Below are 56741 nucleotides of genomic sequence, written 5' to 3'. Positions count from 1 at the left end.
TTCCGGAAGGTCTAAGCAAACACAACCTCGACGGTGGACCATTGTGGCTACTTAGCGCGGCGCTCGTCGTCAAGATTGCGGCCATCCTAATTATCGCGTTCTTTGCCTATCACTTGGTCAAGCCGATGCTTCGCGGACAGGTTTTTAATACGAAAAATATCCGCCCCCTAAACGGAATGACCATTGGCATCCTCGTCTGGTTTATCGGACGGTTCGTGCTCGAAGGCCTAGGAAATAACTGGGCTTCCTCACAGCTTGGAATCGACTGGTGGGCCAGCCAGGATGGAACGTCGCTTGGCGAGCTTGCGCTTCCCTACCTCTTCGTCTGCACCTTGCAGCTCTTCTCGGCCGCTATCAAGCGCGGCTGCACGCTGGAAGAGGAGGTCGAAGGCCTTGTCTGAGGCACAAGAACCCCAAGTAATCTGCCACCTCGACCGGATTATGCAAGAGCGCGACATTACCGGCGCGGCGCTCGCTAAAGAAGTGGGCATCACCCCAGTTAACCTCTCCGTTCTAAAGAATAATCGCGCCAAAGCCGTACGCTTTAGCACCCTGGCAGCGCTGTGCACGGCACTGGACTGCCAGCCAGGGGATATCTTCAGCGTCGAGTAGCAACCCTTGCCAGGATGTTGGGTTTATGCAATACTTTGACTTATGTCCCCAAAGAAGAAGCCCTCCGCACCCATTTATAACCGGGTACGTGTACTGCGCGCCGAGCGGGACATGTCGCGCGCGCAGCTGGCCGAGGCCATCGACGTCAACCCCCAAACCGTCGGCGCGCTTGAGCGCGGGGATCACTCCCCCAGCCTGGACCTAGCCTTCCGCGTCTGCGAGGTCTTTGACCTCCCCGTGGAGGCTATTTTTTCCCGCCAGGAATTTTCCCCCATGTCCACTGAAATCTATAGGAAGAATTCCTAATGGCTAGCCCAATCCCCGCCTCCGTTTCCCGCCGCAAGCGCCTTGTCCTGGCCGGCGACATTTTCCTCGGCCTGGCCATCGTGACGGCAGCCCTGCACTTCATCGCGCTCAGCTTGTCTAACTTGCTATGGCCGATTGCCGGCATCGCGGCGACTACCTGCACCACATGGCTGCGCCAGTCCATCCGTCACCTCGACGTGCCTACCACGGAGATGGATGAGTACGAACTGCGCCTGCATACCGACGCCCGCGACCAAGGACTCAAGACCGCAGTGGTTACTTCCACAGTGCTCTTCCTCGTCGCCGTTGCCACCGCATTCGGCCTACGCTTCCTCGGAGCGGAGGAAACCGCAGTGGAGGAGGCGACCTCGGGGGCGAGTATCGCCATCTTCTTTGCCAAGCTCATCTATACCCAACTGCTGTGGATCCCTTTTGCGGTAGCCAAGGAATTGGCCAATAAGCTCAACGCAGACGAGCTGCGCAGCGGAGGAAACTAGCGGAAATCGCGGGAGCCGCGGGAGAGGAATTCGCCAAAGTCCAGCGGCTCGAGCTTATCCGCGACCACGCTGACCGCGCCGGTGGCGTTTTGTACGATGCCGCGAATGATCATTGCACGGGCGGTGCGGGCCACAACCTTATGCCGCGACCACAATCCGGGCGAAACCATCACGTTCATCAGGCCGGTTTCATCCTCCACGCCCAAAAAGGTCAAGCCAGACGCAGTACGCGGGCGCTGGCGGTGGGTAATAATGCCGGCGATGCGCACGCGGGTGCCATCGGGAACATGGGGAAGTTGGGAAGCAGGCAGGACGTCGGCAAGCGAGGCACGCACCAGCTCCATCGGTTGCTGGCTATGGGTCACGCCGGTGGAAGCGACGTCGGTAGCCATAAGCTCGAAGGCGGACATGCCAGGCAGGTGCGGTGCAGCCAGCGCGGAAGTGCCAGGCAGCATTCCCTCGCGCTCGGTGGCGGCAACTCCGGCCTGCCACAACGCTTGACGACGATCCAACCCCAGACACTCCAATGCCCCAGCCGTGGCCAGCGCTTCCACCTGCTCCACGCTGAGATCCGCCCAGCGCGAAAGATCGGACACGCTAGCAAAAGGCGCGGCCGCCTCCACGCGCTCGGCGGCGGACTCCCCCAACCCCTTAATGAGGTTGAGGCCCAGCCGAATCTCGCCCGACCCCGTTGCGCGGGCCTGCGCACCAGAATCATTGATACTCACCGGCAGCACCCGCACGCCGTGGCGCCGGGCATCTTGGATGAGCGACTGCGGGGAATAAAAGCCCATCGGCTGCGCGCGCAGCAGGCCCACGCAGAATTCCGCCGGGTAGTGGTACTTAAACCACGCGGAGAAATACACCAGTGAGGCAAAGGACTGCGAGTGCGATTCGGGGAAACCATAGGCAGCAAAGGCCACGATTTTGGCCCAGAGCTTATCCGCCACCTCGCCCTCGATGCCGTTAGTCTCGCGCAGGCCGTTAAAAAAGCGGCTGCGCAGCGCGGCCATCTTCGCCGGCGAGCGCTTCGACCCCATGGCGCGGCGCAGGTCATCGGCCTCGGCGCCGGAAAAACCTGCCGCGTCTACGGCAATCTGCATCAGCTGTTCTTGGAAAAGGGGGATGCCCAGCGTCTTGCCTAGGGATTTTTCCAAGACGGGGTGGTCATAGGTCACCTCTTCTAGGCCATCGCGGCGGCGCAAGTAAGGGTGCACGGATCCGCCTTGGATGGGGCCGGGCCGAATAAGCGCGACTTCGACCACTAGGTCAAAGAAACGGCGCGGCTTCAAGCGCGGCAGCGTGGCTAGCTGCGCGCGGGATTCCACCTGGAAGACGCCCACCGCATCGGCGCGGCAGAGCATGTCATAGACTTCCGGCTCGGCGAGGTCGAGTTCCCACAGATGCACCTCGCGGCCGGTGGTGGCGCGCACGGCGTCAATCATGTGGTGCAGCGCCTCCAACATGCCAAGGCCGAGCAGGTCGAATTTCACTAGGCCGGCGGCCGCACAATCGTCCTTATCCCATTGCAGCACGGAGCGGTTTTCCATGCGGGCCCATTCCATGGGGACGACGTCCGCAATGGGTCGGTCACACAGCACCATGCCGCCGGAGTGGATTCCTAGGTGGCGGGGCTGGCCGAGGAATTGCTCGGCCAAAGATGAGACCTCAGCAGGCGGTTCGGAGGTACCCTTCGACCACGCATCGGCCGATCCCTGCGGGTAGCCTAGCGCGCGGGCGGCATCGCGGGTAGCCCCCTTGCGGCGATAAGTAATGACATTGGCCACCTGCGCGGCTCGTTCCCGGCCGTGGGTGCGATAGACATACTGGATTACCTCCTCGCGGCGGCCGGATTCGATATCGATATCAATATCGGGCGGGCCATCGCGGTCCGGGGAAAGGAAGCGCTCAAAAAGCAGCTGCGCGGAGATGGGCTCGGCGTTGGTAATACCCAGTGCGAAACACACCGCAGAGTTAGCGGCCGAGCCGCGGCCCTGGCACAAAATATTTTCCTGGCGACAAAAATCCACCAGGTCGCACACAATTAGGAAGTAGCCGGGAAAGCCCAGTTGCTTGATGACGCCCAGCTCATGCCTAATCTGCTTCTTCGCCGCCTGCTTAATCTCGGCCGGCCGCGAGGCATAACGCTCCTTGGCACGGCGCCAGACCTCATGCTCCAGCCAGCTCATCTCGGTATGCCCCTCCGGAACGGGAAAGTGCGGCAGGTTCGGGGCAAGCGCATCCCAGGTAAAGGAACACTCGCGAGCCAGACGCACAGTTTCCGCAATAAGCTCCGGCCGGTCAGGTAAAAGTTGTGCCATCTGCTCGCCGGATCGTAGCCAGCCGGCGCCCATGGGGTGGGCGTGCGGCGCAGCGGCCGCGAGGGATTCGCGGCGAGCCAAGGCGCGCTTGGCGGCGGCGAGCCGAGCCTGATCACGAGTCGCGGCCGCGGGCCGTGCGGTTGCGATGGCCCGCAGGTTATTGTATTTATCGAGGAACCGGTGCCGATCCGCATCCTCAGGGGACATGCTGCACGAATATTCGAGAACTATGCTGTCTATTTTTATTCTTTCGAGCAGGTTATCGATTTCTGCTAACGCTTCCGGCCCCACCAGAAAGAAGCACTCCCCTTCCAACTCGCGCGCCACCTCATCTAGTGGCGGATAATCCACCCGATCCTTCTCCCCAGCTTCCATCCGCGCGTGTGCAATAAGGCGCGATAAACGGCGATAGCCTTCCGGGGTGCGCGCCAACACGGTCACCGGCGCTTCCGCGAGCGATAGTTCCGCGCCATATACGGCCGGAAGATTCGCTTTAGCAGCGGCTTCAGCGAATTTCATGAGCCCATAAAAGCCATCGCGGTCCACGATTGCCAGCCCCTCGAGCCCCAGCTCCACAGCCCGGCCAACCAGCTCTTCCGGCTCAGCAGCGCCGTCGAGAAAGCTATACGAACTTACCGCGTGCAACTCCGCAAAGGGGACGGCAGAATGGCCGCGCTGAGCAGAATCGGCTGGCCCATGAAGGTGATTAACCGGCACGGGCGCGGCAGATTCGCGGCCAGAGAGAATGCGCTCCACCCGCGACCACGACAGTGCTTTTCCGCCATTAAATTCCACCCCGCACAGCGTAATATCGAATCATTGTTCTATACAACCCCGTAAGACGTGATGCCGACAATAGACAAAGCGGTTCGCTGATTGCTAAGTTGCTAAACAGACAAATTATTTCAACTCCTACAAGAAGGGGAACCCCCATGCAGATCCGTCGCGTAGTGGCTGCTGCCGCCGCTGTAACTATCGCTTCCACCAGCTTGGTGGCCTGCTCCTCCGATGATTCCAAGTCCATCAAGGTGGGCACCACCGACGACGCCAAGAAGGCGTGGGTAGCATTCGAGCAGGAAGCGAAAAACGCTGGCTATGACATTGATATCCAGCCATTCGCGGACTACAACACCCCGAACCAGGCTCTGGATCAAGGCGAGTTGGATACCAATAACTTCCAGCACCTGAAGTTCTTGGCGGAGTACAACCACGGCAATGACACCAACCTGGTGCCTATCGTGGCCACCGAAATCGTGCCGCTAGCACTGTTTTGGAAGGACCACGACTCCCTCGACGGCATCGAGGGCGAAGAGGTCGCCATCCCGAATGACTCCACCAACCAGGCCCGCGCCATTAACGTGCTAGTCCAGGCCGGCCTTCTTACCCTGAAGGACAAGGACAACTTGGAGCCCACCCCGCTGGATATTGATGAAAAGAAGTCCAAGGTCAAGGTCACCCCGGTAGACGCCGCGCAGACCACGTCCGCGCACGGCGAGGGCACCCCGGCGATTATCAATAACTCCTTCCTGGAGCGCGCCGGCATCGATCCGAAGACCGCCATCTTCCAAGACGATCCGAATTCTGAAGAAGCAGAACCGTACATCAATGTCTTCGCCGTTCGCGAGGAGGACGCCGATAACGAAGACATCAAGAAGCTTGCCGAGCTATGGCACTCCGACGCCGTCCAGGAGGGCGTCGATGAAGACTCCGCCGGCACCTCCGTCGAGGTGGAGCGCAGCCAGGAGGATCTGCAGAAGATCCTAGATAAGCTCGAAGCAGATCTGGACTAATCACCCTTGCTTTTACCCCGCCGGAACCCCCGGCGGGGTTTGGCACTTTCCTAACTAAGGACGCAAACACGTGGCAGATTCCACTCAACGCGGCACCCGCATCGAGTTCCGCGAGATCACCAAGATCTTTAAACAGAAAAAGGCGCGAGTTAAGGCACTCGACCATGTCTCTATGACCATTGAGCCCGGCGAAATCGTCGGCATCATTGGCTACTCCGGCGCCGGCAAGTCCACCCTTGTACGCATGATCAACGGCTTGGACACCCCGTCTGCGGGAGAGCTGCTGCTTGATGACACCAATATCGTTGGCATGTCCGAGAAGAAGCTGCGCGGCATTCGCCGCAATATCGGCATGATTTTCCAACAGTTCAACCTGATGAACTCGCGCACCGCTGCCGGCAATATTGAATACCCGCTGCAGCTGCAGGGCGTCGGCAAGCAGGAGCGCGCCAAGCGCGTGCAAGAGCTGCTGGATTTCGTCGGCCTAGGAGACAAGGGCAAGAGCTACCCAGAGCAGCTTTCCGGCGGCCAGAAGCAGCGCGTCGGCATTGCCCGTGCGCTGGCCACCAACCCTTCGCTGCTGCTTGCCGACGAAGCAACTTCCGCCCTCGACCCCACCACCACGCAGGAAGTCCTCGACCTACTGCGTCAGGTAAACAAGGAATTTGGCATCACCATCGTGGTTATTACCCACGAGATGGAAGTCGTACGCTCCATCGCCGATAAGGTCGCCGTGATGGAAAACGGCCGCGTCGTGGAACAAGGCAGCGTCTACGAGGTCTTCTCCAACCCACAGACCTCCGTGGCCGCCAAGTTCGTAGCCACCTCGCTGCGCAACGAGCCCGACGTCGTTGAAACCGACGACCTGCTCGCGCACGAAGGCCGCCTATTTACCATCAACCTCACCGAGGAATCCGGCTTTTTCACCGCCGCCGCCCGCCTTAAGGAAGCCGGCGTATCCATCGCCGTCGTCCACGGCGGCATCACCACGCTGCAGCAGCATTCCTTTGGCAAGCTGACCGTACGGCTCAGCGGCGACAATAACGCCATCGAAGAGTTCTACCGCACGCTTTCTACCACCACCCAGATTGAGGAGATTGCACGATGACCGTCACCACCCTCGCCCAAGCCAACTGGGACCGCCTCGGCCCTTCACTGGCCGATGCCATCGTCGATACCCTCATCATGGTCTCGACTACCCTCATCGTTTCCGGCATCCTCGGCCTTGGCCTAGGCATGCTGCTCTATACCACCCGCACGGGCGGCATCCTGCAAAACCGGTTCGTCTATTTCATTGTCAACCTGCTGGTTAACTTCGTCCGCCCCATCCCGTTCATCATTTTGCTGGCTTTTGCCCAGCCACTGACCGTCATAGTGATGGGCGGGTCCATCGGCCGCGGACCGGCCACCTTCGTCATGGTCATCGCCGCGACCTTCTCCGTGGCCCGCGTGGTGGAACAAAACCTCGTGTCCATCGACCCCGGCGTTATCGAGGCCGCCCGCTCCATGGGTGCCTCGCCGTGGAAGATCATTACCTCCGTTATCGTCCCAGAGGCCCTCGGCCCACTGATTTTGGGCTACACCTTCCTATTTATCGCCATCGTGGACATGTCCGCTATGGCCGGCTACGTCGGCGGCGGCGGCTTGGGTGACTTTGCAATCGTCTACGGTTACCGCGCCTTCGAATGGGAGGTCACCGTCGTGGCCACGCTCATCATCATCGTGCTGGTGCAGGCCGCCCAGTTCTTCGGTAACTGGCTCTCCTCCAAGGTCATGCGCCGCTAGCCCCCGCTTGCCGACGCCGCCCTACCCCGCGACCGGCTCCACGCCGGTCGCTACGATGGCTTGGCCCGTCTTCGGGGCGTCACCACACGAGGAAACCACACCTTCTACCTCGCGCTCCTCGAGCGTCACGCGCCAGCGCCGGCCGTCAATGTGGCTGACCTCGCCGCTATCAGTGGCGGTGAGCTGGCCGTAGGAGAGCTCCTCGCCGGCGTCGATAAGCGCTCGGGCCACCGCCAATTCCGCCACCTGGCCGCGCGGGCCGAAAATACCGCGCCCGCGATTTACCGGGTAAAAATACTTTCCCCGCGCCGCCGCCGCAATCATCTGCGCGGCGGCTTCTTTATTCATTCGTCCAAAGGAATAGCCCCACGGCATGAGCATGACCGATGGCGCGAACCGGTGTCCCTTCGTGTGCGAGGTCTCCCAGACCATATCCGGGTAATCCTCCACCAGCTCCGCGGCCAACGGCCGCCCCTTGACCGCACAGCAGGTATCGCGCTTCGCGTGCGTACACACCAAAACCAGCGGTGTTTCCACTGCGCCGCCTCCATTGCGTCCAGGCCCTGTCAGATCCAGATCAAGGATTTTCTCTGGCCCTGTCAGCAGCACGAGTTCCATCACTCCCTGCTCGGCCCACACCAGGTAACAGCGGTGCATCTTGCCTACCTGGCGGCCGTCGCGGCCCGGCCGACGGATAAGCTGCAGCCCCGCCACCCCCTTCAGTTTGGCCTTAAGCTGCGCCGTGAGATCCGGCCCAAAGGTATCGCCATCGAGCACGTCTCGCGACCATCCGCCCGGCCACTCAAAAAGCACATAGACGGATTCCTTCTTGGCCGTGCCTGGCAGCGGCTCTACCTGGATATCTGAACAGAACTCGGTCATATACCTAAGCCTAACCTTTCTGCATTTCAGCTCACACCCTTGGCCACAATTCGGCCACGAAATACCCCCTCGGCTATACAGTTCACGGCCGAAACTATAACCTAGGGGCATGTTGAAAGTCCGTCTCGTCGCAACGCTTCTCGTCGCTGCTTCCCTCAGCGGCTGCGCCGCCCAAGAGACGGACCGCACCACCATGGCTGCATCTGCGGATAACTCCCGGCTCAATCCACTAGGCCAGGCCAATATGGAAATGAAAACCCTCCGGCCGCAGGCCCCCTCCGAGCTCACGGTGACCAACGTGCGCATCGGCCAGCACGAGGGTTTTGAACGCGTTGTCTTTGAACTCGACGGCAGCGGCTCTCCCGGCTGGTTCGTAGACTATGCCGACACGCCCACGCAGCAGGGTTCTGGCAAGACTATTGACCACTCCGGCGAGACCGCACTCAATGTCAATATCGACGGCGTGGTCTACCCCTTCGAGGCGGGGAAGGACGATCCCCACATCGGCGTGGTGGATGCCCCCGTAGAGGGAGTCGTCACCCAGGTGGTCAATGGCGGTACCTACGAGGGCCGCTGCCAATTCGTCATCGGCATGACCTCGCGCAAGCCCTATTCCGTGCAGGTGCTCGATAACCCCACCCGCCTCGTAGTCGATATTCGCGATTAATAGGTCGCCTCCACCCGCCAGCGCCCGCCGGACCATACCACAAGCCAGGCCCGCTGGTGCTCTTCGTGGTCGGCTTGGCCCACCACCTGCAGGCGCGCTACGTGCTGCGGGTTACTAGTCCACCACTGCGTATCCACCGGCCAGGGACCGGCCCAGCCCAGTACGCGGAAGCGATGAGCTCCCCAGCTCAATGCCACCGGCGCCCCCGAAAGGAGAGCCTCGGCGGTGACGAATACTTCGCGACGAGCGGCGTCGATAAGCCGGATGCGCGCGGCCGGATGATTAGGCCCACCGCCCAGCCGCGCAGGCAGGGGTGCCGGAATACGGCCGGGCCACTCGCCTTGTGGCGGTGCGTCGCGCTGCTCGCCATAGGGCACGTACTCGATGCGCTCGGCCACCCCACGGCCGCCCACCGCCCGCGGCTGCAGCACGCGGTCAACCCCCAGCTGCGATTGCACGCGAGCGATCACACGTTTGACCTGCTCCTGAGATCCCTCTCCGCCCCAGAGCCCGGTGGCGGACGGGGTGGCAACCTCTACCGGCTCCAGTGCGAGGCGGCGGATGGCCGCGCCCCCACCAGTGGCACGCGAGAGCCAGCCATCGAGCTGCCAGCGCACGCGGTCCGCGGTGGCCTGCTCCGTCAGCGCTTCCTGCGTGCGCCATACCCGCGCCAGCTCCTCGCCGGTGCCAAACTCCGCTACCACGCGCAGCCGCAGGCAGACCTTGCCGGCCTCTTCCAAGCGGGCATGCAGCCGGGACGCTAGCTGACGGGCCGCGAAGGCCGCCGCGTCCACGCGCTCGATGCGCTCTTCCATTTCCACGGCCAGGTCTGGGCGCGCCATTTCTGGAGCTACGCGCCTATCCGCACGGGCTTGGGCCAACTCGTGCGCGCGACGCCCGGTCTCACCGAAACGGGTGGCTACCTGCTTAAACGGCAGCGCCGCTAAGTCACCCAGGCGCCGCACACCCAACTTATCGAGCTGCGCAACAAACCCAGCATCAAAGCCCAAGGCCTCATCGGCGGCGAGCACTCCTATGGGCTGGGTGGCCAAAAACTCTCGCGAGCCGCCCTCTGGCACCACCGCGCCCATGCCACGGTGCCGGGCCGCGATAACGGCCGTAGCAATCTCATCGGCGACGCCGAGGGTGGAATCGAAGCCGGCGTACGAAGAGGCGTCGACAAGCATCTCTAATGCTTTCTCCCCGTGGTAGCGCAGCGCTGCGCCCGCGTCCACAATGGCCAGGCCGGGGCGCAGCACCTCCACCGAGGACGCCACCGCATCCAAACCAGCCGCCACCTCCGCAAACGCCGCACCATCCCGATCCGGATTGGCCTCCACCACCGTCGCCTCGGGGCACAGCGCTTGGGCTTGACGCAGGCGCATCCCACGCCGCACCCCCGCCCGGCGCGCCGTCCTATCGCATACCGCAACCGCGTGATTGCGCGCAATGACCATAGGGCCCTGCCCGCCGACGGCCTGGATGGGCCAATCCGGAAACCACACGGCCGCTACCCTCATACGGCCTCCAACCGGCGCCGCTGGCCCACCGTGAGCACCCCGTGCGAGGTCGCTTGTTTCGAGGTAACCTCCACGTCCATGTCCACGCCGCGAATGCGCCCACTGCCCTTGCCGACGCCCCGATAGGCACTCACCTGCGCCCCTATCTCCACCGCCGTGCCGGGCAAGCGCGTGCCCACCGTCAGCACCGCCGCACGCCCGCCGCGCACCTTCGCCAGTACCGGCCGGGCCTTAGTAGGGCTCACCTCACCGGGCGGCCCATGGTGGATGACTAGGTCCAGTCCTTCCGCCAATACCCCTGTCACCATCCAGGAATCCACGCCCGGATCTGGGACGGTTACCACGCGTTCGATAACACCTTCCTCGGCCACTTGTGCGAGTAGTAAATCTGGCCACCCCACCACACCTACATACCCGCCGCGGGCGGTGAGATGACAGATAAGATCCACCACAAGCGCTGGACAGCTAGCACAGTGCACCACGTGCCGGCGCGCCAAGCCGCCCACAGGAAGCAGACGTGCCAGGCCGGGAAGCGTATCTACCAGCTCCTCTTCCGGGCCACGCTCCATAGCGCGCATGCGAGTACGCAGCATCGCCACACGGTCCGACCTACTTAGTCCGGCCACCGCTTTTTCTAGGCGAACGCTCGTTTGATTCACCCGAATAGTATGAACCCTCACCCGGACACATGCAAGTGTATGTTCGAATGGTAGCCTTAGCGGCATGAACTTCAACGCTGCCTACGGTGCCATGCGCGAGCACACCACCCCCATTCCCACTCCGCCATGGGTGCGTTTGGGTTCGTCCATCCTCATCGGTGCGGCCGTGGCGCTTTTGGCCAGCCGCGCACATATTTTTGCTGCACTAATCGGGGCGCTCGTGTGCCTCGTGGCGGCTTTCGTTCTCGTCTTTGCCCACCCCTACCGCCACGCGATGCGCGATTATGCCACCAAGCGCAATGTCACTCTGGTTCCTAGCATCGCACAGCTCGTGCCGCTGATGATTCTGTGGCTTATGGTGATGCTCGCCCCCATCGTGGCCCTACCCGCGTGGGGCGCCGGCCTGGTATGGCTGGTGGTTTTTAGCCTGAGCTTTCTCGTCTTCCCCCACGTGGATGGCACGCGACGGCTCGCGTTTGCCTAATCTATACGACACTTTTCGGGGTTATCCACAGCTTTTCCGCCCCGCCTCGGGTATGTAGGCCGGGTTATCCACACAACTGGCCGCAGCGGTTGCGCCGGCCGTGCGCCGGTGTAGGTGCGCGTCGTAGCGTTGCAGGCATGAACGCACTCGAGACCTACCTCATTGCCTTAGGCCCCGGCATGGACATCATCGCCGGGTGCCAGGGCATGTCTGGGTCCGAGCTTATGGACTACGGCGCGCCCGATGCCATCGCGGCCGATCTGCTTCTTTTGTGTGAGAGCTACTTTGGCCGCACCAAATTTACCCGGCTACAGCGCCGTGCTATTGCCGACGCCCGTCGCAACACCCATTCTATCGCCACACTCACCGCCCTAGAGCGCATTGTTAACCGCGCCCCGAGCAAGAAACAGGCCTGGGAGCTACGCGCGGAGTGCTGCGCAATGACCGGCGCGATGAGCCATATTCTCAAGCACGCCCGCCGGCGCCTGCGCGAGATGAAAGACAACACCGTTACTCCAGGTGTGCGCACTTACCGACGCCCCAATAACTACTGGACGCTTGCCATCACCGGAACCTCTAGTTTCATCGCGGATCTCAACGCCGCGCTGGCCGCGACCGGGAAGCAATCGCTCGAGGCGGTAGAAAAAATTTTCTTTGACCAGGCAGCGGCCGCGCGGGCAGAGGTGATAACCAATGCCATCGTGCCATTAGACAAATTCATTCGCATCCGCGACGGCCACGGCGACGATATCGAGCTCGACCTGACCAATGGCGCCACCATTACCGGCACCGAATATCTGCGGCGCGTACTCAACGACGTCGGCTTTTCTGGCGATAGAGAAACCGGCTACGTCACGCTCGTGCACCCCGAAGAAGGGCCGGTCAACCTCTACCGCACGGCGCGCGTGGCCAATGACAAACAGCGCATCATGGCCGCTGCAGAAAACCCACGCTGCGTCTGGCCGGGCTGCAACCAACCGGCCGATCTCTCCCAGGTCCACCACCTCAAGGCGTGGAGTAACGGTGGGGAGACGAATATGAAAAACCTGGTCATGTGCTGCGCCTACCATAACGGCGTCAACGATGATGACCCCAACGCTCCGCCCCGGCGCGGCCGCCTCGAGCGGGTGGGCGGGCGCATTGTGTGGCGTCCACCGTTTACCCCGCGCGAGTAAACACGCTCCTCAAACGCGCGAAAAGGCGCTCAGAGATAGCCTGAGCGCCTTCTACGCATGCCGTTTTACTCCCACTCGATGGTTCCCGGTGGCTTGGAAGTGCAGTCCAAGACCACGCGGTTGACGTCCTTCACCTCATTGGTGATGCGGGTAGAAATTTTCTCCAGTACCTCGTATGGCAAGCGGGTCCAGTCCGCAGTCATGGCGTCCTCCGAGGACACTGGGCGTAGCACGATCGGGTGGCCATAGGTGCGGCCATCACCTTGCACACCAACGGAACGGACGTCGGCCAGCAGCACGACCGGGCACTGCCAAATCTGGTCATCCAAGCCGGCATTGGTCAGCTCGGTGCGGGCAATGAGGTCCGCCTCACGCAGCGTCTCCAAGCGTTCCTCGGTTACCTCACCGATAATGCGGATACCCAAACCTGGGCCTGGGAATGGCTGGCGGTTAACGATTTCTTCCGGCAATCCCAGCTCGCGGCCGACGGCGCGTACCTCGTCTTTAAACAGCAGACGCAGCGGCTCAACCAGCTCGAACTCCACGTCATCTGGCAAACCGCCAACATTGTGGTGAGACTTAATATTCGCCGTGCCGTCGCCGCCGCCAGACTCGACCACGTCCGGGTACAGCGTGCCTTGGACGAGGTAGTCGACGGTGGAGCCTGCAGGGGCGTCGTCAAGCACGCCCGCAACCGCACGCTCAAAGGCACGGATAAACTCCGCGCCGATGGCCTTGCGCTTTGCTTCTGGGTCGTCAACGCCGGCCAACTTCTCCAAGAAGGCACTGCGCTCATCCGCAGTCACCAGCTTCGCGCCGGTGGAGGCGACAAAGTCCTTTTCCACCTGCTCCCGCTCGCCAGCACGCAGCAAGCCGTGGTCGACGAAGACACAGGTGAGGCGATCACCGATGGCACGTTGCACCAGTGCCGCCGCTACAGCGGAATCCACACCGCCGGATAGGCCACAGATGGCGCGGCCGTCCTCGCCCACCTGAGCGCGAACGTCCGCGATGAGCTGCTCGGCGATATTATCGGCCGTCCAGTTCTGCTCTAGGCCGGCAATCTCGGTCAGGAAGCGGGTAAGTACCTCTTGGCCGTGCGGCGAGTGCTGCACCTCAGGGTGGTACTGCACACCGGCCATCTTCTTTTCCAGGCACTCCATCGCTGCAACCGGGGCACCGGCCGAAGTGGCCGTAACTTCAAAGCCCTCGGGAGCGGCAGATACGGCATCACCGTGGGACATCCATACCTTATGGGTAGTCTCCAGGCCAGCGTGCAGTACGCCGCCCTTAACGTTCATATCGGTGCGGCCGTACTCACGCTCGCCAGTCGACGACACAGTGCCACCAAGAGCGTGGTTCATGGCCTGGAAGCCATAGCAGATGCCGAAGACAGGAATGCCGAGCTCAAGCAGCTCCGGCTTCAGGGCCGGGGCACCGTCAGCATAGACGGAGGACGGGCCACCCGACAGGATAAGCGCGGCGGGATCTTTAGCTTTGATTTCCTCCACAGACGCGGAGTGAGGGACAACCTCGGAGTAAATCTTGGCCTCGCGCACGCGACGGGCAATAAGCTGCGCGTACTGAGCGCCAAAGTCCACAACGAGGACGGGGCGCGGGGTAGTGTTTGGCTTAGTCACGCCCCATAGTCTAACCCACTAAACTGATAGCTTATGAAGCGCTTGGCTATTGTGCTCACCACCGGGCTATTGTTATGCGGTTGTGACGCTACCCCAACTACGGCCGAGGTGACGTCTGCGCTGGATGAACAAGGTCCACAACGGGTAACACTCCCAGCCGCAGAAGTCTTTGGAAGCAAGTGGGACGAGTGGGCTCCCTTATGCGGCACTCAGCAGGCAGAGCGCATGGGATACCCAGAAGTAGCGCATAATTCGGTAGTGCTGCGCGCGAAAGAGGAAAAGAAGGTTGTAGAACTCAATCCTGCGGGAGCACGCGTGTGCCCAGTCCACGATGCAGGGCAATGGCGGCCGATGTCGCGCGAGACCACATGGAGGAGGGAAGGCGGTTGGCAGTTGGTTTCCTAACCACTCTCCTTCTCCGCCACGCTCTACCTCTCCAGAGGAAAAGAAAGCTTGAAGACAAAACGCGGCTGCGCCAAGAAAGCACAGCCGCGTTCGAGATTGCCGATTAGTGGCGGACGGCGAGCTCAACCTTCTGAAAGGACTTCAGGTCGGTGTAGCCGCACTTTGCCATGGAACGGCGTAGCGCGCCGACCAAGTTGGTGCGGCCGAAGGGCTCGCTGGAGGGACCGTGCAACACCGTTTCAAGCGAAGGAGCGGCAGACTCTTCTGCAGCTTCGGCCGGGGTACCGGCGGTGAGGAAATCAACATCCAAGTCGGCATCAGCTCCGGAGAACTGAACGAAGCCGCGGGGGAAACGCGGGTGACCGGCCGTGGCGGGCCAGTACCAGCCTTTACCTCCGGCCTCGCGGGCCTGAGCAAGCAGTGGGCCGAGAGCGACACTGTCGGCGCCACAAGCAAAAGCCTTGGCAATATTGCCGGAGTTTTCAAACTCGGTATCGGCGATGATGTGCACGTAGCGGCCGCCAGTCTCGTCGAGGTAATCGCGGCGGGCTGCGGCGGCGTCGGCAATCGCAGTGGCCATGGCCGAGTCGATACCAACGGTCTCGGCGTTGGTCGTCACACCAGCGCCTACGATAACGCCGGCCGCGCCAGTGCGCATCAGGTGCAGCGCGGTGGTGTAGTCGGTAACTCCGCCCGCGATGACCGGCACATCCAGCGATCCGATGAACTCCTTGAGGTTCAGCGGCTCGCCCCCGGTAGCCACGTGTTCGGCCGAGACCAGGGTGCCCTGAATAAACAGCAACTCAGCGCCGGCCGCGATGACCTTCGGGGCCATCTCACGAGCATTTTGCGGAGAAACGCGCACAGCAACGGTGACACCGGAGTCACGGACTTGGGAGATGCGTTCGGTAAGGAGGGCGTCGTCAAGCGGGGCAGCGTGTAGCTCCTGAATGATGGAGTTATCGCCCGGCTGCGAGTAAATGCGAGCTAGAGCGCCCTCGAGGTCCTCGTGGCGGCCCCACAAACCCTCAGCATTAATGACGCCCAGGCCACCTTGCTTGCCCATCTCGATGATGAACTCGGGCGTGGCGAGCGCATCGGTGGGGTGGGACACGAAAGGGATGTCGAAGGTATAGGCATCGATGTGCCAGGTGGTATCCACGTCCTTGGAGGAGCGGGTACGGCGTTGCGGCACGATGGATAGTTGCTCTAGATCAAAGGTGCGGCGGGCCTCGCGGCCGATGCCAATTTCGGCGTATTCACGCATGATATTCCTAGCGGTAGTTTGGTGCTTCTGCGATTTGCTGCAGGTGGTGCGGGTGAGATTCCTTCAGGCCCGCGGCGGTGATTTGAACGAAGCGCTTGGTCTTTAGCTCAGCCAGGGTGGCGGAGCCGGTATAGCCCATTGATGCGCGCAAACCGCCGACGATCTGGTGCACAATGGCATCGATATCGCCGCGGAAAGGCACTCGACCCTCGACGCCTTCCGGAACCAGCTTGTCTTCGCTGCGGACATCGGCCTGGAAGTAGCGATCCTTGGAATAGGAGCGCTTTTCGCCGGAAAGTCCACGGCCCTGCATGGCGCCCATGGAGCCCATGCCGCGGTAGCGCTTGTACTGCTTGCCCTGGTAGACCACGATGTCACCGGGTGCCTCGGTGGTGCCGGCAAACATGGAACCCAGCATGACGGTATCGGCGCCGGCCGCTAGGGCCTTGGCGACGTCGCCGGAGTACTGCATGCCGCCATCGCCGATCACCGGTACACCGGCCGGGCCAGCTACCGCGGCGGCTTCCATCAGGGCCGTAATCTGCGGCGCTCCCACGCCAGCGACGACGCGGGTGGTGCAAATGGAGCCCGGGCCAATGCCGACCTTGATGGCATCCGCGCCGGCATCAATCATTGCCTGGGCGGCCTCACGGGTGGCAAGGTTACCGCCGATGACATCGACCTTGGAGCCAAAGTCCTTTTGGACGCGGGAAACCATTTCCAACACGCGGTTGTTGTGGGCATGGGCGGAATCGACGACGAGGGCGTCCACGCCGGCGTCGACAAGCGCGGCGGCGCGCTGGTAGGACTCCTCGCCGGTACCGATGCCGGCCGCAACCAACAGGCGGCCGGCCGAGTCCTTCGACGCGTTAGGGTACTGCTCGGACTTTACAAAGTCCTTGACGGTAATCAGGCCGGTGAGCTTATTATCCGCATCGACGATGGGCAGCTTTTCCACCTTATTGGCCGACAACAGCTCGAGGGCTTCCTCCTTGGATACGCCCTCGCGCGCTACGACGAGCGGCATGGCCGTCATAACCTCGCTGACCTTGCGATCAAAGTCAGGCTCGAAGCGCATATCGCGGTTGGTGCAAATACCGACTAAAGTGCCGTCCTCATCTACCACCGGCAGGCCGGAGATACGGAAGCGGGCGCACAGCGCGTCTACCTCCCCAATGGTCATATCCGGGCGGGCAGTGATGGGGTCGGTGACCATGCCGGACTCGGAGCGCTTGACTATTTCTACCTGCTCGGCCTGGTCCTCGGTAGACAGGTTGCGGTGCAGCACGCCGATGCCGCCCTGGCGCGCCATGGCAATGGCCATGCGGGCCTCAGTCACGGTATCCATGGCGGCCGAGGCAAGCGGGACGCCGAGGCGAATATTGCGGGTAAACTGCGCGCCGGTATCGACCTCGGAGGGCACGATATTGGATTCGGCGGGCAACAGAAGCACATCGTCAAAGGTCAGGCCGCGCAGGGCTACCTTGTTCGGGTCATCTCCACCAGTATGAATACGGTTCTCGCTCATCGAGGTCTCTCCTTAACAGGTTTAGCGGCTACCACAACTGTAGTGCTTTGCCGGCCGACGACACCATTTGGGCAGGGGTAAATTGCCTCGGGAGGGTAAGTTCAATAGGCTCGCAGGCGTGAACTTCTTCGCCAATATGCCCCGCGATCCTTTCGCCGATGACCCGAATGACCCCGCCTCCTTCCTGGAGGAGGACGAGCAGGTCATGCCGCTTACCGACGACGACCGAATCGCCATCATCCACGACCTCGCGCTGGTGCAGAAATTCGCGTCCATCCTCGGCCCGCGCGGCATCGATGGCATCTTCTTCCTGTGCGAGGATTGCCAGGAAAACCACTTCTACGAGTGGGATATCATGGCCGCAAATATGCGCGCCACGCTCGAAGGGGAGCTAGCGCCAGTACATGAGCCGGGCGCCGAGCCGGATCCCTCCCGCTATGTTCCCTGGGACTACGCCCTGGGTTACTTGGATGGCCTAGAGGGCCGCTAGCTTCTACTGCTGCTGGCCCAACTCGATGGTGGTCGTCGGCTCATCCTCAACGTTGGGGTTGGGCTGTGGGTTCTGCTGCGCCGGCTCCGTGACTACCACGGTTTCGGTGGCGTACTGAGTTTCGGTCACGGTAACCTGTTCCGGCTGCTGTTCCGGTTGGGAAGCTTCTTCCGCCACGGTTTCGGTGGCGGTCTCCGTCACGGTGTGCGGGGCGGGCTTCGGGTGCGCAGAGCGCTTGTGTTCCGCCTCACTGTTGGCGGCGATGGCCTTTTCTTCCTTGCCTTCGGCCGCGTCCAGCTTGGCTCGGGCATCCCTCATCAGTTCCCGAGCACCTTCAATATCGCCTTCGGCCGCGCGAGATTCCATCTCTTCCAGCGTTCCGGCCAGCTCTACATTGCGGGTCTTATCCCCTTTATCAAAAGTTCCGGCATGCAGCATTGCGCCACCGGCTCCAGCAATGACTAGGGTTGCAGCGGCCGCGCCAATGAGACCATGCACGAAAGGCCCGCCGCGGCGACGCTTGCGCACCTTACCAAGATCAATAACCTGAGGCTCCGCCTCAGCGCCTTCTACCAGCGGGGCCGGAGGCATGTGCTTGTCGACGTCCCCCTTTAACTCCAGCAGCAACCCCGCCAGGTCATCCTGACGGTCGGAAGGGTCGTTGCCTTTCGAAAGCTCAGTGAGGAATGCATCATCATCGACCAAGGGCTGGAGCTGGTCCGCTAGGTCGTCGTTATCGCCGTGGTGCTTAGAAGCCATGATGGTGTCTCTCCCCCTTCCTTTCTGTTATGAAATACCTGCTGTGAGATTGGGCCACAAGCCCCTTAGTGTGCAGTTTCCTGCGCGACTTGGAGGGTCTTTCGCAATTGAGCTAGTGCTCGGTGTTGTGCCACACGGACCGCGCCTGGAGTGGAACCCACAATTTCCGCAGTCTCTTCTGCTGACAAACCGTTGAACACGCGCAGAATAACGATGTTTTTCGCCTTATCACTTAATGTATCGAGCAAGGCGCGCATTCTGTTACTACCGTCGGCCTCTAGCGCCCACTCTTCAGGAGTGGCTTCACGCGCGGAGTCTTCCGGAATTTCTTCGGTAGGCGTGGACTTATCGCGGCCCATCGCGCGGTGAGCATCGGTGACCTTATTAAATGCGATGCCGTAAACATAGGCCATAAAAGGGCGGCCCTTGTCCTCATAGGAACCAATCGAGGTAGCCACTGCTAGGCAAATCTCTTGGGCTACATCTTCCGCGGTGGGTTGGCGGCCGCCGCCAATACGGGCGCGGCAGTAGCGCAGCACCTGCGGGTGAATGATCTGCAGGACTTTTTGCAGCGCTCGACGGCTGCCGTCGACGGCATGCGGAACGAGATCCGCTAGCTCCTGTTCCCTATCACTCACGTATGCACCCTCTGAGATGTTTTCGACCGGTAACTAACCATATTGGCACACGGGAAGTTTATGCAAAGGCAACGCGCAGCCCCATTAGCTATGCAAGCTGAGCGGCAGAAAATTCACAAACCGTTAACCTTCGGCGTTTGCGCTGGTAAACCGTGGTGTCGGTGGAGGAATCGCGAGGACAATACTTAAAAGTCAAAAATCGGTAACCCACCGTTTACCCACGCGCGAAACACTACGTGAGGTTGCTTTTCGCGACACTGCGGAAGCCACACAAGAATTCTCGCCCTTACAAAGGAGCTTAGTAACGTGTCTCAGCCTCATTTGCTTCCCGGTCCCACCGCTGACCTGTGGGATTGGCAGCTACAAGGCGCCTGCCGCGGAGAAAACTCGGACGTATTTTATCACCCGGATGGCGAGCGCGGCCGCGCCCGCGCCCAGCGCGAGAATCGCGCCAAAGCCATCTGCAATTCTTGCCCGGTCATTGATTTGTGCCGCGAGCATGCCTTGCAATCCGCCGAACCCTACGGTGTCTGGGGCGGAATGAGCGAATCCGAACGCGTGGTAGAGCTTCGCCAGCGTCGCCGCGCCGCCGCGCCGGTCAACGCTTAAGGCAGGAAAGTTAGGGGGAGACGAGGGCGTCGGCAAAAACGCCCCGTCACCGAGTCACGCTGTTCGGCTAAGTCTGCTGGCGTGCCGCTAAAGACCGCCTGGCCGCCGGCCAAACCGGCTCCGAGGCCCAAATCGATGGCGTAGTCCGCGTGCGCGAGCACAGCCAGGTTGTGGTCGATACGGATGACGGTATGGCCGGAGTCTACCTGCTCATCACGCCCGGCTCCACGTAGACCACACCCGCGCCGTTGCGCTTGAGGCAGGCACCCTCGAAACTCGCGGAATAAGAGTGCGGGTTTGATGCCATTGGCCTTGGCGAAGGCCTTGCGAACGGGGTCGGTATCACCGGTGACCTTGATGTATTCCACGGCCCTAGTCTAGGCACAACAAAACCCGCCGCGCGCAAAGCGGGGCGGGCGATGTTGGTAGCCCAGTTTAGTGCTGGTGGCCGTGACCGGTGTCAGCTGGCTGCTCTTCCTGTGGCTTTTCCACCACGGAGGCCTCGGTGGTAAGAACCATGCGGGCCACGGAGGTGGCGTTGACCACGGCCGAGTGGGTGACCTTGACGGGGTCGATGATGCCGTTATCGATGAGGTTGCCGTACTCAAGGGTATTGGCGTTAAAGCCTTCACCGTTGGTCATCTCAGCAACGCGGGAAACGACAACAGCACCGTCGAGACCAGCGTTTTCAGCAATCCAGTATGCCGGGCGGGTCAGGGCGCGGGCGACGGCGAGGACGCCGACCTTTGCTTCGCCCTCAAAGCCCTCAGCGAAGGACTCCAGCTCCTTAGAGATCTGGACCAGCACAGAGCCACCGCCGGCGATGACTCCTTCTTCCACGGCCGCGCGGGCCGCGTTGATGGCGTCTTCGACGCGCAGCTTGCGCTCGTTGACCTCGGTCTCGGTAGCGGCGCCGACGCGGATGACGGCCACGCCACCAGAAAGCTTTGCCAGACGCTCCTCCAGCTTTTCCTTATCCCAGGTGGAGTCGGTGCGCTCGATTTCGCGGCGGATCTGCTCGCGGCGCTCCTCTACCGCTTCAGCGGTGCCGCCACCATCGACGATGACAGTGTCTTCCTTGGTGATGGTCACGCGGCGAGCGGAGCCCAAAACGTCGAGGTCAGCCTCGTTGAGGTTAACGCCCACCTCTGGGTCGATGACGGTGGCGCCGGTAACGACGGCCAAGTCATCCATGAAGCCCTTGCGGCGCTCGCCAAAGTACGGAGCCTTCACGGCTGCGACCTTGAGCACCTTGCGGATGGAGTTGACGACGAGCGCCTGCAGCGGCTCACCCTCAACGTCCTCTGCGATGATGAGGGTTGGGCGGTTGGTCTCGGCGATCTTCTCCAGCAGCGGCAGGAAGTCCGGCAGGGAGGAGATTTTATTGCGGACGAGGAGCACAGCGGCGTCGTCCAGCACGGCGTGGTAGGTCTCTTCCTCCGTAGCGAAGTACGGGGAAAGGTAGCCCTTGTCAAAGGAAATTCCCTCGGTGACATCGACGGCGGAGTCGATGGTCTGGGATTCTTCGACGGTGACAACACCGTCCTTGCCCACCTTGTCCATAGCACCGGCAACCATCTCGCCGACCTCCGGGTCGCGGGAAGAGACGGTGGCTACCTGGGCAATCTCGGACGAGGAATTGACTGCGGTGGCGCGGGCCTTGAGCTCCTCCACGGCCTTTTCGGCCGCCGCCGCGATGCCGCGGTTAAGCTCGATTGGGTTAGCGCCAGCTGCGACGTTGCGCAGGCCTTCGAAGATGAGTGCCTGGGCCAGCAAGGTGGCGGTAGTGGTGCCGTCACCTGCGATGTCGTTGGTCTTGACTGCAACGGACTTAACCAGCTGGGCGCCGAGGTTCTCGAATGGTTCCTCGATGTCGATATCGCGGGCGATGGTCACGCCATCATTGGTGACGGTGGGGCCGCCAAAAGCCTTGGACAGCACGACGTTGCGGCCGCGCGGGCCGAGAGTGACCTTGACGGCATCAGCCAGCGTATCGACGCCGCGCTGAATTCCCTCGCGGGCTTCTTGGTCGAATGCAATAAGCTTTGCCATAGTGAGGCCTACTTCTCGATGACGGCGAGCAGGTCACGGGAGGACAGCAGCAGGTACTCCTCACCGTTGTACTTCAGCTCGGTGCCGCCGTACTTGGAAAAGACCACGGTATCGCCCTCGTTGACGCCTACCGGGGTGACCTCACCCTTGTCGTTGGTGCGGCCTGGGCCTACTGCAACGACGGTAGCTTCCTGCGGCTTTTCCTTAGCGGAATCCGGGATAACCAGGCCGGAAGCGGTGGTGGTTTCAGCTTCTACGATCTGTACGAGGACGCGGTCCTCGAGAGGCTTAATGTTTGCCATGATGTTTCCTCCGTAGTGTTCGTATGCGCGCCGGTATGGCACGCGCGTGCCGGTTGTGGATGTCCAGCACAGCCGTCGTCGCGGGTGAACAACTGTGGGTCAAACAACCTGATTAGCACTCTACCCTCGCGACTGCTAACCCTCAACAATGACCCGGCCCACATTCTTAAGCCCTCAGCGATCCTTTCAGCGCTCCCGATTCCCCGCGCGTACAAAGCCGGCAAGCGCCAGCTTGACGACGCCCAGTGCGATAAACATCGCACCAAAAATCACGGCGAAGGCCGGCCACCACAGCTGCTCCACCACCGTCCGGCCGAAAGGAACCTGCGGGGTGAGCAGGTGATGGAGTGGGAGGAGCGTCGCCAAGCACAGTGCACAGACCACGCCGGCCGCGGTCAGGGTGAGGCAGGCCGCCTCCCCCACCTGCACGCGGATCCAGGCTAGAGGAGCGGCGCCGGCGAGGGTGAGGCCGCGGATATCGGAGGCGATGCGCCCATGCATGAGCAGCGAGGTGAGCACGGCACTCACGAGGCTGGGGGCAAAGACAGGCCCTAAAAGGGCGACGAAGACCTGCCAGGACGATAGGGTGCCGCCGGCGCCTGCGGAGCTTTCAAAGCGCAGGCCAGAGCCTACGGCGACGATAAACCCACCGACCAGCACCCACGGCACGATGTGCGGGGTGGAAAAACGCCGGCGCACGCGCACATTGGCCCCAGCGATGCCGGCCGCGCGGCTCCATTGGTCGATAGCGGGCATAAGCCAGGGCCAAAAGAGGGCGACGAGGATGACCAAGCCCATCTCGGCCGAGAGAAGATCGCCGGGATCGGCAATGTGCAGGCACCCGTAGACCGTGCCGCCGAGGGCCGCGGCCGCAAGTACAAATTTCACCACGGTCCAGGCCGGGTGTGCGGTGGTGCGCGGCCGGAAGACTCGGCGCAGTGGAGGCAGCGCGCCAACCAGGGCCGCGGACATGCAGACTATGACCGCAATGACCGTGACCTGGCCGGTAATGACAATGTCGGGCATGGGGATGCCATCGCTGCGCAGCGCGCGCACGCACGGTGCAAGCAGCGGGCGGGCCGGCAGTACGCCAAGGAGCCCTGCGGCCGCGCTGATTACGGCGACCTGGCCCAGAATGAAGGCAATAATCATCCACCCGGGCATCCCCACCATGCGCCAGGAACGGTAGACCGGCTCGCGCTCGGCGATGATAAGGCGCATCTGCGATAGCGTCACCAACACCACCACGCACAGGGCCATGCCGAGTACCGTGCCGCCCACCGGGCCGGCGGGGTTTTCTTCGGCCCCGGAGGAGGCGACCAGCATGGCTAGCGCCAGGGTGCACGAGGTGGAAGAGACCACCAACGTCAGCGCCACGGCCAGCCACGATAACCAATTGGACTGTAAGTCCTTAAGCCACACCAGCATGGGCTACCTCCTCAAGGGAAATAACGCGGTCGGCCGCTTCAGCGGCGAGGTGCGAGTGGGTCACCATAATCACGCTGGCGCCATCGCGGGCGGCGGTGCGCAGGTGGGAAAGGACGGTGGATGCGGTGGCGTCGTCAAGCGCGCCTGTGGGTTCGTCGGCGAAGATATAGGGCGCTTGAGCCAGCAGGGCCCGGGCTACAGCCACGCGTTGTTGCTGACCACCGGAAAGCTGTGCGGGCAGGCGGCGCTCCAGACCAGCAAGGCCGAGCGAATCAAAGACCTCCGCCACCCGGCTGCGTGACGGGCGCCGGCCGGAAAATCGCGCGGTCAAGGTGGCATTGCGCTGCGCATTGAGGGATTCCAAGAGGTTATAGTCCTGGAATACAAAGGCACGCTGCCTGCGCCCCGGCGCGTTGACTTGTCCGGAAGTGGGTTTATCCAGCCCGGATAGCAGGTTTAGGAGCGTGGTTTTACCGCTACCGGAAGGCCCCATGATGGCGACGAATTCGCCCGGGGCGATGGAAACAGTGACCCGCTTGAGCACAGTGCGGCGGCCGTAGCGCTTGGTGAGATTTTCTGCTTTTAACATGCCTTTGATTCCACTCGGCCGCGCAGAAGAAAGACATGGGGCGGGCTGCCCAGAAAATGGTAGAGCTAGCTCTACTGCTCCACGCCGGGTAAGGCGGCTAGGCTCTTGGGTTATGCGAACCCTCAAAGCCTGCGCGTGGAGCCTTGTCCTTGGCGCGCTATTTATCCCGGCGTTGGTGGTTTCGGTGCTGATGCTGCCGTGGGTTCCGCTGGTGGGACGCGCCGCGGAATTTGTCGGCCGGTTGGGTGCACGGTGGATGGGCGTGGAGATCCCTTCCCGGCGTGCGGGCCGGTGGTTTGATTGGCAGCAGTTTTATCACCTTATTTTGCAGCTATTGCTTTCAGCTGCCTGCTTTGCCGCGTGGACTGCCTTGGGTTTTACGGCGGGTGTGCTGGTCATTGCGCCATTCGTGCCAAAGACCGAATTCTCCTTTGGCGAGTGGTCTACCACCAACCGGCCGCTCATTTTCTTTACCTGCTGGCTCACCGCGCCGTTGCTGGTGGCTTTATTGGTGGGGCTCAACCGCCTATTGGTCTTGGCGTCGACCTCGTTGACTCGGCTGGCGTTGAGCCCCTCGGCCGAGGAGTTGGCGGCCTCGCGCGCCACGCTTATCGATGCCTTCTCCGGCGAGCGCCGCCGCATCGAGCGCGAACTGCACGATGGACCGCAGCAGTACCTGACCGCGCTCAAGCTCAACTTGGCGGCGGCGAAGTTGCAGGCCCCGTCCGAGGCGCTGCCTGCTTTGGCCGATGCGGAACATAATGCTTCTTTGGCCCTGGCTTCCCTGCGCGCAACGGTGCGCGGCATTGCCCCGCAGGTGCTTTTCGACGCCGGGCTTATCCCCGCCCTCGACGAGCTACTCGCCCACTCCGGGCTGGAGACTGAACTGCACGTGGACGGGCCGGAACGCTCCGTGGACGAGACCACTGCCCTGCTGGCCTATCATGCGGTGGCCGAGGCACTTACCAATGCCTCCAAGCACGGCGCGGCCACCGAAGCCACAGTAATGGTTACCTTTGAGGACATGTTGCGCTTGGACATCGTTGATAATGGCACCGGCCCCGACCGCCCCTCGGCCGAGGCAGCCGCTTCCGGCGCAGCGACAGACGCCACGACGGGGGCCGGTACCGGCATAGCCGGGCTACGCGAGCGCGCCGCCGCACTGGGCGGCACGCTAAAACTTGCCGCGGCACACGAGACTGCCGCGGGCGAACGCGGCGGCCGACTACTAGTCGAGCTGCCGCTGAAGGAGGCGGAATGAAACTATTACTCGCGGAAGATTCCGCGCTGCTGCGCGCCGGGCTCGAGCAGCTACTCAGCTCTTTGGGCCATAGAGTTACAGCCGCCACGGATGCCGAAGAACTGCGCGCAATCGCTGGGCGAGAAGCCTTCGACCTCATTATCAGCGATGTGCGCATGCCGCCCACCATGACTGACGACGGCCTGCGAGCCGTCCATGACCTGCGAGCGCTAAACCCTACCCAACCAGTGGTGGTGCTAAGCCAATACGTAGCGGCAAGCTACCTCGACCGCCTCTTGGAGCACGGGGGATTTGGCTATCTGCTCAAAGAGCGCGTCTCTGATGTAGAGGAATTCGTGCGCACGCTCGACGAGGTCGCCCGCGGCGGCACCGTGGTGGACCCAGAGGTGGTTACGGCACTGCTGTCTGCAAAGCGCACCGGCCTCGCCCAACTCACCTCACGCGAACGGGAAGTGCTGGGGCTTATGGCCCAAGGATTGAGCAATAAAGAAATTGAAGACACGCTCGTTCTTAGCGCTGGCGCGGTAAGCAAGCATGTCTCCAATGTTTTTACGAAGCTCGGGTTCCTGCCCGAGGATTCTAACCGACGGGTCAAGGCCGTGCTGGCGTGGCTGCGCCACACCGAGCGCTAATAACGCCGGCGACGCGAGCTACTTCTTGGAGCTGAGTCCACTCAAAGCATCGCTGGAGCTCAGGGAGCTGCCGCCTTCCGGATCCTGTGGCACCTCTGGGGTGTCGGGGTCGGTAGAGGCGTCGGCAGGCGCAGCGCCACGGTCCTTCTTCTTCAGCGAAACCTTGTCTACCAGGGTGTTATCGGCTTCGTTGAAGGTAGCGAAGGTGAGCTTGTCATCGGAGACATCCACGCGCATGTAGTCCTCGGTGTAGTCCTGGCGCCACATGGCGGTGGACTCATGGGCGAGCTTCGGATCGATGGTCTCCATGCGTGCGCCCTTGTGCTTCTGATTATTAACGTCAGTGAAGTCGTAGTACTTGCCGCCACCCGCGGTGGTGGTGGTCAGATACAAGGCCTCACCATCCTTGGGTTCGAGGACATCGCCGCGCTGCGGCTTCTTTTCTGGCAGGACTGGCTTGTTGTTTTTCATCAGGTGGCTGCGGGTGTAGATGTGGTCGTGGCCGGAGAGCACGGCATCCACGTTGAGCTCAGAGAGTACCGGGGTGAGCTTCTCGCGCAGGTTGGTGACGTCCTTATCAAAGTGGTGCGAGCCCTGTGAATACGGACCGTGGTGCATGCCAACTACGATCCAGTCATTATCCGCGCCACGAGATTCCACGGCCTCGCGCAGGAATTGCTCGTGGCGAGCAATATCGGCGTCGGAAGAAGCATTGGAGTCCAGGCCAATAAAGAGCACGTTATTGCGCTCGAAGTAGTGGTCGCGGATATCTTCGGCCTGGTGGGGGTTAGAGAAGTGCTCATCATGATGTTTCATGGTGAGGTTATAAGTCTCGTGGTTGCCCGGAACGGTATTGGTCGGGATGTGACGAATTTCCGGGGCGGAGAAGTAGGCATCGTACTGCGGCACTTGGGCGCCCCAGCCTTCTACTTGATCCCCTAGGGACCAGATCATGTTGGCATTGGGCACATGGGAAGCCGCGTGAGCGATGGTCTTGCGCCACTGCTCCGCTTGGTCATCTACCTTGAGGTCCACGCCGATTTGCGGGTCTGCAACGGTGAGGAAAGACCACTCATCGCCATTGGAGCCGGTGTTAAAGGTCTCTGGTTCGGACCAGCCGCCTTCCTCAGAGCCAACGCGGTAGGAGTACTCGGTATCCGGCTGCAGATCGGTGGCGGTGGCGAACTGGGATTTATAAAGCAGGGCGCCGTAATCGCGTTCCTCGGCGCGGAAAGTCTTGGTGCCTTCCGGGCCGGTAACCTCGAGGACTTCGTCGGCTTTGGACTTGGTGCGCCACGTAACCATTACCTGGGATTCATCCTCGCCCGGCTGCAGGATGGTGCGGTAGATGGGCGAATCAGCGGCCAGCGCCGGGGTGGCGGGCACGATGGTGGCGGCACCGCCCACGGCAAGGGCGGTAACGAAGGAGGCGACGAAGCGCGATGATCGAAGCATACAGTTTTCACCTTTTGGAGTCTTAGAAAAAGCAGTACGGCTCCCTAGGACACCATAAGAATGTGAACACCGTAATACGAGCGCGCGAAAAGCGCTTGAACCCTACCTGTGAGGGGCTAGGTTTAAAGGCTCTTGGTGGAATTGATAACGGCCGCGCGCCAGAGCGTGTACTCCTCTGGGTTATCTTCGCGGTAGTTCTTGACGGCGCGAATGCCCTGCTCCACGGACTCGATGACGGCGTCAATGGTTTTATCTTCGCCCTCGGCATCAACGAAGATGACCGGACCACAAATGGAGCGGATGGGGTCTTGCAAGAAAGCGGCATTGCCGGTGGCGGCGGCGTTGCGCGCCAAGGAGGCTACTGGGTTGGGCTCGGCGCCTTCAGCCTTGGCTTCGGGGTTGTAGAGCGCCGCATAGGTGGTGCCGTCTTCTTGGAATACTACGGAGACGCGGTCCTCAGTGGTGCCGCCCAAGAACTGGTTGGCGTGCTCCAGCTCGAATTCCAGCTTGCGGCGGGTGAGATCAGGGTTGACAAGGAAACCGACGGTCATGAGAGAAAGCTCCTTCACAAAGCCAAGAGGGCATGAACGCCTTTTAGGGTACCGGCCCCGCACCCCGCCTGCAGAGCGAGAAAGAAGAACTTTAGGTTAACTGCGGCTCTTCCACATCCAGCTGGGTATCGGTGCCAACTCCGAGGCCAGAGGGCTGGGCACCTTCATGAATAAGCTGCGCACCAATGGCCGCGATCATCACGCCATTGTCGGTACACAGCGAAAAGCGCGGCACGCGCAGCTCGACCCCAGCGGCGGCACAGCGCTCGCTAGCCAGCTTGCGCAGGCGGGAATTAGCGGCCACGCCGCCTCCCAGTAGCAGCACCCGGGCGCCCGTGTCCTCGCAGGCACGCACGGCCTTGGCGGTCAGGACATCGGCCACGGCTTCCTGGAAGCTGGCGCAGACATCTTCCACGCTGATGGTTTCCCCTGCCTTTTCGGCGCGCTCCACGTAGCGGGCCACGGAGGTCTTGAGCCCAGAGAAGGAAAAATCGTGGCGGTGCGGGCCGCGCAGATCCTCGGGGCGGGACATGCCGCGCGGAAAATCGATGGTGGCTTTACCGCGCGCGGCGAGCTTATCAATCACCGGGCCACCCGGGTAGCCGAGGCCAAGCAGGCGCGAGACTTTGTCGTAGGCCTCACCGGCGGCGTCATCAAGCGTGGAGCCCAACTCGCGCATAGGCTTGCCGACGGCCTCTACCTCCAACAGCTGTGTATGCCCACCCGAGACCAAAAGGGCCACCGAATGCGGCAGCTCTTCGCCTTCCAGGTTGGCCACGGCAACGTGGCCGCCTAGGTGGTTAACGCCGTAGAAAGGCACGCCCCAAGCCGCGGCATAGGCCTTGGCGGCCGAGGCACCCACCAGCAAAGCACCGGCTAGCCCTGGCCCCACGGTGGCGGCGATGGCATCTGGCTTAGCGATACCCGCCTCATTCAGCGCCGCCTGCATGACCTGCGGCATGGCCTCAAGGTGGGCACGGGAGGCGATCTCCGGGACGACGCCGCCGAAACGCGCGTGCTGCTCCATGGAGGAAGCGACAGCATTGGCGATGATTTCCATGTGGCCGTCCTCGCGAAGCTCGACAATGCCCACGCCGGTTTCGTCGCAGGAGGACTCGATGCCCATGATCTTCATGACTGCTCCTTAAGTTTCTTTAACGCTCGGACTGGCGCGGGCGCACCATCACGTGCGCATCTGCTCCGGAAGGTTGGTAATAATTCTTACGCATCCCCTGCTTGGCAAACGCATACCCCTCATAAAGGCCGATAGCAGGTTCGTTGCCTACCCGTACCTCGAGGAAGACCGGGGCGTCTTTAAGATCCGCAATATGACAAATATTGTCCATCATCATGCGAGCGATGCCGCGGCGCTGTGCGGCGGGATCGACGCCGATGGTGTGGATTTCAAATTCTGGATCAGCCGCTGGCCCCATCATGCCGATTCCCGCATAACCTAGCAGCACTGTGGATTCGTGCGCGGGGTCGAGCGCGCCTTCTACCCCGAAATAGAAGTTGAAGGGCTGGGCCATTTCCTGGTGGAAGACTCCGCTGGACCATGGGGTCTCTCCGGGGAAAAGGACCTTTTCCAGCTCGGCGCACCGGGGTGCGTCGGCCGGGGTCAACTCGCGCAGCTTCACAGTTCCACCTTGGGGATGGCGGCCGACAGCTGTTGCTGCTTCGGCGGAACCGCATCCGGGCGGCGTAGGTAGAGCGGCACAACGGGGGCCGGTTCCGCAGTGAGGTCAGCTACAGCCACTAGGGCTGCTGCGGTGGGATGGGCCGCGCGGTGCGGCAGCTCGGTCAGCTCCTCCGGTAGCTGAGCGGCGAGGCGCTCGGGGATGATGACCTCGGCAGTACCGGTGAGTCCCACCTCAACTTCTGCCGGCTTAGTTACCTCAGGACCAGAGATGCGCTGCACACCAGAATCGGTGGCGCGGTAGGTGGCCCAATAGATCTCTTTGCGGCGTGCGTCGGTAGCCACCAAGGCGGTGGCCTCGCCGTCCGCGTCTGCGGGGCTCGCGGGGAGGCCGGCAGCATGGGCGATTGCATCGTGGGTGCATACGCCGTGGAGGGGGATGGACAGGGCGTCGGCAAGCGCGGAGGCAGTCGCCATCCCCACGCGCAACCCGGTAAACGGGCCTGGGCCCACGCCGGTGACCACCGCATCTAGGTCGGAATACTCCATGCCTGCCTCTGCGAGGGCGTCAGTGATCGTAGGTATGAGCAGCTCATTATGAGCGCGGGTATCTTCCAATACGCGCTCGGTGGTCTGCCCAGTGGCGGTATCTACTACCCCGGTGACCAAGGCGGTAGTTGCCGTGTCGATCGCGAGGACGCGCATTAGCCAACCAGCTTCCAGGTTCCATCCTGACGCTGGAACGCCAAAGGCTGAGCGCCCTGGACCATCGGTACTCCGCCATCCAGGCTCTGGCCCTGCTGCTCCATGGCCTTGATTTGGGTATTGATCATTTCACAGACTTCGACCTTTTCCGGGTCCAGCTCTTCGATGAAGGGCTCAGTGCTCTGGGAGATGGCAACCGCATAGCTCTTGCCCTCTGGGACCTTGCCATCTTCAAAAGTGATGTCCTTGGTATCGATCTGTGCCTCTTTGACCTTATCTTCCTTCATGCCCGGGCAGATGAAGCCAATAGCGGCATAGTCCTTGCCGTAGACATCGGAAGGAATAAGGCTCATCGCCTCCAGGTTTTTCGGCGTCTTAGACAGCGTGGAGCTGAGGTTTCCCTCCAATGGATTGTCCTCGCGCAGGGTAGACGAGGCGAGGAGAACCATCATGACAACAATAAAGATGGCGATAATGGCGGCGGTAAGGTTGCGAGCGAATTTAGTCATGGGGTGAGTAAGGCTCCTTGAAAAGTTTTTAAGTTTCAGGCGGTGGGCGGTTTATCTGGCAACCGATGCTACCTGGTTAACCGCAACACAAAACCCACAGGGTAGTGCCTGCCAGTGTAGGCGGGCGACCCTGTGGGTGAGTAATTAACGCGATGTATTGGCGCTATAGCAACAACAGGAGCAATACCTGCGCGGCAATAATCTTGCCGATCATCGTGGTGGGATAAACCGTGGCCCATCCACGAGCTGCCAGCTCGGTGCCGGTTTGGTCACGAATATAGGCAAAGACCGCAGGGTTGGTGGTCATACCAGCCGCACAGCCCATGGCCTCGTCCCACTTCAGCTTCAGCACTAGCATGCCGATGACACCGATAAGAATGGCGGAGATCAAGGTGATGATAAGGCCCACGCCCATGATGGTCAGGGAGGACGGATCAGTTAGGGCATCGCGGAAGGAGGCGCCGGCCGAGGTGCCCACGCCAGCGAGGAAGAGGGTCAGTCCCATATTAGAAATGGTTTCGCGCGTGTGAAACGGCATCTGCCAGTTAAGCGGACCCGTCCGGTTGAGGTAGCCCAGCAGCAGGCCGACGACCACGGGGCCGCCGCCGAAGCCTAGCTGCAAGGTGGAGCCGCCCGGCATCGGAATCGGAATGAGGCCGAGCAACATACCCAGCGTCAGGCCGATAGCCATGGATAGCAGGTCCGCGTTACCCAAAGCAGCTTCAGAGTCACCGAGGTACTTGCGCACGTACGGCAGGCGGCTCGGGCTGGTTACTACGCGAACGCGGTCAGAATAGTTAAGCACCGTATCCGGGTGCGGGACGAGGTCTTTATCGCCCTTGCGGACACGAGCGATGATAAAGCCGTGGTCAAGAGCTTTGATCTCGCGGATCGACTTACCGGCAATATCCGGGTTGGACACGGTAACGCGGGTGTACTTTAAACCTGCATCCTCGGTCAGCTCCACCGGGTGTTCCTCACCCAAGACCTCGATGGCCTTATCGACGGCTTCTTCAGAGCCGTTAAGCAGATAAGCCTCACCCTCACACAGCGGCATTTCTGGAACAGCCAGGCGGTGGCGCTCTTCGTCAGAAATGATACGAGTAGCAACGACGGTCTGACCGGTTACGCGATAGATATGACCAGCGGTGTCATTAAAATTCTTGGTCAAGCGCACACCCTTGGCCACAAGCTCGGCGGGAATCATGCCCTCTGCGCGGGCATCTTCTTCATGGTTGACCTTGACCACCTTAGCGCCGATGGCGGCAACGAGAATAGCGCCGATAACCGCACCCGGGTAGGCCAGGGAGTAACCGACAACCGGGGTGGAATCGCCCACCATTTCCACCACGGCGGCCATACCCGGTGTGGAAGAAAGCGAACCGGCAAACATACCGGTAGCTTCTGGCGTGCTCAGGCCAAAGGCGCGGATGAGGCCAAAGCCTACGGCAACCAGGATTACCAACATTCCCAGCATGAATACCGTGAGCTTCCAGCCACGGGTCTTAAACTCGCGGACGAAGGAGGGCCCGAAGCTGAGGCCAATGGCATAAACGAAAATCGCCAAGCCAAATTGATAGACCAAAGGCGGAATTTGGATATCAGGATTGGCAGTAGAAAGACCCAGCGCCACAAACATCGCAGCCGCGGCACCGAGGGAGATGCCGAAGATCTTAATCTTGCCAATCGCTAGACCCACCGCCATGATGACGAAGAGAGATAGCAAAGGACTAGAGGCGAGAAAATTCAACACCTCAATAGAATTACGCACTGGTTATACCCGGGGCAAATTCTCCGCGTAGGAGATTCATCACTTATCCGCACTTTAGGCGGACATTTGTGCTAATGACCGCCCCGCAACGACCACGTAAAGCGGCGAACATCCTCGTCTGCGCCCGCGTATTCCGCCGGCTCGCGGTCGATGCTAATAAACAGGTAGTGCTCCGCAATCTGCTCTACCAGTCCCCCGCCCCATTCGGCGATGACCACGGCGTCTTCTAGCTCCGTGTCCAAGTCCAAAGCATCGAGCTCCCCTAGCGGATCCCCGGAATTAGCGCCGCCTTCATCGAGCAAACGGTAGGCATCAACGTGAACGAGGTCCGGCCCACCTACGGTTGAGCGGTGCACCCGGGCAATCACGAAGGTCGGCGAGGTTACCCGCCCCTTGACCTGCATGCCCTTGGCGACGCCCTGCGTTAGCGTCGTCTTTCCAGCCCCCAATGGCCCATCCAGGATCACCACATCGCCAGCCTCGAGCGCCGCACCCAGCTCTGCGCCGAAGGCATAGGTTTCTTCCACCGTGGATAGGTCACGGCTGCCGGATTCCGGAAAGCTACTGCGCATCTTCTTCTCCTATGTATTCGCGTTCGGTGCGGCCATCGGGCAAGCAGACCACCTCGTAGTTGATGGTTCCTGCCGCCGCGGCGAGATCCGTAGCCGATACTCCCCCGTTGCCGAAAATCACGGCATCTTGACCCGTGTCCACACCATGGGGGTTGTCGCCCAGGTCCACCACAATCTGATCCATACAGATTCGGCCTACCTGTGGATACAGGTGCCCGCCGATGCCTACATGCAAATCGCCTTGATAACCACGCGGTAGACCATCGGCGTATCCGCAATCCACGGTGGCCAAAAATCCCGGCTCATCCGCCTTCCAGGTCAGTCCATAGCAGGTGCCTTCCCCTGGCTGAATCGGCTTTACGTTAAAAATCTGCCCGGACCAGGTCATGGCTGGGCGCAGACCATGCTCGCGGCCGTCAATAGGCTCCAAACCATAGCAGGCGGCGCCTACACGTACCTGCTCAAAATAGGAGGAAGGACGCGTCAGCACAGCTGGTGAATTGGCCAGGTGATTGACTGGACACTCCAGCCCAATCTCGCGCGCGAGCCGCAGGGCCTTGCGGAACGCCTCCTCTTGGGCGTCGTTGTGTGGATTATCCGGCTCATCAGCACAGGCAAAGTGCGACATAAGGCCGAGAACCTTGATATGTGGGGCGTCGCGCAGCACCTTGAAAGTGTCCGCCCAATCCTCTTCATCCACGCCGGAACGGTGCATGCCGGTTTCTACCTTGACATATACCTCAGCAGGAAAATCGGCTTTAACCAGCTTATGTGCCTGTTCAAGAGAGTTAACTGCTACTTCAATGCCGCAGGCAAGTGCCTCTTCGAGGATTTCGTCCGTCTGCCAAATCCACGCCACGATGGGTGTCTCCACACCCGCGCGGCGCAAGTCCACCGCCTCCCGCAGAGTGGCCACTCCAAAGCTATCCGCACCTGCGCGCGCCATTACCGGCACGACTTTGGCCGCGCCGTGGCCATAGGCATCGGCCTTGACCACGCACATGAGCTTGACCTCAGGCCCTACCTTTTCTTTGATGAGGCGGACGTTGTGCGCGATGGCGGAGAGATCAATGGTGGTTTTCAGCATGTCCACCATTGTGCCACTGCTCACCCTTTTGCTGAATTCGGGCGGGTGGTGGCGCATTCACTCGCGATAGCTCCACCTTGGAGTCGGCTCATCCAATGTCCTCTATGGAAACTTGCCTCGTAAGTTCTATCCGCGAGCAGAAATCTTCATCATGGCTCACCACTAGTAATGCGCCTCGATAGTTTTTCAATACCGAGACCAGCCAATCAACAGTTGAAATATCAATGTTGTTGGTCGGCTCATCGAGCATTAGCAATTGCGGCGCCGGATCCGCCAAGAGCACTCTGGCGAATTCCGCCCTAAATCTTTCGCCTCCCGAAAGGGTCCCTGTCAACGCATGAACCGAGTCAGATTGAAACAACAACTGAGCAAGCTGATCGCGGATAAACTGCGGTTCCTCTTGTGGATTCGCGTTAGTAACCACGTCCCACACGCTGAGAGAAGGATCTAACACAATTCGCTGACGTAAGTACCCTAAGTTGTCGATAACGTAGCCCTCTTCACCGGAGTTAATTCGGTCTAAGAGCGTGGTCTTGCCACTTCCATTTGGTCCTGACAGGCGCACGCGTTCGGGGCCAACAATCGATAGCCCGGGCACCGAAATAACTCGCTTTCCTTCAGGCAGTTCAGTTTGTGGCAGCTCGATATACACCGAGTCATTATCACGTATATTTCGCTCTGCTCGAGCTATAGAGCGTTGAGCTGTTTCAACTGCGTCTGAATGCAGCTGTGCTCTGCGCGATGCCGTCTTTTCGGCTCGCTGTTTATCAAGCTTCATCGTCATACCAGGTTTGCGCTTCGCCTCTGCGAACTTCTTTCCTCGGCGCGCATCACGCGCAATCCGTGTTTGCATTGCTTGTTGTTCGCGGAGTTGTTGCTTATAAGTCGCTTTGGCGGTGGACACTGCCTTTTGCGCAGCTTCCTGTTCTGCATCAATTGTGGCAAGGTAATCGGAATAATTGCCCTGGAAGAAGCGTAGGTTCCCATCCCTTAGCTCCGCTACCTCGGAAACTACATCTAACAGGTCTTTGTCATGGCTTACCACTAACACCGGCGCCGCGGCATTTACCAACATATCTTTCAGATGTTTCTTTGCAGCTCCGTCGAGGTTATTGGTCGGTTCATCGAGGATAATGAAATCTGGCTCGGACAAGAACACCGCCACCAAAGCGACGCGGACCGCTTCCCCTCCAGAGAGGCTTTCGATAGGGCGGTCCAACGGGATATCCAATCCAGCGGCGGAAAGGGCAGCGCTAATGCGCTCACCAACGTCCCATTGCTCCTCAATTAACTCATAGAGTTCTGGGTCATACTCACCAGATTCGACTACGGAAATCGCCGCGAGCACTTGGGTGACGCCGAAGATGTCTGCTACTATGTCATCTCTATTCCAAGCAAGGTCTTGTGGCAGGTAAGCTACCGATTCCGGCTTTTCCACCGTTCCGGCCGTAGGCAAGATATTTCCAAGGATGACGTTTAATAGAGTTGTCTTCCCTGCACCATTATCCCCAATTAGTGCAGTTAAAGGGCCAGAAAAGGCACCGTTTAGGCCACTGAAGCAGGTCGTTCCATCGGGCCATATAAGGGAAAGATCATTTAATAAAATAGGCATGCTTAAATCCGTTCTTCCTTTAGTGTTTTAGGCGAAAACACGACGGATGAGCACTGCCTACTCCTTTCACCGACAACGATTGCTCCCTAAAGCATAACAGTTTCAAGCTGCAAAGAAATGCCAAAGCCCCCTTTCCTACCACGCAAGAAACGCGGCAGGTAAGGGGGCCTAACGGCGGACGCTTGGAGTGGATTACTCCACGGTCACGGACTTGGCCAGGTTGCGAGGCTGGTCCACGTCGTAGCCCTTGGACTTGGCTACGTGGGCAGCGAAGATCTGCAGCGGCACGGTAGCCAGCAGCGGCTGCATGAGGGTCGGCGCCTTCGGGATGCGGATGACGTGGTTAGCGTAATCCTCCACGGCGGTATCGCCTTCTTCCGCGATCACGATGGTGATAGCACCGCGGGCACGGATCTCCTGAATATTGGAGACGACTTTGGAGTGCAGGGAGTCGCGGCCACGTGGAGATGGCACGATAACGAAGACCGGCTGGCCTTCTTCAATAAGCGCAATTGGGCCGTGCTTGAGCTCGCCTGCGGCAAAGCCCTCGGCGTGCAGATAAGCGATCTCCTTGAGCTTCAGCGCACCCTCGAGAGCCACCGGGAAGCCCACGTGGCGGCCCAAGAAGAGCACGGATTCCGCGTCCTTCATGGAATTGGCCAGGTTGGCCACCTGGTCTTCCTCGTCGATGACGCTTTGGACCTTATCCGGCATGTGGCGCAGCTCAGCGAGAACGCCCTGGATCTCATCGGCGAACATATTGCCACGCAGCTGAGCCAGGTAAAGGCCAAGCAGGTAGGTGGCGGTAATCTGCGCGAGGAAGGCCTTGGTAGAGGCCACGGCGATTTCCGGGCCGGCGTGGGTGTAGAGCGCGGCATCGGATTCGCGCGGGATGGACGAGCCCTGGGTATTGCAGATGGCAATGACCTTGGCGCCCTGCTGGCGGGCGTGGCGCACGGCCATCAAGGTATCCATGGTCTCGCCGGACTGGGACAGCGCAACAACGAGAGTCTTCTCGTTCACGATCGGATCGCGGTAGCGGAACTCGTGAGCGAGCTCGACCTCGGTAGGAATGCGGCACCAGTGTTCGATGGCGTAGCGTGCCACATGGCCAGCGTAGGCGGCGGTACCGCAGGCAATGACGATGATCTTGTCGATGGACTTCAGCACGGTCTCATCGATGCGCAGATCATCGAGGGTCAGTTGGCCTTGCTCATCGAAGCGACCCAGCAGGGTATCGCGCACGGCGGAAGGCTGGTCGTGGATTTCCTTTTCCATAAAGGAATCAAAGCCGCCCTTTTCCGCAGCGGCGGCATCCCACTTGATTTCAAAAGGCTTGCCCTGTGCAGGGTTGCCCTCATAATCGGTAATTTCCACCTCGTCCGCGGTGATGGTCACAACCTGGTCGTTGTCCATCTCCACGGCAGACTTGGTGTAATCAATAAAGCCGGATACATCGGAGCCGAGGAAGTTCTCGCCCTCGCCCAAGCCGATAACCAGCGGGGAGTCGCGGCGAGCGGCAACGATGCGATCGGCCTGTTCGGCGTGGATGGCCAGCAGGGTAAACGCGCCCTCCAGGCGAGCGCAGGTTAGCTGCATAGCCTTGGTCAGGTCGCCGGCTGCCTCATTGTGGAAGACATCTCCCAGCAAGGTGGCAGCGACCTCGGTATCGGTCTCGGAAACGAAGTTATAGCCCTTGTGCAAAAGCTCGGACTTGAGCTCCGCAAAGTTCTCGATGATGCCGTTGTGTACCACTGCCAGCTTGCCGCCATCGACCACGTGCGGGTGCGCATTCAGGTCGGTGGGGCCACCATGGGTAGCCCAGCGGGTATGGCCGATGCCCAGCACGGAGTCAGGCAACGGGCGGGCTGCAATCTCAGCATCCAGCGCAGCGACCTTACCGGCCTTCTTGCGCCAGCTGATATCTCCATCGGCGTACATTGCTACGCCAGCGGAGTCATAGCCGCGGTATTCCAAACGGCGCAGCCCTTCCAGAACTACGTCGAGGGCGAAGTAATCACGGCCACCACCAGCGTGACCAATATATCCAACAATTCCACACATGGTTGCTGATTTTACAGCACAAGGGGCAAAGCTCTAGGCGGGCGGGGCGTCGGCAAGCAAGGCACGGCACCCCACCCGCTACTGTGCTGGGAAAACTAGCGCGATGCCTGTTCCAAAAGCTCCAAAATGTGGTGGTAATCCTCGCCGGTGGCACGGGTAAGGCCAAGCTCGCAAGTGCGGTTGGTCGAGGCGTGATACTGCGCTCCGATTTCCTTGACTTGCGCTGCCTCGGCGCGGGTGGCGGCAGCGGTAAGCTCCGAGTGCAGCATGCCGCGGTCACCGGCATAGCCACAGCAATTCCACTCGGTGGGAATGTGTACCTCGGTCGCGGCGGCGCGGGCCACCTTTTCTACATCGTCCATCATGCCCAGCTGGAAGGCAGAGCAGGTGGGGTGCACAGTCATGGAAGCCACTGGATTCTTTACTTCCAGCTGCGGCAGCAAGGTATCGGCCGTAAAGCTAATGGCGTCAATAACGGTGATACCCACCGACTCCAACATATCTTTAAAGCCAGCGGTGCAGCTGCTGGCGTCCACGATAACCGGAAGGCGCGCACCATCAGTAGCGTCCATGACGATATCGCGCACGCGCTGCTCCATTACATCGTGGCCGGCCTGCATGCCCTTGGAAGACCATGGTGTACCACAGCAAAGCTTGTCGATGCCCTGCGGAACCTCCAGCGCGACCCCGGCGCGCTCCAAGAGCGCCACAAAGGAATCGGTAGCACCCTTGCCGCCGCCTTGCGGGCCGAACATGGTGTTCACGCAGGCGGGCAGATAGATTCCGGTGGTCTGGGCATAGCGATCACCTACGCGGCCGGCCAAGCGGCCGCGGGACTTGCCGCCCTTGCCCAACTCTGGCTGGTACTGCGGGAGATTATCGGCACCGATGAGACTGCGGCCCACATCGGTAACCTTTTTGACTAGCTCGGTGGGCAATAGGTGCGCGCCGGTAAGCGCTACCCCGGCGCCTTGGCTGACTACCTGCCAGTTCTTGGCGGCAGCACCCCACAGCTTTTGCTGCGCTGGCTGGGCTTCCTCGCGGCGCAAGCGCTTGATGAACTTGCCGGTATCGATGCCTACTGGGCAGGCAGTGCGGCACATCGAATCCACGGCGCAGGTCTCGACGCCCATGTACTCGTAGGCCCGATCTAGCTCAGCGACGAGTTGGCTATCGCCAGCTTCTTCCGCGCGCTTGCGGGCGCGGCGCACCACAATGCGTTGGCGTGGGGTAAGCGTGAGGTCGCGCGACGGGCAGACCGGCTCGCAGTAGCCGCACTCCACGCAGCGGTCTACTTCCTCTTCCACGGTGGGATTGAGCTTGATGTTTTTGATGTGTGCATCGGGGTCATCGTCCAAGATGACGCCGGGGTTCATCGTGTTGGTGGGATCGCAGGCCCGCTTGAGTTCCTGCATTACCTCATAGAGCTCATCGCCGTACTGGCGGCGCACATACGGCGCCATGGCGCGGCCGGTGCCGTGTTCCGCCTTGAGATTGCCCTCGGCCGAGAGGACCAAGTCCACCATGCCCTCGTTGAAACCGTTATAGCGACCGATGGCATCATCGCCTTCAAAGCGGTCCGTAAGCAGGAAGTGGATATTGCCGTCCTTGGCGTGGCCGAAAATGACGGCATCATCATATCCATAGCGGGCAAAGAGTTCCTGCAGCGAAGAACAAGTATCTGCCAGATCGCCGACGGGCACGACGATGTCTTCCAAAAGGGCCGTCGTGCCAGACGGGCGCGCCTCTGCTACCTGGGCGTACAGACCCTTGCGGAAATTCCAAGCGGAAGTGCGCGTTGTGGCATCAGCCGAGAAGGCTGCCGGGGACTGCAGCGGCAATTCGCGCAAGAGCTGCGATCCCTTGCTTTCTTTCTCCTGCAATTCCTCTTGGGCATCAGCGTGATACTCAATGAGCAACGCGGCCTGCTTATCCACATCGAAACCGGTAATGGCCTGCGGCACCTTATCAAAGCCTTGACCGACGCGAATAGAGGCAGAGTCCATCAGCTCCAGGGTGGCCGCTCCGGTCTCCAAAAGTGCCGGCAGGGACTTGGTGGCAGCGCTGAGATCATCAAATACGGCCACCGTGGTGGTGGTCAGCTTAGAAATCGGCACCGTGCGGAAAACCGCTTCCGCAATGAAGGCCAGGGTTCCTTCCGAACCGATAAGCAGGTGCTCAAAAAGCTTGACCGGGCTATCAAAGTCGAGGAAGGAATTGAGACCATAGCCCATCGTGTTTTTCAGCTGGAAGTGACGGCGGATAATATCCACGGATTCCTGGTTATCGCGCACACGGCGCTGCAGGCGGATAAGCGTGTCCACCAGCTCCGGTTCCTGCTCCTGGAACTGCCGGTCTGCATCCGGATCGGCGGTGTTAATTACGGTGCCGGTAGGCAGCACAAAGGTCAGCGATTCCAGAGTGTTATACGTATTGAGCTCAGTGCCGCAGGCCATGCCGGAGGAGTTATTAGCCACCACGCCGCCGATGGTGCAGGCAGACTCGCTGGCCGGATCCGGCCCCAGTTTGCGGTTGCGCAGGCCTAGGCGGGCGTTGACCTGACGCACCGTCGCGCCGGGCTGGACGCACACGCGCTTGCCCTCATCAAGAACTTCTATACCGCGGAAGTGCTTGCGCACATCCACCAGGTATCCATCGCCGGAAGCCTGACCTGCCAGAGAGGTGCCACCGGAGCGCAGAGTTACCGGAACATTCTGCTGCCGGCCCGCACGGAAGATGGCCGCCACATGCTCGGCGGAGCGAGCCTCGATGACTGCCTTGGGGGTGTACAGGTAGTGCGAGGCATCGGAGGCATGTGCCACGCGGTCAATGACCTCGGTCTTTACCTCCATCCCATAGCGAGTAGAAAGTTCTTGCACATCAACGACGCCGGTAGTCATGTACCGCAGCCTGCCTTCCCAGAAAAAGAGTACGTAGTTGTTCACACATTGCACTCCCCTGCGCTTAGCGTCGCAAGTTAGGAGGGGCTTAGGAAAGCTCGCCGCCACACCCGCTCCTCGGCCGGATACTGCGTAGATTTTTCTCAGATAAACCCGCACCCTTTCCCGCCTGGCGGGTGATCTTCATCTATCCTGGAATGCGTGTCTGCGAATTTGAAAAAACATCTAGCAACGTTGTCGAAGCGTGGCCGCAACCGAGTTTTGGTTGGCGACCTTGACTATGCCGGAATCACCGGCAAGGTTTATACCCCCGCGGAGGGCCAGAGCCTGCCCGCGGTGGCTTTTGGCCATGACTGGATGCACAAAATTAAGGATTACCACGCCACCCTGCGCCACCTGGCTAGCTGGGGCATCGTCGTGGTAGCCCCCGATTCTGAGACCGGCCCCTTCCCCGACCACCGCAACCTAGCTGCGGATATGGAATCCGCGTTGCAGATTGCCGCCGGGGTAAAGCTAGGCTCCGGAAACATTACGGTCTCCCCGGGCAAGCTCGGCATGATTGGCCACGGCATGGGCGGTGGCACCGCCGTGTTAGGAGCCTTGGATAACAAGAAGGTTAGCGCCGTCGCCGCTATTTATCCCTCAGTCACCTCCCCCTCTGCGGTGCAGGCTGCCCGCCGCATTGACACCCCGGGCCTAGTCATCGGTTCCGGCCAGGAAGACATCTTCAATGCTGGCAACCCTGCCAAGCTCGCCCATAATTGGAATGGCCCGGTGTGCTTCCGCGCCATCGACAAGGGCACACACGCCGGCTTCACCGAAGATCGTCTGCGCAAGCTGGCCATCGGCACCTCCGCTTTCCAGTCTGGACCCACCGAAATCGCCCGCGGCTTGGTCACCGGCTTCCTGCTGGCCACCCTAAATGACGATTCCACTTACGCCGCCTTTGCAGATCCAGAAGCAAGCGCAAAGAAGGTCGAAAGCTTGGTAGGCGAGGACCTGGCTGAGCGCGCCGGAGTTACCCGGGACGCTTAAGGCTTTAGCCTCGCCGCAGCACAGATTGCACCTGCCCCGACGCGTTTCGTGAACGCGCCGGGGCAGCGCCATATCGGGGCCTGGGCGCCGCTGCTTGTCGACGCCCCACTTGCCCCTTCTCCCTCCGTGCCTCCTGCATGGCCTTATCCGCGGATTTTTCAAGCTCGTCTTGCGCTTTCGCCAGCGTTTTTTCAAATTCCAGCAAGCGTTTAGCCGTCCTTTCTCGAAAGCCCTGCGCAAACTCTGCGAAATCATTATTCATTACCACTGCCCTGCCTTTCGTGCCTTAATGGATGGTTCTTCTGGCGCGGGTCCTGCCTCTGGCTGGGGCGCTGGCGCCGGCGCAGGTGCTGGGTCGGGAGCTGGTGCTGGCTCAGGAGCCGGTTCTGGGCCCGGCTGAGGCGCTGGCGCAGGTGCCTGTTCAGGCGCCGGTGCTGGGGCTGGTGTCTCCGCTGCACCAGCGGCTTGGAGGTGCGCCACCTTTTCCGGTGGCGGCGTTGGCTCCTCTACCTGAGACAGCTCTGGGGGCGGTGTTATGACTCCGTCATCACCAGTCGGTTCAGGTTCAGGGCAAGGCTCCGGTTCGGGCTCTGGCTTAGGCTCAGGGCAGGGATCAGGTTCTGGCTCAGGTACGGGATCGGGTTCGGGTTCTTGCACCGGCCAATCCAGTTCGGACATGTTCTCCAAGCACTGTGCAGCGCCTTCCACAATGAGGCCCACGCCCACCAATGCGATTCCAGCTCCGACCAAGCCGAGGCTACCGCTACAGGAGGATTCGATCTCACAGACTTCTGAGCTGGTCTGGGTAGTAGTGACACATTCTTCAGTACTCTCCCCGGTATTCTCTGGGCACAGTGGTTCTTCGCTTGTGTCCGTTTCAGAAGCGGGTTCGGTTTCCATTTCTGGCTTGGGCTTCGGCTCTGGATGAGATTCTGGTTCCGGGCACGGCTCTTCTACCTGCTGCGGCTGTTCCGGTGCTTCCTGCGGCGGAATGATCTCCGCCTGCGCCGGCCTAGTGGTCTCTACTTCGCGCTCCGACTGTACTGGCCGCTCGGTGTTTGATTGCTCGGTGCACTCACAGCAGTGGCACCCAGCACCATGCTCTGATGAGGTCTCCGTGTGCATTTCCGTCTCGGCTGCAGGCTCCGGTGCAGGGCATGCCTCAGGTGGAGTAGGCGTTGGTGAAAGAGGCGTCGGTTGTGGTGGAACGGAGGTGGCGTGGTGTGATTCCGGCTTGGAATCAGGCTCCGGCATCGGTTTGGGCACAGGTGGGCACTCCACTTGCGCAGGCTCGGTGGGCCGCGATGGCGGGCACTCATCCTTTGGCATCGGATTCGTGGGAGGTGGAGCGTCTGGGCACTTCTCTACGGGTGCCGGGCAGGCTTCATCTGCAGGTTTAGCCGGCGTCGGGCATTCTTCCGGCATCGGGCGCTCACAGACGCACTCACAGCGCGATTCGAACTCGCTATAACAGGATTCGATCGCATCATCGCGGTCGCGGCAGGTGCTGGCGATATTGTGATTTGTCTCCTCAATAATTTGCCCCCCGATCGTGGAAAGAATCGGGATGATGAACCTGGCTAAAGGGTGTTTGGTGGCGACCATGGACAAAATATTTAACAGTGGGATGACCGCAGAGACGAGCTCGGTAAGGGCCGTGTCAGAGACATCAACGACGTCAGCAATAGCGCCTGAGCACTGCTCCGCCGAGCTAGTCAGATGTGCGGCATCTTGGCGGTCAATGTCGAAGTCTTCCTGCACGCCGCACAGGTGCTCACGCATGGCGCCCTGAGCAACCTCGGAATCATCCTGCTGCAAATAGCCCGCTAGTTCAGCACCGCCTCCCTTCGGGCGATTGCCGCCCACGGCCGCAACGGTATTTTTCACCAAATTTTCGGGCGCAATGCCATCAACCGCACCGACTAACTCTCCTAGTAGATTCATCGGCATGCTGGGGCCCGAGTAGCTGCCCAGGCAGGCGAATTGGAATTGAGAAATAGCGTTAGAGTAGTCCCCCAACAGGGATTTTGTCAGCGTACTCACTTGCTGCCAGCCTCCCTACCGCGTGCAAAGGAGCTGCCAAAGGACTCATCAAAATCGGCGAAGGCGCGCACCTGTTCATGAGCGGCGTGGGCGGTGGCGGATAAATTATCCAACCTCTGCCCGCCGCGCTCATGGATGCGCGCCAAGACATCACGAATGCGCTCACCGTGGCCGCCAAAATTGCGTCCAGCCGCGGCCACCGGAAAATCCGGTACCTCGGCCCGGTGGGCATCGCGTTGCTCGTCGTTATCGGCTACGACCTGCCGTAGTGCGGACATCGCCTCCAAGGGGCGAAGAAAAACCTCAGACACTTGTGTATTCCCCCAAATCCATATGCGGTAAAAGTTCTCACCTTCATTGGACTGGGGATTGCGCCAAATGGTTCCCTCGGATTATAAAAATCTTCCACACTAAGCGGTGACTCTAGACCGAAGAAACGATGGCGGAAAGCCTCCCTGCAACCTTGCGGGCCTGCTCCTTGTCCGCAGCCTCTACCATGACGCGGAAAACTTCCTCGGTGCCGGAAGGTCGCAGCAGGACGCGGCCGGTCTCGCCGAGTTCTTCCTCGGCCTGAGCGATGGCTTCTTGTACTTCGGGGGCATCCATGATGACGCCCTTATCAGAAACCGGCACGTTGATGAGCACCTGCGGTAGCACGGTCATTACCGATGCTAATTCCTTTAGGGACTTCCCGGACTTGGCCATGCGCGCCATGATAGACAGGCCGGTAAGGGTGCCGTCGCCGGTCGTGCAATCATCCGTCAACACCACGTGGCCGGACTGCTCGCCGCCCAAGGAGAAATCGCCGCGGTTGAGCTCTTCTAGAACATAGCGGTCGCCTACTGCGGTGTGACGCACCTCGATGCCTTGTTCCTGCATCGCCAGCTTCAGGCCTAGGTTGGACATCACGGTTGCTACCAAGGTGTTATAGCGCAGGTCATTATCATCCTTCATGCCCACGGCCAACAGCGCCATAATCTGGTCGCCGTCAATCACATTGCCCTCGGCGTCCACAGCCAAGCAACGGTCGGCGTCACCATCGTGGGCCAGGCCCAAATCGGCGCCATGCTCGACGACGGCCGCCTGTGCCTTTTCAATATGCGTCGAACCGCAGTCCTCATTGATATTAAAGGCGTTCGGCTCATTGTGGATAGCAATAACCTCAGCCCCGGCCGCCTCATAGGCGATGGGAGCAACCTTGGAGGCCGCACCATTGGCGGTATCTACGACCACCTTGATGCCGCTCAAATCCGTGGAGACCACTTCCTTTAAATGGTTGAGGTAGCGCTCGCGTCCGTCTGGCGCCTCCGAAATGATGCGCCCCAACTTGGTGCCAGTCGGGCCGTCCTCAGTGAGGTTTTCCATAGTGGCCTGAATCTTGTCTTCTATTTCGTCCGGTAGCTTCTTGCCGCCGGCGGAGAAGAACTTAATGCCGTTATCCGGCATAGGGTTGTGGGAGGCAGAAATCATTACGCCGAGATCCGCGCCATAATCATCCGTCAGGTAGGCAATCGCCGGGGTCGGCAACACGCCCACGCGCACCACGTCAACGCCGCGGGAGGCCAAACCGGAGGCAATCGCCGCATCCAGCATCTCGCCGGAAACGCGCGGGTCGCGACCAATAATGGCCAACGGCCGACGCTCATAGGATTCCCGCTGGGCGGTGAATACCTCCGCAGCGGCCTGGCCTAGTTGCAAGGCCAGAATCGGAGTCAGCTTCTTGTTCGCGAGGCCGCGAACGCCATCGGTTCCAAAAAGTCGAGTCATGCAGTCAATTATGCATGCCTGTGCCCAGCGATTGCATGTTGGGGCAGTTTAGGCGAAATCAAGCTTTTGGTTTATCGACAGGTTGAGCAATATTCCTTCCACCCGCGCTTCCATAAAACGACGAAAGCCGCCTCCTCCAAAAGGGAAGCAGCGGCATTCTCGGCGTTTGCGCGCGCAGTAGAAGCGAGATTAACGCTTGGAGTACTGCGGTGCGCGACGTGCCTTGTGCAGACCAGCCTTCTTACGCTCAACTGCACGAGCATCACGGGTGAGCAGACCAGCCTTCTTGAGGGCGGTGCGGTCACCTGGGTTGTAGATGTTCAGTGCACGAGCGATAGCCAGACGCAGGGCGCCAGCCTGACCGGTTGGGCCGCCGCCGTTGACGGTGACCTTGAGGTCGAACTGGTTCTCACGCTCCAGCAGGGTAAGCGGCAACAGGATGTCCTGCTGGTGCAGCTTGTTCGGGAAGTACTCGCCGAACTCGCGGCCGTTAACCACGATCTGGCCGGAGCCAGCAACGAGGCGAACACGAGCGACGGCGCGCTTACGGCGTCCGACGGTCTGGATCGGGCCCTCGTGTACCGGAGCGGCAGCCTCAACCTCTTCGGTCTCGGCCGGTGCGATGGAATCACCGATGGTGTTGGTGAACTCTTCGGTAGCGGCGCTTGCTGCAGCGATGTCAGCAGCGTCGGCTACGTTGTTGTCGATGTTCTGCTCAGACATTACTGTGCCACCTGCTTAAACTCGAAGGTTTCCGGCTTCTGGCCGGCGTACGGGTGCTCTTCGCCTGCGAAGACGTGCAGCTTCTTGATGGAAGCGCGGGAGAGCTTGTTGTGCGGCATCATGCCGGCAACGGCTTCTTCGATAACGCGAACCGGGTTGGCGTCCAAAGACTGACCCAGGGTCATGGACTTCAGGCCGCCCGGGTAGCCGGAGTGACGGTAGCGCATCTCGCGGCCGCGCTTAACGGAAGAAACGTGGATCTTGTCAGCGTTGAGGATGATGACGTGGTCACCAGCGTCAACGTTCGGTGCGAACTGTGGCTTGTGCTTGCCGCGCAGCAGGTCTGCAACGGTGGAAGCGAGCTTGCCCAGCACCACATCAGTAGCGTCGATGACGTACCACTTGCGGGTGATGTCACCGCTCTTTGGGTGGAAAGTAGACAATTTGACTCCTTGAAAGTCTGTCTCGGAACTGCCGGCCAGCGCTAAGCATCCATCCACTCCCGTACAGCGGCCGGTGGAGACCTGCAGGGAGCGCTTCGTCAGCTGCTAACCGACGAGCGAACACATAGGTCTCCTACCCTACTTGCTGACCCGCTCGAAAACCAAAACGCCGAAACCGGTACCTTCCGCGGCTCAAACGGAAGGTACCGGCTCGTGGGTGTGGGCTAGAAAGGTACGACTTGAAAAGGTGGAAGAGAGGAAAAGAGGTGTTGGTCAAAAAGTGCTCACGCTGCAATCTTTTGCCAAGACTGCGGCTGCGTCCGCCTCCTGCCACTCAAGTGTGGTCAGTGGCACCGCAAGCTCGGCCAAGACAGTCTGAAACAGTGCAGGCGGGGCGCGGATCTAACCCCAGCTTGCGGCGGCGCGACGATTGACGTCACTCATTGCATCATTGCCCTGAGAGACGGTCTTGGAGATGGTCGCGAGCACGGTATTGAGTTCCTGAGATGCCTTGTCCCACTTGGCCTGTGCCTGGTTATAAGCCACTGCGGACTCGCCCTCCCAAGTGCTCACCATCGGCTGCAGCCGCGCCTTCAGGTCTGCCAAGGTGCTGTTGATGCGACCTGAGGTAGCGTTGATATCAGCTGCGGCGGAAGAAATGGCACCGAATTCGTACTTGATCTCGGACATGTGGTGGTGGATTCCCTTCTGTGAATCTATAGGTTTTGGTCAGTGGACTAGAGAACTGTGCAGTGCGGTTTAGAGGGCGAGGCCGCCACCAACATTGGAGAATGCCTGGGCGTTTTCTGCTTCCACGTTGTCGAAGTTGTGGGCGTTGCTGCGGATATTGTCAGAGATAGAGGCCAATGCCTCGCGCAGCTGTTGTGCAGAGGTGTTGTAGCGCTGCATCAGGTCATCGAAAGAGACCTGGGCTTGGCCTACCCAGCTTCCGCGCACAGAGTCGACGACTCCCTGCAGGCGGGTGAGCTCGCCTTGGACTTCATCATTGGTGTTATCGACTTTGCCGGCGGTGGCAACCATGACATCGGCTTGTGTCTTGAAAGTCTGAGACATAAGAGTGCGCCCCTCCTTAGGGCGGATGAGATTGTGTATATTCCCCCGAAAAAGCATCTGTGCTTTCTCATCTTTATTGGACTGAACTTTCCACCAAACGGTTCCCGCCTGGGGCAAAGTTTTTAAGACTATTTTTTGACCAGGCTTTCCGTAGCCATGCGGCAGGCTGCCTTTTGCACAGCATTGGAATTGTGGCGGGTATGGCACCCCACAGACATCTGATGCCCACGGTCTTCCCAGGTAGTCCACTCCACCAAAGAGCCGTCCCCTGGGTCTTCGGTATAGCTCAGGCGCCCGGCCTTATCGGTGGCATCGCGTAGCGCCGGGTCTTCGTCGACCTGCGCGCGGATTTCTTTAAAAAGTGCATCCGCCGGAACGTTAAACATTTCATCCGCCGCCAATAGGATACGCAGGTTCGGATCCTCCCCGGTGGCGGTAACCAACCCATCTTCTACCTTGGTATGAAACCCGGTGGGAACGACCACAAACATCCCCTCAATATCTAGATGCTTCTCCCCTGGATTTAATTCGTTACCACCTGGTTCTGCAGTATCCACGGCACTGGACTCTGGCGAGTTGGGCACGGATTCCATTGCGCTGTCGCGGCCCGGCTGTGCGGCGCGTGGTTGTGGGCGGGAATCACCTGAGGCGGCATCACTGTCTGCTGAATCTCGTGCGCCGATAGCCCACCAGGAAGCTCCGGCAACGGCAATAATGACCACTGCAATTGCGAGGTGGAAGATATCAATAGCCCCGAGCCAACCGCGCAGCCGGTCGGACCAGCTTGGTGTTACTGGCTCATCATAGGCTGGCGCTTCCATCACTCTGGTGGGAGAAGCTGGTTCCGCAATCTCCGTAGCCGGATGAGTAGGGGTTCCAAATGAGGTTGACGTAGCTAACGAGGAGATAGCTGGTTCTGGGTCAATGAGCCGCACCCCGGTGACTTCCAATTGCCGGCTGACAATGGTGGTGGCCTCCTGCGCAATGTCCGTGCCGGACGAGTCTGCCACCACGCAAGCTTCCACGTCGGGCCAGGACGGCCCGGCCAACTTTGAAATCTGATCCATGACCTGCCCCAAAGCCCAACCTTCCACGATGCCGGTACCCGGCAGGTCGTAGCGGTATACCGAATCAGGCCCTTCAAAAATGGTGGCCGCGTCTAGGATCGTGACGGTAATTGGTACAGCGTTAGTCTCCCCACCGTCAGTGATTGGGGCGCCGGTATGCGAATTCGCGCTGAGGTTGGTGGTCATTTACTTCTCTCCTTCTGGGTACACCACTTGGGCGACGCCGAGGTTTTCACCCCGGATGCTCCACTGACCGCGGCCGGGTGGTTGTTGGCTGGGTTTAAGGCCAAAGATGGTGCCTTCGTCCCGGTCGGCGTCGAAAAGCAGCAACGCTGGTTGAAGATCGCGCACTGCAGAGAAGAATTGGCCGAAAAGGGCGCGGCCAATGCCACCGGACTTGCGAGCGACGATGAGATGCAGGCCAATGTCGCGGGCGTGCGGGAGTAGCTCCAGGAGCGGTGAAAGGGCAATATCGCTCAGCAGGTCCGCATCGTCGATGACTAAGTAGATATCTGGGCCCTTCCACCAGTCTCGTGCGGCGAGCTGCGCTGGGGTAATATCCGGGCCCGGCAGGCGGGATTCCAGTGTCCGGACAGTATCGAGAATGGTCTCTTGTGCACTTGTCTGCGTTGCGGCATAAGCGGCAACCATGTCTTGGTTCAAAGTTCCCAAGTGGGCCCGCCGCTGGTCGATGACCACAAGGCGAGCGTCTTCCCGCGCGAAGGCGCAGATACCGCGCATTATTTGTGCCAAGAAGGTGGACTTGCCGCAACCCTGCGCTCCTATTGCCACTAGGTGCGGCTCGCGCGATGGATTCCACGTCAGCGGATCGAGATCCCGTCCGCCGATGCCCCAGGCGATCTCGCCGTCGGGAATTTCCCCTTGAGTAGCAAGGGCAGACGGGGTGAGTACCGCGGGCAGCATCTTGAGTTGCGGAACTGGATCGGCTGCGGTATGAACGCGGCAAATGTGGGCGATGTCCTGGTTTGATGTGCGAGCTAGGAGCATATTCTCTCCGGCCAAGGTGAGCCCGCGGCCCGGCGCGCTGGGTAGCTTCTGCTGCAACTTGCGGTCAATAAGCGAATCCAAGGACTCACCAAGGCGCAGCTCAAGTCGGTTCGCTATGAGATCGCGGATAGCGGGGCGCATCGTGGTCCACCGCGAGGTGGCAATGACGACATGCACGTGGGCAGAGGCGCCATCGGCGACTATCTCTGTGACTTTCTCCGCTATGTCTTCAAACTCCGCGCTGGAGGTGCCAATGTGGTGCCAGCCATCGATGACGAGGAAAGTTGCGCACTGTTCCGGGCGGCGAACAAGACCGGCTACTTCGTCCACAATGCGCCGCACCTTTTCCCCCTCCTCACGCCCGGCAACTCCGGCAACGTGGGGCAGTCTCTCCAGAGACGCTAGCTGACCGCCACCCAAATCGATGACGTAGAAGCGTGCCGCCTTGGGGCTATGCCGTAGCGCCAGAGCCGAGACGATGGTGCGCAGCGCACTTGATTTTCCTGACTGCGGGCCGCCGCATAAGGCCATGTGCCCGCCGTGCTGGTGGAAATCAATTATCAGCTCATCTTGGCGTTGGTAATACGGTCTATCAATAATGCCGACGGGAGCCAGCAGCGTCCCGTTACCTGCAACAGACGACGAGGCGCCCACGTCCGCTCCGCTAGACAGTCCGGGTAATGCAGATAGCTCAATGACCGGTGGTAGCGGCGGCAGCCAGATACGGTGCGCCGATTGATCACGCAATCGGGCTTCTTCTGCCGCGGCACGCACGACCTCGCTAAGCACAGTGGTGGTGTCATCGAGAACAACCACAGGGCTAGTGCTTTCTTCCTCCTCTGCCCAACCTCGAAAGAACTGCACGCGGCCGCGGGCTACGGCGGGTCCGTCCCCATGAGCTTCAGCTATCGCCCGGCGCGGCACGGGCCCAGAAACATAGGAGGCTTGGAAACGAATCAACGCCTCGGCATCAGACTTGAGGTAGCCCGCGCCGGGTTGGCCGGGCAAATGGTAGGCATCGGTCACGCCCAATACTTGACGGGATTCCGCCGAAGAGAAGGTTTTTAGCCCGATTCGGTAGGACAGGTGGGAATCCAGCCCCCGCAACCGGCCTTCTTCAAGTCTTTGAGAGGCTAAAAGCAGGTGCACGTGGAGACTGCGCCCCAAGCGGCCAACGGCAACGAAAAGTTCCGCAAAATCAGGGTGCTGGCCCAAAAGCTCCGAGAACTCGTCAACAACAATGACCAAGGCGGGCAGTGGCCCGTGCTCGCGTACTGCAGCGGCGGAAGCGTTGTACTCGCTGACGTTGGCGAAGTTTCCGGCGGTGCGCAACAACTCTTGGCGGCGGTTCATCTCACCGGAGATGGCATCGTACATGCGCTCTACCAGCGTAGATTCCTCTTCCAAGTTAGTAATCACTGCAGAGGTATGCGGCAGGTGGTCACATCCTAAGAAAGTAGCGCCGCCTTTGAAATCCACCAGTACGAGGTTCAGCTCGTCCGGACTATGGGTAGCTGCAAGCGCGGTGACGAGGGTGCGTAGGAGCTCCGACTTGCCGCTGCCGGTCGCGCCGATGCACAGGCCATGCGGGCCCATGCCACCGTGGGCAGATTCCTTAAGATCCACCGTGACGGGTTGGCCGACCGTATCGATGCCGACGGGCACCATGAGGCGCGCCGAGCCTTCTCGGCCATGCCACATGCCGCTGGCCGCTAGTTCTTCCACGTCGCGATAGCCTAAAAGGCCCATGAGGTCACTTCCATGGCGGCCAGAGGTGCTATCGGGCCGGCGAAAGGAAGCCATGCTGCGCGCAAGCAATGTCGCAGCGGCCACGCTCATTCCATCGGGAGCCCCTAGTTCTTCCACCCCGGCTGCGGTGACTACCTGCAAGTGCTCCCCTGCCACCAGGCTTAGGCCTTCGTGCTCGGCACGTACCCCCAGCGCCGAAGACGGCGCCCCTGCGACCTCGATGATGGTGGTGTAGGAATCATCGTGGAAAAAATCCTCGGTTCCCGTTGTCAGCACGCCGTCGACAATGAGAATGCGAAAGCGTGCCTTCTCCGGCGTGCGAGCGTGGGGCAGCCACTTTAGCCATTCCCACTGCCCACCACGAGCTTCAATGCCGCAAGCTTCTGGGCCATGCGCCAATGCCATCTGGAGGACCATAGCGCGCACCATATCGCGGGCGGGATCCGCAGGCTCTTCACCTCGCGTCGACGCCGTACCGGAAACAGAAAGAAAGCGAAAAGCCTGCAATTGAATAACCACCGGCATATCGGGCACGGTACCCACCGCTTTGATGGTCTGGCGCATGCTCACTGCGCACACTGGGTCTAAGTCCTCGGTGGCTCCAGAATCCGGCACGTTGATGGGAGTGCACAGCGTGGTAGGCCCAGTTCCTACGCGTACCTCGAGGGCGTCTGAGTCATCGGGGCCGCGCTCCCACATACGACGCGAGCCTATCAGCGCACTTAGCTCTTCCGGTGCGGGGTGGCGATAGTTCTCATGTGCGCGCTGCGCAGAAGCGTTGCATAGGGCCTTTTCCCGTAAGGCTTTGATGTGGCGCAGGTAGGTGCGTCGGGTTTCATCAGGATCCTGCCCGCTGTTATTGGGCCCAAACATCATGGCCATGCTCGCCAGCATCATCAGCGGAAACATCAAGGCCATCGGGCTTATCTGCCGGGAATCTCCCGCACCAAGCACCATAAGGGCGACCATGCCAAGCATCGCCGCAATCATCACCACCGGAAGAAGCAGCCGCACCAGCGGTACCGGTTGTGGGCGTACTGCCTCTGGGACCTCCTCGGCCTCAATGCTCCCGGCGGGCAGCGGCGGTGCAGCATCCCGCAATGGCATGGTCAACGGCTCAATTACACGGGTATCCCCGATCCCAAGCATGCTTAGGTAACCTCCCCCGAGCCACGCGCCAGCGCCCTTAGCCCCCTGCCAAGATTCCCCGCGCTGCGGTGGACACGTCGCCACTAGTAAGCCACAATATGTGGCATTGGGCAAGGGGGACGCCCACAATCCATTGACTTTCGGGGGAATAATGACTATTGCTACAGCGCACCACCTGCGCCTTACCATCCGCATTCACGCCGGTACATTCCACAAAGAGGCGGACGTGGCACTACCGTTGAGTTCCAGCGTGGGCGAGCTTTTGGCTGAAATCACGGACTTAGTGGATGCGCCCACGATTTCCGAGCCCTGGCGCGCCAGTACTGTTTCTGGCCGCGCTATCGATCTCACCGCCCCGCTGGCCGCCACTCCACTTACCGAAGGCGCCATCCTGGTTATTAGTCCGCGCGAGCGCCGCCCTGCGCCGGTGATTCGAGATGCAGCAGAATCGCTTGCCGCCGCGGCCGAGGAGGATACTACCGCTGCCCTTCCTGTTGTTTGGGCGTGGGGAGGGCTACTTGCCGCCTTCGCTTTGCTCTGGGTTAGCACCCTTCCCCTTGCTGCGTGGGCGGCGCTGGCCGCAGGAGCGCTTTTGCTCGCCCTGTGGATCCGTGTCCTGTCGCTGGTGCACCTTAGCTTGGTGGCCAGCATGGCGTGCGGCTGGGTGATAATTTCGCCCTCGCTGGATGAGGCGCCGTTTGCCGCATTTACTGCCTGTTTCACCCTGCTCATCGTGCTACTTGCTTGCCACGTCACCGGGTTAAGCACGGTTCGCACCAGCTCTGCGGCACTCACTGTCTCGGCTCTCATCTTCATCGCGGCATTGGGGTATCTGCTGCCCGGACCAAGGGCAGGGCTACACGCCAGCCACGGTACGGCGGCCGCTGCCTGTGTCATCATCGCCGGCATTATTATGCTGGCCACTGCCCCTGCATTGAGCATTGCTACTGCTGGCCTCAAGGTTCCGCAGCTGCCCACGGCCGGCCAAGATCTTGTGGTATCCGATGCTAGCCAGCCGGATGTCGATAGCCGCGCGTGCCGCGCCAGCAGCGCCTACGAGGGAATGTGCTGCGGCCTGTCACTCTGTCTTATTCCGGCGCTCATCGCTCTCTCGTTTACAGGCAGTGGTCCGGCTCTATCACCGACCCATGGCGCGCCTGATTCTCTCACCGAGTACATTTCGGTGCTTTTTGGAACAGAGGGCTCCGGCGCGGGCTTCGTCCAAGCACTCTGTGTTACTTCCGCGGGTGCCGTAATGATGCACGCCTCCCGGCACGGTCGTGCGCTAGCCAGTTGGGCACTCATGGTTTTGGCAATTGCCGCGTGCCTGGCTACTTGTCTCTGTGCCACCCACGCGATAGTAGATTCCGGGCTTGCACATGCTTGGGCACCGGCCTTGATTTCCGGTCTCGTTCTCATCGCTATGATTAGCGCCCCGCTGTGGGCGTCCAAGGTGGCGGGGCTAGAGCCCACCACCATCGCTTGGTTTGAGCGCATCGAATCCCTAGCTATTGCCGCCAGCTTGCCACTCGCCGCCCACCTAACCGGCGTTTTCATGCTCATCAGGGGTATCGGATGATGCGCAGTCTACCTACTACATTGTGGATAAGCCCGGCGCTTCTTGCTTGCGTAGCTGTGGCAATACTTCCCGTTACCTTAGGTGCTGCGGCATTAGTAACCGCTCCCGATGCGACCGCGCGTGAACCGGACCGCGAATGCGCAATCGCGCATTCCTCACCGCTTTCGCCCCAACCTAGCGAGGATCAGCTCAACTACCGCGCCCGTCTGCACTCCTTTGCCACCGGGGAGGGCGTAAAGGTTGCCGTTATCGATACCGGCGTGGCTACCCACGATCAGCTGCGGCACCTCAGCGGTGGCGCGGACCTTATCGCGCCGGAGGAACCGGAGCCGCACCGCGACTGCGACCTGCACGGCACCGTCGTAGCCGGTATCATCGCCGGCCACGATATCGGTATCGCGCCACGGGCGGAAATCTACGCTGTGCGCCAAACCAGCGCGCATTATCGCCAAGAGCGAGAAGACAATACCACCGGCTCGCTAGATACCTTGGCCCAAGCGATTGATGACGCCGCCGATGCCGGCGCCCGCATCATCAATATCTCCGTTGTTTCTTGCGTCCCGCCGGATGTGGCCGCCCAGGTGGATACTTCCCGGTTGGACGGTGCTTTAGCACATGCGGAAGAATCTGGATCCGTGGTAATTGCCGCATCCGGCAACGCTTCTTCCGGTAGCTGCGAGATGGGTGACCGAGTATTTCCAGCGGATTCGCCCACAGTGCTCTCAGTAAGCGCCCAAGCGGATTCGCACGAGCTCGCTGACTACTCTCTGACTTCGGCGGATGGCCCACAACTGGCCGCGCAAGGATTTGTACCACTCGCGCTCAATCCCGCCGGCGGATGGGCCGACGGCAAAGAGGGTACGGACGGCACGTCACAATTTCACGGCACCTCCTTTGCCGCGCCGGTAGTCAGCGGCACGGCGGCCCTACTGGCGCAGCGTTTCCCCGATGACAGCCCGGCCGCCCTGCGTAAACGCTTAGAAGACGCCGCGGAGCCGGGACACGGATTCGTCGACCCGCTCACGGTGCTCACCCACGTGGAATCATCCACGCTCGGAGATACCCGAGCAATGGCTATCCGCCCCGCCGAAAAGAGCACATCACGCGCACCTATGCACAGTGCATGGGTACTCGGCGGGTTGGCGTTGGCGCTAGCCGCGTGGGCAACGTGGCGCGGGCTGTGGTCTAAGAGCTGACCTGCAGCGCCTGCTCCCGGCTAAGCGCCGAGCCTTCCGGCAGCAAACGCAGAATCTCCCAGGGCACCCGCGCGCCTACACCAGTGCCCAGCGCCTCTAAGGTCTCTTTATCCTTGACCTCGTGCCGCTGACCCGTTGGTGCAACCACGTGGTAGCCATGACCGCTATCTACTCCTACGCCTCCACCGTTGAGACCACCAAAGCGATTCGCCACCGCCTCACCAGCCAAGGCTACGGTACCCGCTTGAGCAGGTACCACTTCCCCGCCGCCCTCATTACTCGCACACATCCAACCATCGTCTGGGCTCACAAAGCGGAAAGTGGTGGAGGGAAGGTTGAGGTTTAAGGGGACGTCGGCAAGCGCAGCAATTTCCTGGGCCGTGGATGTCGCTGTCTTGGCGCCTAAGCCGATAAGCATCTGCGCCTGCGTGGGCGTAAGCTCGGCGACGCCATCGGGTGTGCGTGCCCATAGGCCCTGGCCTGTGTCTACAACCTCCGGCGGCTGCGTCGGAAAATTCAGCGGAGGCAACTCCGCAAAAGCATTGAGCAGTTCAGGCGGCATGGGCCAGACGTGGGTGCCGTCATCCACACCAATCGCGCGGCGCACCACACGCCCCTGGGTGCTAGAGGGATCAGGCAACGCCACCCGGCCGTCCTGAGTAATAAGCCACTGCGTGCCTTCGGTCTCCACCAATGCGGCGCGCTCCGGCCCCAGGCCTTCCTGGTCGGGCTCGGCAAGCACGATGAC

54 protein-coding genes and 1 pseudogene (2 of these 55 running past the window's edge) are annotated in these 56741 nt (G+C 60.7%); 18 read left to right on the top strand and 37 right to left on the bottom strand.

Features of this window, described 5'->3' with window-relative positions:
- The 4 genes in view from WMQ00_RS00610 to WMQ00_RS00595 are tightly spaced (at most 42 nt apart) and all read left to right on the top strand, a layout consistent with a single transcriptional unit that may run on beyond the window.
- Positions 1-401 carry the 3' portion of a hypothetical protein gene (locus WMQ00_RS00610; protein WP_248099798.1) on the top strand. It extends 148 nt beyond the left edge of the window, so 401 of the gene's 549 nt are visible here — the last part of the coding sequence; the start codon falls outside the window, past its left edge; its stop codon occupies positions 399-401.
- Positions 394-612 carry a helix-turn-helix domain-containing protein gene (locus WMQ00_RS00605; protein ID WP_259824959.1) on the top strand — a complete coding sequence of 73 codons (219 nt, stop codon included), beginning with the start codon at positions 394-396 and terminating at the stop codon, positions 610-612. Before WMQ00_RS00610 ends, WMQ00_RS00605 begins: the two co-directional genes overlap by 8 nt.
- 42 nt (positions 613-654) lie before the next feature.
- Positions 655-918 carry a helix-turn-helix transcriptional regulator gene (locus WMQ00_RS00600; RefSeq protein ID WP_023020645.1) on the top strand — a complete coding sequence of 88 codons (264 nt, stop codon included), beginning with the start codon at positions 655-657 and terminating at the stop codon, positions 916-918.
- Positions 918-1415, top strand: coding sequence for a hypothetical protein (locus WMQ00_RS00595; protein WP_239208242.1), 498 nt, complete (start codon positions 918-920; stop codon positions 1413-1415). The genes WMQ00_RS00600 and WMQ00_RS00595 overlap by 1 nt, the downstream gene beginning before the upstream one ends.
- Here WMQ00_RS00595 and WMQ00_RS00590 read toward each other — a convergent pair.
- Positions 1412-4531, bottom strand: a complete 3120-nt coding sequence (locus WMQ00_RS00590; RefSeq protein WP_049383600.1) for an error-prone DNA polymerase — start codon at positions 4529-4531, stop codon at positions 1412-1414. The two genes, WMQ00_RS00595 and WMQ00_RS00590, sit on opposite strands and share 4 nt — an antisense overlap.
- A gap of 137 nt (positions 4532-4668) precedes the next feature.
- Here WMQ00_RS00590 and WMQ00_RS00585 point away from each other — a divergent pair, with 137 nt between their 5' ends.
- The 3 genes from WMQ00_RS00585 to WMQ00_RS00575 all read left to right on the top strand — a co-directional run bounded on the left by WMQ00_RS00585 (position 4669) and on the right by WMQ00_RS00575 (position 7311).
- Positions 4669-5526 carry a MetQ/NlpA family ABC transporter substrate-binding protein gene (locus WMQ00_RS00585; protein WP_023020642.1) on the top strand — a complete coding sequence of 286 codons (858 nt, stop codon included), beginning with the start codon at positions 4669-4671 and terminating at the stop codon, positions 5524-5526.
- A 70-nt stretch (positions 5527-5596) separates the two neighbouring features.
- Positions 5597-6634 (top strand): methionine ABC transporter ATP-binding protein, encoded by a 1038-nt coding sequence (locus WMQ00_RS00580; RefSeq protein WP_023020641.1) that lies wholly within the window; start codon positions 5597-5599, stop codon positions 6632-6634.
- On the top strand, positions 6631-7311 hold the full coding sequence (locus tag WMQ00_RS00575) for a methionine ABC transporter permease (protein WP_023020640.1): 681 nt from the start codon (positions 6631-6633) through the stop codon (positions 7309-7311). The genes WMQ00_RS00580 and WMQ00_RS00575 overlap by 4 nt, the downstream gene beginning before the upstream one ends.
- Positions 7312-7332: 21 nt before the next feature.
- On the opposite strand, the gene WMQ00_RS00570 is transcribed toward WMQ00_RS00575, so the two are convergent.
- The gene (locus tag WMQ00_RS00570) at positions 7333-8193 is read right to left on the bottom strand and encodes a sucrase ferredoxin (RefSeq protein ID WP_200288236.1); all 861 of its coding nucleotides are present in this window, start codon (positions 8191-8193) and stop codon (positions 7333-7335) included.
- Between the two features lie 109 nt (positions 8194-8302).
- Between WMQ00_RS00570 and WMQ00_RS00565 the strand changes: the two genes are divergently transcribed.
- Positions 8303-8860 (top strand): AMIN-like domain-containing (lipo)protein, encoded by a 558-nt coding sequence (locus WMQ00_RS00565; protein WP_248099799.1) that lies wholly within the window; start codon positions 8303-8305, stop codon positions 8858-8860.
- On the opposite strand, the gene WMQ00_RS00560 is transcribed toward WMQ00_RS00565, so the two are convergent.
- Both WMQ00_RS00560 and WMQ00_RS00555 read right to left on the bottom strand, forming a co-directional pair.
- Positions 8857-10380, bottom strand: a complete 1524-nt coding sequence (locus tag WMQ00_RS00560; protein WP_200288238.1) for a Y-family DNA polymerase — start codon at positions 10378-10380, stop codon at positions 8857-8859. The two genes, WMQ00_RS00565 and WMQ00_RS00560, sit on opposite strands and share 4 nt — an antisense overlap.
- Positions 10377-10973 carry a hypothetical protein gene (locus WMQ00_RS00555; RefSeq protein WP_340440597.1) on the bottom strand — a complete coding sequence of 199 codons (597 nt, stop codon included), beginning with the start codon at positions 10971-10973 and terminating at the stop codon, positions 10377-10379. Before WMQ00_RS00555 ends, WMQ00_RS00560 begins: the two co-directional genes overlap by 4 nt.
- A gap of 130 nt (positions 10974-11103) precedes the next feature.
- Between WMQ00_RS00555 and WMQ00_RS00550 the strand changes: the two genes are divergently transcribed.
- Positions 11104-11523, top strand: a complete 420-nt coding sequence (locus WMQ00_RS00550) for a hypothetical protein (RefSeq protein ID WP_200288239.1) — start codon at positions 11104-11106, stop codon at positions 11521-11523.
- Between the two features lie 137 nt (positions 11524-11660).
- Entirely contained in the window at positions 11661-12698 is a 1038-nt protein-coding gene (locus WMQ00_RS00545; RefSeq protein ID WP_200288240.1) for an HNH endonuclease signature motif containing protein, read from the top strand.
- A gap of 65 nt (positions 12699-12763) precedes the next feature.
- Here the strand turns inward: WMQ00_RS00545 and guaA are convergent, their stop codons facing one another.
- The gene (gene guaA / locus WMQ00_RS00540; RefSeq protein WP_023020633.1) at positions 12764-14338 is read right to left on the bottom strand and encodes a glutamine-hydrolyzing GMP synthase; all 1575 of its coding nucleotides are present in this window, start codon (positions 14336-14338) and stop codon (positions 12764-12766) included.
- A 33-nt stretch (positions 14339-14371) separates the two neighbouring features.
- Between guaA and WMQ00_RS00535 the strand changes: the two genes are divergently transcribed.
- On the top strand, positions 14372-14743 hold the full coding sequence (locus WMQ00_RS00535; RefSeq protein WP_023020632.1) for a hypothetical protein: 372 nt from the start codon (positions 14372-14374) through the stop codon (positions 14741-14743).
- 103 nt (positions 14744-14846) lie between these two features.
- Here WMQ00_RS00535 and WMQ00_RS00530 read toward each other — a convergent pair whose 3' ends face one another.
- Both WMQ00_RS00530 and guaB read right to left on the bottom strand, forming a co-directional pair.
- The gene (locus tag WMQ00_RS00530; protein WP_239205805.1) at positions 14847-16010 is read right to left on the bottom strand and encodes a GuaB3 family IMP dehydrogenase-related protein; all 1164 of its coding nucleotides are present in this window, start codon (positions 16008-16010) and stop codon (positions 14847-14849) included.
- Between the two features lie 7 nt (positions 16011-16017).
- The gene (guaB, locus tag WMQ00_RS00525) at positions 16018-17538 is read right to left on the bottom strand and encodes an IMP dehydrogenase (RefSeq protein ID WP_200288244.1); all 1521 of its coding nucleotides are present in this window, start codon (positions 17536-17538) and stop codon (positions 16018-16020) included.
- A 118-nt stretch (positions 17539-17656) separates the two neighbouring features.
- On the opposite strand from guaB, the gene WMQ00_RS00520 reads away from it, so the two are divergent.
- Positions 17657-18028: a DUF5319 domain-containing protein gene (locus WMQ00_RS00520; protein ID WP_005326826.1), complete on the top strand. Its 372-nt coding sequence runs from the start codon at positions 17657-17659 to the stop codon at positions 18026-18028.
- 3 nt (positions 18029-18031) lie between these two features.
- Here WMQ00_RS00520 and WMQ00_RS00515 read toward each other — a convergent pair whose 3' ends face one another.
- Both WMQ00_RS00515 and WMQ00_RS00510 read right to left on the bottom strand, forming a co-directional pair.
- Positions 18032-18787, bottom strand: coding sequence for a hypothetical protein (locus tag WMQ00_RS00515; RefSeq protein WP_340440566.1), 756 nt, complete (start codon positions 18785-18787; stop codon positions 18032-18034).
- 65 nt (positions 18788-18852) lie between these two features.
- On the bottom strand, positions 18853-19425 hold the full coding sequence (locus WMQ00_RS00510; protein ID WP_049359746.1) for a sigma-70 family RNA polymerase sigma factor: 573 nt from the start codon (positions 19423-19425) through the stop codon (positions 18853-18855).
- Between the two features lie 306 nt (positions 19426-19731).
- Here WMQ00_RS00510 and WMQ00_RS00505 point away from each other — a divergent pair, with 306 nt between their 5' ends.
- Positions 19732-20034 carry a WhiB family transcriptional regulator gene (locus tag WMQ00_RS00505; protein WP_023020627.1) on the top strand — a complete coding sequence of 101 codons (303 nt, stop codon included), beginning with the start codon at positions 19732-19734 and terminating at the stop codon, positions 20032-20034.
- Here the strand turns inward: WMQ00_RS00505 and WMQ00_RS11990 are convergent.
- The 5 genes and pseudogenes from WMQ00_RS11990 to WMQ00_RS00480 all read right to left on the bottom strand — a co-directional run.
- Positions 20031-20384: pseudogene (locus WMQ00_RS11990) on the bottom strand (hypothetical protein); the annotation flags it as partial. The gene WMQ00_RS00505 and the pseudogene WMQ00_RS11990 overlap by 4 nt on opposite strands.
- A gap of 85 nt (positions 20385-20469) precedes the next feature.
- Positions 20470-22086 (bottom strand): chaperonin GroEL, encoded by a 1617-nt coding sequence (groL, locus tag WMQ00_RS00495; RefSeq protein ID WP_200288246.1) that lies wholly within the window; start codon positions 22084-22086, stop codon positions 20470-20472.
- Positions 22087-22094: 8 nt separating this feature from the next.
- Complete coding sequence (gene groES / locus WMQ00_RS00490) at positions 22095-22388, bottom strand: co-chaperone GroES (protein WP_005322702.1); 294 nt, start codon at positions 22386-22388, stop codon at positions 22095-22097.
- A gap of 186 nt (positions 22389-22574) precedes the next feature.
- Positions 22575-23816, bottom strand: a complete 1242-nt coding sequence (locus WMQ00_RS00485; RefSeq protein WP_200288247.1) for an FtsX-like permease family protein — start codon at positions 23814-23816, stop codon at positions 22575-22577.
- Positions 23800-24405 (bottom strand): ABC transporter ATP-binding protein, encoded by a 606-nt coding sequence (locus tag WMQ00_RS00480; RefSeq protein ID WP_023020623.1) that lies wholly within the window; start codon positions 24403-24405, stop codon positions 23800-23802. The genes WMQ00_RS00485 and WMQ00_RS00480 overlap by 17 nt, the downstream gene beginning before the upstream one ends.
- Positions 24406-24517: 112 nt before the next feature.
- Between WMQ00_RS00480 and WMQ00_RS00475 the strand changes: the two genes are divergently transcribed.
- Positions 24518-25666 carry a sensor histidine kinase gene (locus WMQ00_RS00475; protein ID WP_316327675.1) on the top strand — a complete coding sequence of 383 codons (1149 nt, stop codon included), beginning with the start codon at positions 24518-24520 and terminating at the stop codon, positions 25664-25666.
- Entirely contained in the window at positions 25663-26298 is a 636-nt protein-coding gene (locus WMQ00_RS00470; RefSeq protein ID WP_239205795.1) for a response regulator transcription factor, read from the top strand. Before WMQ00_RS00475 ends, WMQ00_RS00470 begins: the two co-directional genes overlap by 4 nt.
- 18 nt (positions 26299-26316) lie before the next feature.
- Here WMQ00_RS00470 and WMQ00_RS00465 read toward each other — a convergent pair whose 3' ends face one another.
- From WMQ00_RS00465 to WMQ00_RS00410, 12 genes are all read right to left on the bottom strand, one after another.
- Positions 26317-27753, bottom strand: coding sequence for a purple acid phosphatase family protein (locus WMQ00_RS00465; protein ID WP_301716531.1), 1437 nt, complete (start codon positions 27751-27753; stop codon positions 26317-26319).
- A 122-nt stretch (positions 27754-27875) separates the two neighbouring features.
- The gene (locus WMQ00_RS00460) at positions 27876-28304 is read right to left on the bottom strand and encodes a hypothetical protein (protein ID WP_023020619.1); all 429 of its coding nucleotides are present in this window, start codon (positions 28302-28304) and stop codon (positions 27876-27878) included.
- Between the two features lie 91 nt (positions 28305-28395).
- On the bottom strand, positions 28396-29439 hold the full coding sequence (gene tsaD / locus WMQ00_RS00455; RefSeq protein WP_248099807.1) for a tRNA (adenosine(37)-N6)-threonylcarbamoyltransferase complex transferase subunit TsaD: 1044 nt from the start codon (positions 29437-29439) through the stop codon (positions 28396-28398).
- Between the two features lie 19 nt (positions 29440-29458).
- Entirely contained in the window at positions 29459-29941 is a 483-nt protein-coding gene (locus WMQ00_RS00450) for a GNAT family N-acetyltransferase (RefSeq protein WP_248099809.1), read from the bottom strand.
- The gene (gene tsaB / locus WMQ00_RS00445) at positions 29938-30645 is read right to left on the bottom strand and encodes a tRNA (adenosine(37)-N6)-threonylcarbamoyltransferase complex dimerization subunit type 1 TsaB (RefSeq protein WP_239208227.1); all 708 of its coding nucleotides are present in this window, start codon (positions 30643-30645) and stop codon (positions 29938-29940) included. The genes WMQ00_RS00450 and tsaB overlap by 4 nt, the downstream gene beginning before the upstream one ends.
- Positions 30645-31154, bottom strand: a complete 510-nt coding sequence (locus WMQ00_RS00440; RefSeq protein WP_239208226.1) for a hypothetical protein — start codon at positions 31152-31154, stop codon at positions 30645-30647. Before WMQ00_RS00440 ends, tsaB begins: the two co-directional genes overlap by 1 nt.
- Before the next feature lie 163 nt (positions 31155-31317).
- On the bottom strand, positions 31318-32907 hold the full coding sequence (locus tag WMQ00_RS00435; RefSeq protein ID WP_239208262.1) for an aspartate:alanine exchanger family transporter: 1590 nt from the start codon (positions 32905-32907) through the stop codon (positions 31318-31320).
- Positions 32908-32996: 89 nt separating this feature from the next.
- Positions 32997-33497, bottom strand: a complete 501-nt coding sequence (gene tsaE, locus WMQ00_RS00430) for a tRNA (adenosine(37)-N6)-threonylcarbamoyltransferase complex ATPase subunit type 1 TsaE (RefSeq protein WP_200288256.1) — start codon at positions 33495-33497, stop codon at positions 32997-32999.
- Positions 33487-34590 carry an alanine racemase gene (gene alr / locus WMQ00_RS00425; RefSeq protein WP_200289066.1) on the bottom strand — a complete coding sequence of 368 codons (1104 nt, stop codon included), beginning with the start codon at positions 34588-34590 and terminating at the stop codon, positions 33487-33489. Before alr ends, tsaE begins: the two co-directional genes overlap by 11 nt.
- 82 nt (positions 34591-34672) lie before the next feature.
- Positions 34673-36196 carry an ABC-F family ATP-binding cassette domain-containing protein gene (locus tag WMQ00_RS00420; RefSeq protein WP_301732289.1) on the bottom strand — a complete coding sequence of 508 codons (1524 nt, stop codon included), beginning with the start codon at positions 36194-36196 and terminating at the stop codon, positions 34673-34675.
- Between the two features lie 192 nt (positions 36197-36388).
- A complete protein-coding gene (gene glmS, locus WMQ00_RS00415; protein ID WP_023020611.1) occupies positions 36389-38260 on the bottom strand; it encodes a glutamine--fructose-6-phosphate transaminase (isomerizing) in 1872 nt (623 codons plus the stop codon).
- 95 nt (positions 38261-38355) lie between these two features.
- Positions 38356-41160: an FAD-binding and (Fe-S)-binding domain-containing protein gene (locus WMQ00_RS00410; protein ID WP_200289067.1), complete on the bottom strand. Its 2805-nt coding sequence runs from the start codon at positions 41158-41160 to the stop codon at positions 38356-38358.
- Between the two features lie 201 nt (positions 41161-41361).
- Here WMQ00_RS00410 and WMQ00_RS00405 point away from each other — a divergent pair, with 201 nt between their 5' ends.
- Complete coding sequence (locus WMQ00_RS00405) at positions 41362-42195, top strand: dienelactone hydrolase family protein (RefSeq protein WP_200288258.1); 834 nt, start codon at positions 41362-41364, stop codon at positions 42193-42195.
- A gap of 4 nt (positions 42196-42199) precedes the next feature.
- On the opposite strand, the gene WMQ00_RS00400 is transcribed toward WMQ00_RS00405, so the two are convergent.
- The 10 genes from WMQ00_RS00400 to eccCa all read right to left on the bottom strand — a co-directional run bounded on the left by WMQ00_RS00400 (position 42200) and on the right by eccCa (position 53218).
- Positions 42200-42457, bottom strand: a complete 258-nt coding sequence (locus tag WMQ00_RS00400; protein WP_034655755.1) for a hypothetical protein — start codon at positions 42455-42457, stop codon at positions 42200-42202.
- Positions 42457-44238 (bottom strand): hypothetical protein, encoded by a 1782-nt coding sequence (locus tag WMQ00_RS00395; RefSeq protein WP_200288259.1) that lies wholly within the window; start codon positions 44236-44238, stop codon positions 42457-42459. The genes WMQ00_RS00400 and WMQ00_RS00395 overlap by 1 nt, the downstream gene beginning before the upstream one ends.
- Positions 44235-44549 (bottom strand): hypothetical protein, encoded by a 315-nt coding sequence (locus WMQ00_RS00390; RefSeq protein ID WP_023020607.1) that lies wholly within the window; start codon positions 44547-44549, stop codon positions 44235-44237. The genes WMQ00_RS00395 and WMQ00_RS00390 overlap by 4 nt, the downstream gene beginning before the upstream one ends.
- Positions 44550-44661: 112 nt before the next feature.
- The gene (gene glmM, locus WMQ00_RS00385) at positions 44662-46005 is read right to left on the bottom strand and encodes a phosphoglucosamine mutase (protein ID WP_023020606.1); all 1344 of its coding nucleotides are present in this window, start codon (positions 46003-46005) and stop codon (positions 44662-44664) included.
- 189 nt (positions 46006-46194) lie between these two features.
- Positions 46195-46728: a 30S ribosomal protein S9 gene (gene rpsI / locus WMQ00_RS00380; RefSeq protein WP_023020604.1), complete on the bottom strand. Its 534-nt coding sequence runs from the start codon at positions 46726-46728 to the stop codon at positions 46195-46197.
- Entirely contained in the window at positions 46728-47171 is a 444-nt protein-coding gene (gene rplM, locus WMQ00_RS00375) for a 50S ribosomal protein L13 (protein ID WP_023020603.1), read from the bottom strand. Before rplM ends, rpsI begins: the two co-directional genes overlap by 1 nt.
- A gap of 402 nt (positions 47172-47573) precedes the next feature.
- On the bottom strand, positions 47574-47861 hold the full coding sequence (locus WMQ00_RS00370; protein WP_005322746.1) for a WXG100 family type VII secretion target: 288 nt from the start codon (positions 47859-47861) through the stop codon (positions 47574-47576).
- A gap of 69 nt (positions 47862-47930) precedes the next feature.
- Positions 47931-48245 carry a WXG100 family type VII secretion target gene (locus tag WMQ00_RS00365; protein ID WP_023020602.1) on the bottom strand — a complete coding sequence of 105 codons (315 nt, stop codon included), beginning with the start codon at positions 48243-48245 and terminating at the stop codon, positions 47931-47933.
- Between the two features lie 128 nt (positions 48246-48373).
- Positions 48374-49498: a type VII secretion-associated protein gene (locus WMQ00_RS00360; protein WP_200288260.1), complete on the bottom strand. Its 1125-nt coding sequence runs from the start codon at positions 49496-49498 to the stop codon at positions 48374-48376.
- A complete protein-coding gene (gene eccCa, locus WMQ00_RS00355; RefSeq protein WP_340440565.1) occupies positions 49499-53218 on the bottom strand; it encodes a type VII secretion protein EccCa in 3720 nt (1239 codons plus the stop codon).
- 151 nt (positions 53219-53369) lie between these two features.
- On the opposite strand from eccCa, the gene eccD reads away from it, so the two are divergent.
- Positions 53370-54797, top strand: a complete 1428-nt coding sequence (gene eccD / locus WMQ00_RS00350; protein WP_316330891.1) for a type VII secretion integral membrane protein EccD — start codon at positions 53370-53372, stop codon at positions 54795-54797.
- Positions 54794-55993 carry a S8 family serine peptidase gene (locus WMQ00_RS00345; RefSeq protein WP_023020598.1) on the top strand — a complete coding sequence of 400 codons (1200 nt, stop codon included), beginning with the start codon at positions 54794-54796 and terminating at the stop codon, positions 55991-55993. Before eccD ends, WMQ00_RS00345 begins: the two co-directional genes overlap by 4 nt.
- On the opposite strand, the gene eccB is transcribed toward WMQ00_RS00345, so the two are convergent.
- A protein-coding gene (gene eccB / locus WMQ00_RS00340) for a type VII secretion protein EccB (protein WP_340440564.1) crosses the window boundary here: on the bottom strand, positions 55983-56741 show its 3' portion. 528 nt of this gene lie beyond the right edge of the window; the window shows 759 of its 1287 coding nt (coding positions 529-1287); the start codon falls outside the window, past its right edge; the stop codon is at positions 55983-55985. The genes WMQ00_RS00345 and eccB overlap by 11 nt on opposite strands.

The organism is Corynebacterium sp. KPL2825 (genome assembly GCF_037908445.1).
In the GTDB taxonomy this organism is placed as follows: domain Bacteria; phylum Actinomycetota; class Actinomycetes; order Mycobacteriales; family Mycobacteriaceae; genus Corynebacterium; species Corynebacterium kefirresidentii.
The sequence above is the reverse complement of the archived record's forward strand: the minus strand, read 5'-3'. Positions and strand labels throughout refer to the sequence as shown.

Bases quoted from the DNA above. Each gene is read 5' to 3' on its own strand.
- WMQ00_RS00480 (WP_023020623.1), bottom strand. From the start codon at position 24,405: ATGTTAAAAGCAGAAAATCTCACCAAGCGCTACGGCCGCCGCACTGTG.
- eccCa (WP_340440565.1), bottom strand. From the start codon at position 53,218: ATGCTTGGGATCGGGGATACCCGTGTAATTGAGCCGTTGACCATGCCA.
- WMQ00_RS00565 (WP_248099799.1), top strand. From the start codon at position 8,303: ATGTTGAAAGTCCGTCTCGTCGCAACGCTTCTCGTCGCTGCTTCCCTC.
- WMQ00_RS00420 (WP_301732289.1), bottom strand. From the start codon at position 36,196: ATGCCTATTTTATTAAATGATCTTTCCCTTATATGGCCCGATGGAACG.
- guaB (WP_200288244.1), bottom strand. From the start codon at position 17,538: ATGAGCGAGAACCGTATTCATACTGGTGGAGATGACCCGAACAAGGTA.
- WMQ00_RS00550 (WP_200288239.1), top strand. From the start codon at position 11,104: ATGAACTTCAACGCTGCCTACGGTGCCATGCGCGAGCACACCACCCCC.
- WMQ00_RS00585 (WP_023020642.1), top strand. From the start codon at position 4,669: ATGCAGATCCGTCGCGTAGTGGCTGCTGCCGCCGCTGTAACTATCGCT.
- WMQ00_RS00515 (WP_340440566.1), bottom strand. From the start codon at position 18,787: ATGGCTTCTAAGCACCACGGCGATAACGACGACCTAGCGGACCAGCTC.
- WMQ00_RS00570 (WP_200288236.1), bottom strand. From the start codon at position 8,193: ATGACCGAGTTCTGTTCAGATATCCAGGTAGAGCCGCTGCCAGGCACG.
- WMQ00_RS00410 (WP_200289067.1), bottom strand. From the start codon at position 41,160: ATGACTACCGGCGTCGTTGATGTGCAAGAACTTTCTACTCGCTATGGG.
- WMQ00_RS00470 (WP_239205795.1), top strand. From the start codon at position 25,663: ATGAAACTATTACTCGCGGAAGATTCCGCGCTGCTGCGCGCCGGGCTC.
- WMQ00_RS00595 (WP_239208242.1), top strand. From the start codon at position 918: ATGGCTAGCCCAATCCCCGCCTCCGTTTCCCGCCGCAAGCGCCTTGTC.
- eccD (WP_316330891.1), top strand. From the start codon at position 53,370: ATGACTATTGCTACAGCGCACCACCTGCGCCTTACCATCCGCATTCAC.
- WMQ00_RS00360 (WP_200288260.1), bottom strand. From the start codon at position 49,498: ATGACCACCAACCTCAGCGCGAATTCGCATACCGGCGCCCCAATCACT.
- tsaE (WP_200288256.1), bottom strand. From the start codon at position 33,497: ATGCGCAGTAGCTTTCCGGAATCCGGCAGCCGTGACCTATCCACGGTG.
- WMQ00_RS00345 (WP_023020598.1), top strand. From the start codon at position 54,794: ATGATGCGCAGTCTACCTACTACATTGTGGATAAGCCCGGCGCTTCTT.
- WMQ00_RS00575 (WP_023020640.1), top strand. From the start codon at position 6,631: ATGACCGTCACCACCCTCGCCCAAGCCAACTGGGACCGCCTCGGCCCT.
- WMQ00_RS00475 (WP_316327675.1), top strand. From the start codon at position 24,518: ATGCGAACCCTCAAAGCCTGCGCGTGGAGCCTTGTCCTTGGCGCGCTA.
- glmS (WP_023020611.1), bottom strand. From the start codon at position 38,260: ATGTGTGGAATTGTTGGATATATTGGTCACGCTGGTGGTGGCCGTGAT.
- WMQ00_RS00485 (WP_200288247.1), bottom strand. From the start codon at position 23,816: ATGCTGGTGTGGCTTAAGGACTTACAGTCCAATTGGTTATCGTGGCTG.
- WMQ00_RS00560 (WP_200288238.1), bottom strand. From the start codon at position 10,380: ATGAGGGTAGCGGCCGTGTGGTTTCCGGATTGGCCCATCCAGGCCGTC.
- WMQ00_RS00465 (WP_301716531.1), bottom strand. From the start codon at position 27,753: ATGCTTCGATCATCGCGCTTCGTCGCCTCCTTCGTTACCGCCCTTGCC.
- groES (WP_005322702.1), bottom strand. From the start codon at position 22,388: ATGGCAAACATTAAGCCTCTCGAGGACCGCGTCCTCGTACAGATCGTA.
- WMQ00_RS00440 (WP_239208226.1), bottom strand. From the start codon at position 31,154: ATGACTAAATTCGCTCGCAACCTTACCGCCGCCATTATCGCCATCTTT.
- WMQ00_RS00365 (WP_023020602.1), bottom strand. From the start codon at position 48,245: ATGTCTCAGACTTTCAAGACACAAGCCGATGTCATGGTTGCCACCGCC.
- WMQ00_RS00600 (WP_023020645.1), top strand. From the start codon at position 655: ATGTCCCCAAAGAAGAAGCCCTCCGCACCCATTTATAACCGGGTACGT.
- WMQ00_RS00555 (WP_340440597.1), bottom strand. From the start codon at position 10,973: ATGCTGCGTACTCGCATGCGCGCTATGGAGCGTGGCCCGGAAGAGGAG.
- WMQ00_RS00545 (WP_200288240.1), top strand. From the start codon at position 11,661: ATGAACGCACTCGAGACCTACCTCATTGCCTTAGGCCCCGGCATGGAC.
- WMQ00_RS00530 (WP_239205805.1), bottom strand. From the start codon at position 16,010: ATGCGTGAATACGCCGAAATTGGCATCGGCCGCGAGGCCCGCCGCACC.
- groL (WP_200288246.1), bottom strand. From the start codon at position 22,086: ATGGCAAAGCTTATTGCATTCGACCAAGAAGCCCGCGAGGGAATTCAG.
- glmM (WP_023020606.1), bottom strand. From the start codon at position 46,005: ATGACTCGACTTTTTGGAACCGATGGCGTTCGCGGCCTCGCGAACAAG.
- tsaD (WP_248099807.1), bottom strand. From the start codon at position 29,439: ATGAAGATCATGGGCATCGAGTCCTCCTGCGACGAAACCGGCGTGGGC.
- WMQ00_RS00535 (WP_023020632.1), top strand. From the start codon at position 14,372: ATGAAGCGCTTGGCTATTGTGCTCACCACCGGGCTATTGTTATGCGGT.
- WMQ00_RS00400 (WP_034655755.1), bottom strand. From the start codon at position 42,457: ATGAATAATGATTTCGCAGAGTTTGCGCAGGGCTTTCGAGAAAGGACG.
- rpsI (WP_023020604.1), bottom strand. From the start codon at position 46,728: ATGTCTGAGCAGAACATCGACAACAACGTAGCCGACGCTGCTGACATC.
- WMQ00_RS00370 (WP_005322746.1), bottom strand. From the start codon at position 47,861: ATGTCCGAGATCAAGTACGAATTCGGTGCCATTTCTTCCGCCGCAGCT.
- WMQ00_RS00460 (WP_023020619.1), bottom strand. From the start codon at position 28,304: ATGACCGTCGGTTTCCTTGTCAACCCTGATCTCACCCGCCGCAAGCTG.
- tsaB (WP_239208227.1), bottom strand. From the start codon at position 30,645: ATGCGCGTCCTCGCGATCGACACGGCAACTACCGCCTTGGTCACCGGG.